The sequence below is a fragment of the Kitasatospora sp. NPDC059599 genome (assembly GCF_042735125.1).
Lineage (GTDB): Bacteria > Actinomycetota > Actinomycetes > Streptomycetales > Streptomycetaceae > Kitasatospora.
In genome coordinates this window covers 57282-114952 of the sequence record NZ_JBHWCL010000010.1, presented here as the reverse complement: position 1 = coordinate 114952, position 57671 = coordinate 57282, and the positions used below count along the sequence as shown (strand labels likewise).

The 57671-nt window shown below is 75.3% G+C and carries 40 protein-coding genes (1 of these 40 only partly in view); 18 read left to right on the top strand and 22 right to left on the bottom strand.

What is annotated here, in order from left to right:
• Window positions 1–64 precede the first annotated feature (64 nt).
• The 3 genes from ACFV04_RS06065 to ACFV04_RS06055 all read left to right on the top strand — a co-directional run bounded on the left by ACFV04_RS06065 (window position 65) and on the right by ACFV04_RS06055 (window position 5080).
• Window positions 65–511, top strand: a complete 447-nt coding sequence (locus ACFV04_RS06065) for a hypothetical protein (RefSeq protein WP_380342193.1) — start codon at window positions 65–67, stop codon at window positions 509–511.
• Entirely contained in the window at window positions 511–4464 is a 3954-nt protein-coding gene (locus ACFV04_RS06060; protein ID WP_380527103.1) for a LysM peptidoglycan-binding domain-containing protein, read from the top strand. The genes ACFV04_RS06065 and ACFV04_RS06060 overlap by 1 nt, the downstream gene beginning before the upstream one ends.
• Window positions 4465–4615: 151 nt before the next feature.
• Entirely contained in the window at window positions 4616–5080 is a 465-nt protein-coding gene (locus ACFV04_RS06055; RefSeq protein WP_380527102.1) for a hypothetical protein, read from the top strand.
• 72 nt (window positions 5081–5152) lie between these two features.
• On the opposite strand, the gene ACFV04_RS06050 is transcribed toward ACFV04_RS06055, so the two are convergent.
• On the bottom strand, window positions 5153–5662 hold the full coding sequence (locus ACFV04_RS06050) for a hypothetical protein (RefSeq protein ID WP_380527100.1): 510 nt from the start codon (window positions 5660–5662) through the stop codon (window positions 5153–5155).
• A 173-nt stretch (window positions 5663–5835) separates the two neighbouring features.
• Between ACFV04_RS06050 and ACFV04_RS06045 the strand changes: the two genes are divergently transcribed.
• Entirely contained in the window at window positions 5836–8181 is a 2346-nt protein-coding gene (locus ACFV04_RS06045) for a hypothetical protein (RefSeq protein ID WP_380527098.1), read from the top strand.
• Window positions 8182–8421: 240 nt separating this feature from the next.
• On the opposite strand, the gene ACFV04_RS06040 is transcribed toward ACFV04_RS06045, so the two are convergent.
• From ACFV04_RS06040 to ACFV04_RS06025, 4 genes are all read right to left on the bottom strand, one after another.
• Window positions 8422–9792, bottom strand: a complete 1371-nt coding sequence (locus ACFV04_RS06040) for a S53 family peptidase (protein WP_360250054.1) — start codon at window positions 9790–9792, stop codon at window positions 8422–8424.
• Between the two features lie 356 nt (window positions 9793–10148).
• Window positions 10149–10907 (bottom strand): 3-oxoacyl-ACP reductase FabG, encoded by a 759-nt coding sequence (fabG, locus tag ACFV04_RS06035; protein ID WP_360250051.1) that lies wholly within the window; start codon window positions 10905–10907, stop codon window positions 10149–10151.
• A gap of 40 nt (window positions 10908–10947) precedes the next feature.
• A complete protein-coding gene (locus ACFV04_RS06030) occupies window positions 10948–12147 on the bottom strand; it encodes an acetyl-CoA C-acyltransferase (RefSeq protein ID WP_360250048.1) in 1200 nt (399 codons plus the stop codon).
• 30 nt (window positions 12148–12177) lie between these two features.
• Window positions 12178–13341 carry an acyl-CoA dehydrogenase family protein gene (locus ACFV04_RS06025; RefSeq protein WP_380527095.1) on the bottom strand — a complete coding sequence of 388 codons (1164 nt, stop codon included), beginning with the start codon at window positions 13339–13341 and terminating at the stop codon, window positions 12178–12180.
• 185 nt (window positions 13342–13526) lie between these two features.
• Here ACFV04_RS06025 and ACFV04_RS06020 point away from each other — a divergent pair, with 185 nt between their 5' ends.
• The gene (locus ACFV04_RS06020; RefSeq protein ID WP_380342214.1) at window positions 13527–14189 is read left to right on the top strand and encodes a TetR/AcrR family transcriptional regulator; all 663 of its coding nucleotides are present in this window, start codon (window positions 13527–13529) and stop codon (window positions 14187–14189) included.
• 106 nt (window positions 14190–14295) lie between these two features.
• Here ACFV04_RS06020 and ACFV04_RS06015 read toward each other — a convergent pair whose 3' ends face one another.
• The 7 genes from ACFV04_RS06015 to ACFV04_RS05985 all read right to left on the bottom strand — a co-directional run bounded on the left by ACFV04_RS06015 (window position 14296) and on the right by ACFV04_RS05985 (window position 23383).
• Entirely contained in the window at window positions 14296–15426 is a 1131-nt protein-coding gene (locus ACFV04_RS06015; RefSeq protein WP_380527121.1) for a nitric oxide synthase oxygenase, read from the bottom strand.
• A gap of 293 nt (window positions 15427–15719) precedes the next feature.
• Entirely contained in the window at window positions 15720–17147 is a 1428-nt protein-coding gene (locus ACFV04_RS06010; protein ID WP_380527119.1) for a sugar porter family MFS transporter, read from the bottom strand.
• A 189-nt stretch (window positions 17148–17336) separates the two neighbouring features.
• On the bottom strand, window positions 17337–18308 hold the full coding sequence (egtD, locus tag ACFV04_RS06005; protein WP_380342217.1) for an L-histidine N(alpha)-methyltransferase: 972 nt from the start codon (window positions 18306–18308) through the stop codon (window positions 17337–17339).
• 45 nt (window positions 18309–18353) lie between these two features.
• Window positions 18354–19103, bottom strand: coding sequence for an ergothioneine biosynthesis protein EgtC (gene egtC, locus ACFV04_RS06000; RefSeq protein WP_380527092.1), 750 nt, complete (start codon window positions 19101–19103; stop codon window positions 18354–18356).
• Window positions 19103–20545: an ergothioneine biosynthesis protein EgtB gene (gene egtB / locus ACFV04_RS05995; RefSeq protein ID WP_380527090.1), complete on the bottom strand. Its 1443-nt coding sequence runs from the start codon at window positions 20543–20545 to the stop codon at window positions 19103–19105. Before egtB ends, egtC begins: the two co-directional genes overlap by 1 nt.
• Complete coding sequence (gene egtA / locus ACFV04_RS05990; protein WP_380342226.1) at window positions 20542–21774, bottom strand: ergothioneine biosynthesis glutamate--cysteine ligase EgtA; 1233 nt, start codon at window positions 21772–21774, stop codon at window positions 20542–20544. Before egtA ends, egtB begins: the two co-directional genes overlap by 4 nt.
• A 340-nt stretch (window positions 21775–22114) precedes the next feature.
• A complete protein-coding gene (locus ACFV04_RS05985; protein ID WP_380527088.1) occupies window positions 22115–23383 on the bottom strand; it encodes an aminotransferase class I/II-fold pyridoxal phosphate-dependent enzyme in 1269 nt (422 codons plus the stop codon).
• 219 nt (window positions 23384–23602) lie between these two features.
• Between ACFV04_RS05985 and ACFV04_RS05980 the strand changes: the two genes are divergently transcribed.
• Entirely contained in the window at window positions 23603–24193 is a 591-nt protein-coding gene (locus ACFV04_RS05980) for an antibiotic biosynthesis monooxygenase (RefSeq protein ID WP_380342231.1), read from the top strand.
• A gap of 159 nt (window positions 24194–24352) precedes the next feature.
• On the opposite strand, the gene ACFV04_RS05975 is transcribed toward ACFV04_RS05980, so the two are convergent.
• Together ACFV04_RS05975 and ACFV04_RS05970 are read right to left on the bottom strand one after the other, a co-directional pair.
• Window positions 24353–24856, bottom strand: a complete 504-nt coding sequence (locus tag ACFV04_RS05975) for an SRPBCC family protein (protein ID WP_380527086.1) — start codon at window positions 24854–24856, stop codon at window positions 24353–24355.
• A gap of 114 nt (window positions 24857–24970) precedes the next feature.
• Window positions 24971–26752, bottom strand: a complete 1782-nt coding sequence (locus ACFV04_RS05970) for a glycoside hydrolase family 15 protein (protein WP_380527084.1) — start codon at window positions 26750–26752, stop codon at window positions 24971–24973.
• Window positions 26753–26953: 201 nt separating this feature from the next.
• Here ACFV04_RS05970 and ACFV04_RS05965 point away from each other — a divergent pair, with 201 nt between their 5' ends.
• From ACFV04_RS05965 to ACFV04_RS05935, 7 genes are all read left to right on the top strand, one after another.
• On the top strand, window positions 26954–27760 hold the full coding sequence (locus ACFV04_RS05965; protein WP_380342240.1) for an SAM-dependent methyltransferase: 807 nt from the start codon (window positions 26954–26956) through the stop codon (window positions 27758–27760).
• A 193-nt stretch (window positions 27761–27953) separates the two neighbouring features.
• Window positions 27954–30068 (top strand): putative bifunctional diguanylate cyclase/phosphodiesterase, encoded by a 2115-nt coding sequence (locus tag ACFV04_RS05960; protein WP_380342243.1) that lies wholly within the window; start codon window positions 27954–27956, stop codon window positions 30066–30068.
• A gap of 558 nt (window positions 30069–30626) precedes the next feature.
• Window positions 30627–31742, top strand: a complete 1116-nt coding sequence (locus ACFV04_RS05955) for a glycosyltransferase (protein WP_380342245.1) — start codon at window positions 30627–30629, stop codon at window positions 31740–31742.
• Window positions 31742–33058 (top strand): glycosyltransferase, encoded by a 1317-nt coding sequence (locus ACFV04_RS05950; protein WP_380342248.1) that lies wholly within the window; start codon window positions 31742–31744, stop codon window positions 33056–33058. Before ACFV04_RS05955 ends, ACFV04_RS05950 begins: the two co-directional genes overlap by 1 nt.
• A gap of 7 nt (window positions 33059–33065) precedes the next feature.
• Window positions 33066–34436, top strand: a complete 1371-nt coding sequence (locus ACFV04_RS05945) for a lipopolysaccharide biosynthesis protein (protein ID WP_380342251.1) — start codon at window positions 33066–33068, stop codon at window positions 34434–34436.
• Window positions 34433–35566 (top strand): glycosyltransferase, encoded by a 1134-nt coding sequence (locus ACFV04_RS05940; protein WP_380527081.1) that lies wholly within the window; start codon window positions 34433–34435, stop codon window positions 35564–35566. The genes ACFV04_RS05945 and ACFV04_RS05940 overlap by 4 nt, the downstream gene beginning before the upstream one ends.
• Entirely contained in the window at window positions 35563–36381 is an 819-nt protein-coding gene (locus ACFV04_RS05935) for a polysaccharide deacetylase family protein (RefSeq protein ID WP_380342256.1), read from the top strand. Before ACFV04_RS05940 ends, ACFV04_RS05935 begins: the two co-directional genes overlap by 4 nt.
• 102 nt (window positions 36382–36483) lie before the next feature.
• Here ACFV04_RS05935 and ACFV04_RS05930 read toward each other — a convergent pair whose 3' ends face one another.
• The 4 genes from ACFV04_RS05930 to ACFV04_RS05915 are packed head-to-tail and all read right to left on the bottom strand — an operon-like array spanning window position 36484 to window position 43926.
• Window positions 36484–37878 (bottom strand): family 16 glycosylhydrolase, encoded by a 1395-nt coding sequence (locus tag ACFV04_RS05930; RefSeq protein WP_380527079.1) that lies wholly within the window; start codon window positions 37876–37878, stop codon window positions 36484–36486.
• Complete coding sequence (locus ACFV04_RS05925) at window positions 37875–39818, bottom strand: glycosyltransferase (RefSeq protein ID WP_380342261.1); 1944 nt, start codon at window positions 39816–39818, stop codon at window positions 37875–37877. Before ACFV04_RS05925 ends, ACFV04_RS05930 begins: the two co-directional genes overlap by 4 nt.
• Window positions 39797–40984, bottom strand: a complete 1188-nt coding sequence (locus ACFV04_RS05920) for a phosphotransferase family protein (RefSeq protein WP_380342264.1) — start codon at window positions 40982–40984, stop codon at window positions 39797–39799. Before ACFV04_RS05920 ends, ACFV04_RS05925 begins: the two co-directional genes overlap by 22 nt.
• Entirely contained in the window at window positions 40981–43926 is a 2946-nt protein-coding gene (locus ACFV04_RS05915; RefSeq protein WP_380527077.1) for an HAD family hydrolase, read from the bottom strand. Before ACFV04_RS05915 ends, ACFV04_RS05920 begins: the two co-directional genes overlap by 4 nt.
• Window positions 43927–44522: 596 nt before the next feature.
• On the opposite strand from ACFV04_RS05915, the gene ACFV04_RS05910 reads away from it, so the two are divergent.
• Window positions 44523–47693, top strand: a complete 3171-nt coding sequence (locus ACFV04_RS05910) for a hypothetical protein (RefSeq protein WP_380527075.1) — start codon at window positions 44523–44525, stop codon at window positions 47691–47693.
• Between the two features lie 99 nt (window positions 47694–47792).
• Here the strand turns inward: ACFV04_RS05910 and ACFV04_RS05905 are convergent, their stop codons facing one another.
• Window positions 47793–49115 carry a lipopolysaccharide biosynthesis protein gene (locus ACFV04_RS05905; RefSeq protein WP_380527073.1) on the bottom strand — a complete coding sequence of 441 codons (1323 nt, stop codon included), beginning with the start codon at window positions 49113–49115 and terminating at the stop codon, window positions 47793–47795.
• A 206-nt stretch (window positions 49116–49321) separates the two neighbouring features.
• Here ACFV04_RS05905 and ACFV04_RS05900 point away from each other — a divergent pair, with 206 nt between their 5' ends.
• Window positions 49322–50386 carry a GNAT family N-acetyltransferase gene (locus tag ACFV04_RS05900; RefSeq protein ID WP_380527071.1) on the top strand — a complete coding sequence of 355 codons (1065 nt, stop codon included), beginning with the start codon at window positions 49322–49324 and terminating at the stop codon, window positions 50384–50386.
• 102 nt (window positions 50387–50488) lie between these two features.
• Here ACFV04_RS05900 and ribA read toward each other — a convergent pair whose 3' ends face one another.
• Window positions 50489–51118, bottom strand: a complete 630-nt coding sequence (gene ribA / locus ACFV04_RS05895) for a GTP cyclohydrolase II (protein WP_380527069.1) — start codon at window positions 51116–51118, stop codon at window positions 50489–50491.
• Window positions 51119–51408: 290 nt separating this feature from the next.
• Between ribA and gdhA the strand changes: the two genes are divergently transcribed.
• The 3 genes from gdhA (at window position 51409) to ACFV04_RS05880 (ending at window position 54699) form a co-directional block, all read left to right on the top strand.
• Window positions 51409–52803, top strand: coding sequence for an NADP-specific glutamate dehydrogenase (gene gdhA / locus ACFV04_RS05890; RefSeq protein WP_380527117.1), 1395 nt, complete (start codon window positions 51409–51411; stop codon window positions 52801–52803).
• A 155-nt stretch (window positions 52804–52958) separates the two neighbouring features.
• Entirely contained in the window at window positions 52959–53834 is an 876-nt protein-coding gene (locus tag ACFV04_RS05885; protein ID WP_380527115.1) for a GyrI-like domain-containing protein, read from the top strand.
• 100 nt (window positions 53835–53934) lie between these two features.
• Window positions 53935–54699 carry a VOC family protein gene (locus ACFV04_RS05880; protein ID WP_380527067.1) on the top strand — a complete coding sequence of 255 codons (765 nt, stop codon included), beginning with the start codon at window positions 53935–53937 and terminating at the stop codon, window positions 54697–54699.
• Here the strand turns inward: ACFV04_RS05880 and lnt are convergent.
• Together lnt and cobN are read right to left on the bottom strand one after the other, a co-directional pair.
• The gene (lnt, locus tag ACFV04_RS05875) at window positions 54675–56300 is read right to left on the bottom strand and encodes an apolipoprotein N-acyltransferase (protein ID WP_380527065.1); all 1626 of its coding nucleotides are present in this window, start codon (window positions 56298–56300) and stop codon (window positions 54675–54677) included. The genes ACFV04_RS05880 and lnt overlap by 25 nt on opposite strands.
• 157 nt (window positions 56301–56457) lie before the next feature.
• Window positions 56458–57671, bottom strand: the end of a protein-coding gene (gene cobN / locus ACFV04_RS05870; protein ID WP_380527063.1) for a cobaltochelatase subunit CobN. It continues 2416 nt past the right edge of the window; the window shows 1214 of its 3630 coding nt (coding positions 2417–3630); its start codon lies off the right edge, out of view; its stop codon occupies window positions 56458–56460.

The following is a 57671-nucleotide window of genomic DNA, read 5'->3' as shown; positions in this document are numbered from 1 at the left end:
AGCGGCGCCCGGTGGGGGCCGGTGGGGAGAACAGCGTGCGGATTGGGGGGAGGGGATGCCGGTGGTGAGCCGTCTGCTGCGGCGGACGCGGACGCGCCGGTCCGACCGGGGCGCGGTGGCCCTCTTCGTCGCGATCTGCGCGGCCTACGTCGTGCTCGTCATCGCCCTGGTGATCGACGCGGGCGGCCGCCTGCGGGTCGCCGAGCGCACCGACGCCTACGCCCAGGAGGCAGCGCGGGTCGGCGGACAGCAGCTCGACCAGGCCGCCGTGCTCCAGGGGGCGGGCTTCAAGGTCGAGGAGAAGTACGTCCGGGACGCCGCCGACGCCTACCTCGGCCTGTACGGCCTGCGGGCCGGTGACATCGAGTTCTCCGGTGACGGCAAGGTCGTCACCGTCACCGTGCAGGCCGACTACCGGCCGGTCCTGCTGGGCGCCCTCGGGGAGCGGAAGGTAACGGGCAAGGGCAGTGCGACCCTCGTCCACGGAGTCGAGAAAGCGGAGACCGACTGATGGCCGCGCCACGTGCCAAGGACCAGGCCCGACCCGCCCAGGCCCGTACCGGCCGGGCCGGGGCCGCGCATCGAGGCGGCGGGGGCGCACGACGGCCCACCGCCCCCGCACCCCGACCGCCGCGCCGCCGCGGCCGCGGTGGGGCCCTGATCACCGCGCTCGCCGCGCTGGTCACCCTGCTCGTCCTGCTGATCGGCGTCCCCGCGCTGCTGCTGTACGGCACCCACGCGGTCGCCGGCATGGGCGAGGTCGCGCCGGGCGGCGTGGGTGAGGCACTCACCAGTCCGGACGACGGACGGCTGTTCCTGTGGGCGCTCGTGGTGATCGGCTGGCTCGGCTGGGCGTGCTTCGCGCTCTCCGTCCTGCTGGAGATCCCCGCCCAGCTGCGCGGTCGGATCGCCCGCCGGATCCCGGCCTTCGGCTGGAGCCAGCGGCTCGCGGCCGGGCTGGTCGGCTCGGTGCTCGCCCTGCTGCCGGTGGCCGGCTCGGCCTTCGCGGCCGTCCCCGAACCGGCCCACACCCCGGCCGTCCAGGCGCAGTTGACCCCGGGCGTGCAGCGGGCGGCGCTGCCCGCCGCGCAGTCCGCGCCCGCCCTGACGCCCGCCGCGGAGCAGCAGCCCACCTACACCGTGCGGGACAGCCGGCCCGCCGACAGTCTCTGGTCCATCGCCGAACGCCAACTGGGCTCGGGCGAACGGTGGGTGGAGATCGCCAAGCTCAACGACGGCCGGGCGATGGACGATTCGGGCACCCGGTTCGACGCCGACCGGCCGATCCAGCCCGGCTGGGAACTGCTGATGCCGGCCGACGCCAAGCCGGACGGGGCGAAGAGCCCGGCCCCGGCGCCCGCTCCCGCGCCCGCTCCGTCGGGCGGGGCGGCACAGGGAACTCCCCAGGACACGACGCCCCAGGCCGGCACCGAACCCGGTACGGGCGCGGCCGGGCAGCGGACCGTCACCGTCCAGGCCGGGGACAGCCTGTCGGCCATCGCCCAGCGGGAGTTGGGGGACGGGGAGGAGTGGCCCAAGCTGTTCGAGGCGAACAAGGGGGTGCAGGCGCCGGACGGGGAGCAGCTGACGAACCCGGACGTGGTGGTGCCGGGGATGGTGCTCACGTTGCCCGGGGCCGCAGCCACGCCTGCTCCTGCTCCTGTTCCGGCTCCGGCGCCTTCGCCGGGGCAGACGCCCGCCCCGGCGACCCCGGCCCCGGCGACCCCGGCTCCCGCACCCTCGCAGGGCGCGCCGCAGTCGGCTCCGGCGCCCACGCACGCGCCCGCCCCCGCCGCGCACGCCGAACCGGCCCCCAGCGACGACTACTCCATCGCCCTCACGGCCTCCACCGTCGGCGTCCTGCTCGCCGCCATCATGGTCGGCACCGTCGCCCACAAGCGCGGCACCCAGCAGCGCACCCGCCGCCCGCGCCACCGCATCGCCATGCCCGCCGGCGAGGCCGCCGCGTTCGAGAACGAACTCCTGGCCCGGCAGGACCAGGCCGGACTGGAACTCCTGGACCGCGCGCTGCGCACCCTGGCCCGCAACACCGTGCGCGGCGGCAAGCGCCTGCCCGCCATCGTCGCGGCCCGGATCACCCCCGACCACACCGTCGAGCTGCACCTGTCCGGCCCGGCCACCCCGATCGCGCCGTTCCGCGCCGCGCACGCCGCGAACGTCTGGTGGTGCAGCGCCGACTCCGGCGACCTGCTCAACGGCGCCCAGGCCCGCAGGACCGCCGCGCCGTACCCCGCGCTGGTCACCCTCGGCACCTCGCCCGACGGCTCGGTGGTCCTCGCCGACCTGGAGGCCGTCCGGCTGCTCCACCTCTCCGGCCACCCGGACGACGCCCGCGACGTGCTGCGCACCCTCGCCATCGAGCTCGCGCACAGCCCGCTCGCCGACCGGCTCCACCTGCACCTGGTCGACCTCGCCGAGGAGGTGCCGATCAGCGGCCCGGCCGCCGAACGCGTCCACCGCCACCCCACCCTGGAAGCCGCGCTCGCCGCCCTCGGCCCGCGCACCGCCAAGGCCCGCGCCACCCTGGTCGCCGCCGACGCCGCCAGCCCGCGCGACGCCCGCAGCCGCGGCCAGGCCGACGAATCGTGGACCCCCGAGATCGTCCTCTGCGCCCAGCAGCCCGGCGGCGAGATCCCTGCCGAACTCGGCCGGCTGCTCGACGGCCGCCCGCGCACCTGCGTCGCCGTCATCACCCGTGCCCCCGAACGCGGGACCGGACCGGTCGCCCGGTGGACGCTCCCGACCAGCGGCCAGGCCGCCATCCCGGGCCTGCACCTCACCGTCGAACTGCAACGGCTCACCGGGCACCAGTACGACCAGGTCGCCGCACTGCTCCGGGTCGCCGACGACACCACCCAGCACCCCGCCCCGGCCTGGACCCTGGACGGGCCCGAGGACACCGACACCACCGAACTGCCCGTCGCCGTCCCGGTGCTGGCCGCCGTCGGGGCCTCGGGGGGTGCGGCGGAGAGCGGTACGGACACCGCCGCCGGCCCGCGGCTGCCGGCCCGGGTCATCGGCACCGGGGCCAGCCCGTTCGCGGGCACGGACCCGGTGACGCCCGTCCCGGCGCCCACCGGTGCGGCCGGTACGGCCGGTGCGACGGGCCCGGCGGCGGTCCCGCCCGGTCCGGCGCGCTTCGCGGTCAACGGGCAGGGCAGGCAGGCGACAGGCGACGAGGCCACCCGGGACCTGCGGCGCCCGAGCGTGCCGGAGGCGGACGAGACCGCCCCCGGGGCGGGCGACGAAGCCGCCGGTGCGGTGGACACCCCGACGGCCGTGCTCGCCGTGCAGCCGGTCAGGCCGGTCCGCTCGATCGCGCCGGTTCCGGCGGCGCCGGCGGTCGTGCCGGAGTCCGGCGCGTCGGAACCGGCCGCCGAGGAGACGCCGGCCGCCGAAGCCCTTCCCGCGTCCCCCGCCGTCGGGACCGCAACCGGGGCCGCGGCCGCACCCGAGGCCGCACCCGAGCCCGAGGCCGAGGACGATGCCGCCGACACGGCCATGGACGCCGAGGCCGGTGCTGCCGGGCCCGTCCCACAGCCGGTCCCGCAGCCCGGACCGGCAGCCGGACCGGCGGCCGAGCCCGGCCCCGCCGCCGTCGCCCCGGTCACCCGGCCCACCGCCGGGCGCAGCGACAGCGACGACCTCCTGGCCATCCTCCGCTCCCCGGAGGCACACGCCCCGCGCAACGCGCCCCGGATCCGGCTGCTCGGCCCGGTGGACGTCGCGGGCGTCCTCGGCACCGCCGAACCCGGCGCGCTGCCCCGGCTCACCGAGCTCGCCGTCTACCTCGCACTGCGCCCCGGCTCCGACCACCACGCCCTCGACCAGGACCTGCACCCCGGTGCCGCGCACCTCGACCCGCATCCCGCGGTCGACGCCAAGAGCCCACTGCCGCGCAAACTCGCCGACCTGGCGGCCTGGTTCGGCACCTCGCCCGAGGGCCGCGACTTCCTGCCCACCGACACCACCGACGGCTACTCCTTCACCCCGGCGGTCACCTGCGACTGGGACGAGTTCCGCGGCCTCTACCGGCGCGGCATGCGCAGCACCAGTGCCACCGCCGACGCCGCCCTGGCCCACGCGCTCGCCCTGGTCCGCGGCGCCCCGTTCGCCGAGGCCCCGCCCGCATCGTACGGCTGGGCCGAGGCCGAGCGTCAGGACATGATCGCGGCGATCGTCGACACCGCGCACGAACTGGCCGCCCGCCGCCTGCAGTACGGAGACCACCGCAGCGCCGAGGCAGCCGTCTTCCGCGGCCTCGCCGTCGCCCCGGACGTCGAACTCCTGCACCGGGACCTGTTCTACGCCTACGCCTCGGCCGGCGCCCGGGACCAACTGCTGCGGGCCGTCAACCGCCTGGACGCCCTCAGCCGGCGCACCGGCCGTGACCTCGACGCCGACACCGTGGCGCTGCTGCGGGACCTGCTCGCCGGCTCCTGAGGCCTCCGTCGCGGGTGGGGACCGTCCGCGGCCGCGCGGCATCCGTCGATGCCGCGTGGCCGGGAGACGCCGTGGCCGGGAGACGCCGCGGCCGGGGGCCGGGCGACGCCGCCGTCGGGCGGGGAACGGGGTGCGCAGCAGGATGAGTGCGGTGCTCGGAAGTCTGATCGCGGTGCTCGGCACGCTGCTCGGGTCCGTCAGTACACACCTGTTCCAGCAACGGGCCACCGAGCGGACCGAGGCGAGGGCGCGCGAGGGACTCCTGCGCCAGGAACACCTGGCCGCGTACAGCGGGTTCGCCGCGGCCGTGACCGAACTCAAGCGGGCGGTCGTCACCGTCCGCCTGCGCCGGTCGGACCCGGCCGCCCTCGACGCGGCGCTCGCCGAGGCCGACCGGCTGGGCGCCCTGGCCGAGACGGCGCGGTTCCGGCTGCTGCTGGTGTCCGGCCGGCCGGAGCCGCTCGCGGACGCCGCGTTCGCCTGCGTGGGGGCGTTGCACGAGGCGGCCGACCGGAGCGATCTGCGGGACCGGGAAGCCGAGTTCGAGACGGCCGTCGCGGCGTTCATCGCGGCCGCGGCGGACCGCCTCGCGGTCGCGCCCCGCTCGGCGCGGTAGGGGGCAGGGCGGTTCGCATCCGGATCGCGCGCTCGGACCGCCGGCCTGGACCGATGTCGCCGGATCCGGCGTTCAGGCGCTGCGCAGCCAGCTCTCCAGGAGGCCGAAGTCCGCTTCGGTGAGGCCGCGTTGGGGGTCCACCCGGTGGAGGAGCGCGGGGACCGGGGAGTGGGCCGCGACCCAGCGGCGGTCCGCCTCCGTGATCTCGTCGTCCACCCAGACGAACGGCCGGCCGGCGGCCCAGGCGACCAGGGTGCGGGTCTTCCAGTGGATGCCGCCCGGCTGGTCCTCCTCCTCCAGGGGCCATTCCACGACGGGCAGTTGCGGCAGGCCCAGCCACGGTGCGAGGCACTCGTTGGCGTCGTCCAGCCAGGTCGTCGCCCACACCGGTTCGCACGGCAGGCCCAGCAGCCGTGGTCCCAGTGCCGGGTCGACGCGTGCCGCCAAGGGGTTCCCGCCCGGCACGGTTCCGGACCCGTACGGGCTGCGGTAGGTGGGGTATCCACCCGGCGGCGGGTCCCCGAAGGGGATCAGGGGTCCGTCCACGTCGAGGAACAGCAGGGGGCGGTCGGTACCGGTCATGACGGCACGATAGCGGGCACCGAGGGTGGCCTGCCGCGCCGATCGGCGACCCGGCCTGGATCGGGTGTGCCGGGATCTCGTAGGGTGGCGCGCACGGGAGTGTGGTGGCAGGCACCGCACAGGCGAGGGCATCAGACGCCGCGGGAGCGGCGGGGCGGGGCGGTGACCAGGAGATGGCGGAGACGACAGCGGTTTCCGGAGGTCCCGACCCGGCAGCTGACTCGGACCCCTGGGACGCGGTACCGCCGGCCCCGCGCCTCCCGGCCGAGGCCCACCCACCGGGGCCTGCCGCGCTCTACGAGCCGCCGCCCACGCCCCCGGCCGCTCCGGCTCCGGTGCCGGCTCCGGCGCCCGCCGCCACGCCCGCCCCGGTCGCGCAGACGGCCGCGCCGTTGCCCGCGCCGCCCACCGGATGGACCCTCACCGGCCTGCCCGCCGCGGGCCCGGCGTCCCCGGCCACACCGCCGCCCTTCCCCGCCCCGGGTGGTGTGCCGGGCGCGGCCGCTCCCGGCGGGCTCGGTGCGGCGCCGCGCGGACGGATCCTGGTCATCGAGGGCGGGTACGGCAACTCCGGCCGCCGCACCTGGGGCCGGGGCGGTCCGGCCCAGGCTCCGGTGCTCTCGGCGATGCTCGCCGCCGTCTCGCCGCAGGTGCTGCTCGCCGCCGACGCGGTGGACGCCGTCCACCTCCCCGGCGCCAGCGACCCGCACACCGTCCTCGCCCACCTGCGCGCCGCCTCCCGGCACCCCGGACCGCTGCTGGTCCACGTGGGCGGCCACGTGGTCGCCGACAAGCGGGGCGGCCAGCTCCAGCTGACCCTGCGCGACGCCAAGCAGGACGGCCTGTCCTGGCAGGCCGTCGCCGCCGAGCTGAGCCATCGTCCGGCCGAGTGGCAGACCCTCGTCATCGCCGACCTGAGCGCCGACCAGAACGCCTGGCCGTACCTGCAGGGCACCGTCTCGCCGCTCAGCGAGGGCATCCCGCTGTGGGCTGTCGTCAGCCCGGACCCGGAGCAGATCGGCACCTTCACCCGCGCCCTGATCGAGGCGCTGCACGGCGGCCGGCCCGGCGCGGGCGAGGTGCTCGCGCCCGAGCAGCTGCGCCAGCAGGTGTACTCGGTGCTGCGGCCGGACGTGGTCATCCTGGCCACGCACGCCCCCGACCGTCCGGTCTTCCGGAACACCGCCCGGCGCGGCGACGGCCCGGTGGCCGACCTGTCGCCGGTGGCGGACACGGCGCCGGTCGCCGACGTGGTGCCCGCGGAGTTCCCGCCGCCGCAGGCCCCGCTGGTGCCGCGTCCGGCGCGGCCGCAGGACGACGTCGCCGCCTGGCCGGTGCCGGTCGCTCCCACGACTCCGGTGACCGCGGGCGGCCGGGTGAGCCTGGTCAAGCCCGGCGTGCCGCCGACCCCGCCCCGACCGGCCCGCCCGGTCAGCCTGCTGAAGGCGGGGGAGTCCGTCGAGCTCCCCGCCGAGGCCGCTGCGGCGCCGGGGGTGACCCTGCGCAAGCCCGCCCCGGCCGACGCCGTGCCCGAGGACGCGGTGCCCGAGGACGCCGCGTCCTCGATGGGCGTGACACTCCTCAAGGGACGGCCGGAGGACGGGGACGCGGCTGCCCTCGCCGGGACCGAACTCCCGCAGGCGGAGGACACGGTGACGGCGGAGGAGACGGAGGCGGCCGTCGAGCCCGCCGAGGCCGTCGACCCCGCTGAGCCCGCCGAGGCCGTCGACCCCGCTGAGCCCGTCGACCCTGCTGAGTCTGTTGACCCCGTCGACCCCGTTGAGCCCGTTGAGCCCGCTGAGAGCGTGGATGTAGCCGACGTCGCCGATGTCGCAGAGGAGCCCCGGGCCACCGCACCGGCCGCCGAGGAGGCGCCCGCCGGTGAGGTCCCCGGCGACGCAGCCGACGAGGCACCCGTCGACGCCGTGCCTGCCGACGCCGTGCCCGTCGACGCCGTGCCTGCCGACGCGGTGCCTGCCGACGCTGTGCCTGCCGACGCCGTGCCTGCCGACGCCGTGCCGACCGGCGATGCGCCCGCTGAAGCCCCCGCCGAGGATCACACCGAAACTCCGGTGGACGCCCGGCCGCGTGCGGACTACCGCGAGGTCATCGGACGGATCGTCCGCAGCGCCGATGCCGGGGACCACGCCGCCGCGACCGACCTGGCCTTCGCGCTCGAACTGGAGGCGATCGCCGAGCACGGGGCCGTCTCCGAGCCGGTGCTCCAGGTGCGCCAGGTGCGGGCGCACGTGTGCCGGCTCGCGGGCCGCCCGGCGGAGGCCGCGGACATCTACCGCGAGGTGGCGCTGACGCTGCTCCGCTCGCAGGGCCCGGACCACCCGGAGACCCAGCAGGCGGCCACCAACGCCGAGGCCTGCTGGCGTTCGATCACCGACCGGGCGGAGGCGATCCGCATCGCCCCGGAGATCATCGAGCTGCGCGCCTACCTTCCGGGCCCGGAGGGCCGCAAGCTGCGTGCCGCCGAGCGCTACCTCGCCCAGCTGGCCGCCACCGCCTGACCGGTCGGCAGGAGACGGGAACGGGCCGCAGCAAGCAAGCAAGCAAGCAAGTGAGCAAGCTGCGGCTCGTGGCCCGCAGTCCGCATCGCACCGCGTACCGCGGACGGCGAACAGCGGACGGCGAACAGCGGACGGCGAACAGCAAACAGCGGGCGGATGACAGATTCCGAAATCTGTCATCCGCCCGCTGTCGTTCGTCAGCGGTCAGCCGCGATCAGGGTCGGCCGGACCGCCGAGCGGTCACCGACCGGCGATCGCGTGGACGAACTTGGCGGCGTCGACGGTGCCGAGGCCGCTGGCGAGGTCGTAGCCCGGGGCGGCGTTGTAGCCGGTGACGCCGTTCCAGCCGTTGTCGCCCTGCTTGACGTCCTTGATGCCGCTCCACTCGCTCGGGAGCAGGCTGAGGCCGTAGAGGCGCCAGTTGATCTGGCCGAGGCGGTAGCCGGCGAGCTGGTCGGCGAGCGCGACGACACCCGAGAAGATCGGGGTGGCCTCGCTGGTGCCGCCGGTGAGGTGCCAGCCGACCGCGGTCGGGTCGTAGGACTCGTAGGTCCAGGCCCCGCCGTCGACGGCCGCGCTCATGCTGATGTCGGGCGTGCCGCGGTGGTTGCCGGTGACGTTGGCGACGCCGGCCTGGTACCACGGGCGCTCGAAGACGCCGGAGACGCCACCGCCGCCGGCGCCGGACTGGTCGTGCCACACCTTGTCGTCCGCGGTGCGCTTGCCGGAGTCGTCCAGGGTGAGCTGGGTGCCACCGATGGAGGTGACCAGCGGGTCCGAGGACGGCCAGGAGTTGACCTTGTACGGGTACAGGTCGGTGCCGTTCTCCTTGGCGTCGGTCGCGCCGTTGTCGCCGGAGGCGGCGAGCACGGTGACGTTGCGGTCGGCGGCGGCCTGGAAGGCGTAGCGCAGGTCCTTGATCGACTTGAAGTCGCCCTTGTCGAAGCCCGGGAAGGTGTTCTCGGTGGCGCCGAAGCTCTGGGAGATGACGTCGCCGCGGCCCTGCTTGATGAGGCTCTTCTCGGCGTCCATCATCTCGGGCAGGCCGGTGGTGCCCTCGGTCTCGGCGACACCGGTCTCGACCAGGATGATGTGCGCGTCGGGGGCGACCGCGTGGGCGTACTCGACGTCCAGGGTGGTCTCGCCGGCCCAGCCGGTGTGGTCGGGGTTCTTCGGGTCGAAGACGGGGACGTTGCCCCACTTGACCACCTCGACGTTGGTGTCCGGGATGCCCCACTGCTTGTCGAAGACCTCCAGGTCGTGCTGGATGGTCGGCGAGCCGAAGGAGTCGACGATGACGATCGTGCGGCCCTTGCCGGTGACGCCCTGGTCGTACAGCGGCTTGAGGTTGTAGGCCTCGCGGTACTGGAGCGGCGAGTAGCAGTGGATGCCGATCTGGCTGACGCACTGGGTGGTGGTCAGCGGGGCCGGGCGGGCCTGGACGTTGTGGTGCCCGAAGGAGGCGGGGCGGACGTGGACGCCCGCGAGGTCGTGCGAGGGGGCGGCGATCGCCGTGCCGGCGGCCGGTACGGCGACGGTGCCGGCCGTGAGGGCGGTGGCCCCGACGGCGAGCAGGGCCAGGGCGCGGCGGAGGGAAGCGGGGCTGCCCATGGATCTCCTTGGGACGCAGGGCCCGACCGGGTCCGGTCAGGTCGATTGGGCCATCCCATCGAGCGCCGCATGATCATGCCATAGTCATTTGGTGGGGTCATATGATCACCGCCATGGTCATGCTCGGCCACGAGAAAAGGTAAAGGCCATCCCAGGTGAAGGTAACCGTGCACCTGGGACGGCCATGTGAGGGCGCGTCAGCCATATTCAATGAATATCAAGCGTATCTGCTGCTCATCGCCCTGTTCAACCGGGACCGCCGTGTTCGGCCGACCGGGCGACCACGCGCCGCCGACCTGTCGACCGAACCCCGCCTGCCGGCCTGCCGACCTGCCGACCGAACCCCGCCGGCCGACCTACCGGGCGCCGCCGTTGACGTACAGCGTCTGCCCGCTGACGTACGAGGCGTCCTCGCTCGCCAGGAAGGCGACCACCGACGCGATCTCCTCCGGCTGCCCGACCCGGCGCAGCGGCGTCCGGGCGGCGACCTCGGTCTGCTGGTCCTCGGCGGAGCTGCCGATCCGCTCGGCGGTGGCCGCGGTCATCGCGGTGGCGATGTAGCCCGGGGCGACGGCGTTGACGTTGATGTTGAACGGCCCGAGCTCGATCGCCAGGGTCGCGGTGAGGCCCTGGATGCCGGCCTTGGCGGCCGCGTAGTTGGCCTGGCCTCGGTTGCCGAGCGCGGAGCGCGAGCTGAGCGAGACGATCTTCCCGTACTTCTGCGCCACCATGTACTTCTGCGCGACGTGGCTGCAGTTGTACGCGCTGGTCAGGTTGACCGTCAGCACCGCGTCCCAGTCCGCCTTGGGCATCTTGAAGAACAGGTTGTCCCGGGTGATCCCGGCGTTGTTGACCAGGACGTGCACCCCGCCGAGGTCGGCCGCGATCTGCGCGAACACCGCCTCGACGGCGTCGTAGTCGGCCACGTCGCACCCGTACGCCCGGGCGGTGCCGCCCTTGGCGGTGATCTCGGCGACCGTCCCGGCCGCCCGCTCGGCGCTGAGGTCGACCACGGCGACCGCCGCGCCCTCCTCCGCCAGCAGGCGGGCGGTGGCCGCTCCGATGCCCTGTGCCGCGCCGGTCACCACGGCGACCTTCCCCGCGAACCGCGTCATGTGAACTCCTTGGAGGTGTGGAAGTGGTGTGTGTCCGCTGTCAGACGTTCTCGACCAGCACGGCCGTACCCTGCCCCACGCCCACGCACATGGTGGCGAGGCCGCGCCGGGCGCCGGTGCGGCGCATCCGGTGCAGCAGGGTGGTGAGGATGCGGGCGCCGGAGCCGCCGAGCGGGTGGCCGAGGGCGATCGCCCCGCCGCTGGGGTTGACCAGTTCGTCGGCCTGCTCCGGGTCGAACCCGATACCGTCGGCCGAGGCCAGCGCCTGGGCGGCGAAGGCCTCGTTCAGCTCGGCGGTCTCCAGGTCGGCGAGCGACCAGCCGGCCCGCCCGAGCACCTTCGCCGTGGCCGGCACGGGGCCGATGCCCATGACGTCGGGGTGCACCCCGGCCGAGGCGCCGGCCACGTAGCGGCCCAGCGGCTGCAGTCCGAGGTCGTGCAGCGCCTCCTCGCCGACCAGGAGCAGCCCGGCGGCGCCGTCGTTCATCGGCGAGGCGTTCCCGGCGGTGACGGTGCCCCCGGGGCGGAAGACCGGCTTGAGCCCGGCGAGCTTGGCGGGGCTGGTGTCCTCGCGGATGCTCTCGTCCCGGCTCACCGTCACCCCGTCCGGCCGTGCGACCGGGACGAGTTCGGCGTCGAAGTGCCCGTCCTTGCGGGCGGCGGCGGCCCGCTGGTGGCTGCGCAGCGCGAACGCGTCCTGGCGCTCCCGGGTGATGCCGTACCGGGTGGCGACCTCCTCGGCGGTCTCGCCCATGCTGAGCACGCCGTGCAGTTCGGCCATCCGGGGGTTGGTGAGCCGCCAGCCGAGCCGGGTGTCGAAGGTCTCCATCCGGTGCGGCAGCGCCTCGTCGGGGCGGGGGAGGACGAAGGGGGCGCGGGTCATCGACTCGCAGCCGCCGGCCAGCACCACGTCGGCCTCGCCGGAGCCGATGGCCCGGGCGGCGAGGGTGACGGCCTCCAGGCCGGAGGCGCAGAGCCGGTTGACGGTGGCTCCGGGGACGGTCTCCGGCAGGCCGGCCAGCAGGACGGCCATCCGGGCGGCGTTGCGGTTGTCCTCGCCGGCCTGGTTGGCGGCGCCCCAGTAGACGTCGTCGATCCGGGCGGGGTCGAGGGCGGGTACGTCGGCGAGCAGGGCGCGCAGCACGGTGGCCGAGAGGTCGTCGGGGCGGACCGTGGCGAGCGCTCCGCGCAGCCGGCCGATGGGTGTGCGGCGGGCTGCGGCGAAGTAGACGGGACGCACGTCGTCGGGCTCCTTGTCGGAAGGGGTGGGTCAGAACGCGTTGACGCCGGTGAGGGCGCGTCCGATGAGCAGGTGGTGGATCTGGCTGGTGCCCTCGTAGAGGGTCATGACCCGCGCGTCGCGCAGGTACTTGCCGACGGGGTACTCGTCGATGAACCCGTACCCGCCGAAGACCTGGAGCGCGTTGTTGGCGGACCGGACGGCGGCCTCGCTCGCGTAGAGCTTGGCGACGGAGGACTCGGTGGCGAACGGCAGGCCGCGCTCGATGTGGTCGGCGACCTTCCAGGTGAGCAGCCGGGCGGCCTCGACGTCCACGGCGATGCCGGACAGCAGTTCCTGGACGAGCTGGTGCGAGGCGATCGGCCGGCCGAACTGCTCGCGCTCGCCGGCGTAGCGGACGGCGGCCTCCAGGCAGGCGCGGGCGATGCCGACGCAGCCGGCCGCGACCGACATCCGGCCCTTGGCCAGGGCGGCCATCGCGACCGTGAAGCCCTTGCCGAGTTCGCCGAGCCGGGCGCCGTCCGGCACCCGTACGTCGTCGAAGGAGAGTTCGGCGGTGGCCTGGCCGCGCAGGCCGAGCTTGCCGTGGATCTCGGTGCGGGTGAAGCCGGGCAGGTCGGTGGGGACGAGGAAGGCGGTGATGCCGCGGTGGCCTCGCTGCGCCGGGTCGTCGCCGCCGGTGCGGGCGAAGACCAGGGCGACGTCGGCCCAGGTGCCGTTGGTGATGAAGGTCTTGGCGCCGCTGATCAGCCAGTCCGAGCCGTCCCGGACGGCGCGGGTGGTGAGGTTGGCGGCGTCCGAGCCGGTGCCGGGCTCGGTGAGCGCGAAGCAGGCGAGCGCGTCGCCGGAGGTGAGCCGGGGCAGCCAGTGCCGCTTCTGTTCCTCGGTGCCGAAGCCGTTGATCGACTTGCCGACCAGGCCGAGCGAGACCGAGACGATCCCGCGCACGGCCGAGTCGCCGCGCCCGAGCTCCTCCAGGACCAGGCAGTACGCGAGGTGGTCGCCGCCGCTGCCGCCGTACTCCTCGGGGATGGTCAGGCCGAGGAAGCCGACCTCCGCCAGCTTGCCGACGATTGCGCGGTCGACGGATTCGGCGCGGTCCCAGGCGGTGGCGTACGGGACGATCTCGCGGTCGGTGAAGGCGGCGGCGAGGTCCCGGACGGCGCTCTGCTCCTCGGACAACTCCAGGTTCACGGCGGCTCCCGAATCCGGTGTCCAGGGCCCGGGCGGGGTCCGGACCGATTAAACTAGCGCTGCAAGTTTTATGGGGGGACTGTAGCCCCGCCCGGCCCGTGCTGGGAAGGGGCACCTGTCAGAATCGGTCCCCAGCGCACCCGGCCGGGGGAACCCGGCCGGAGGAACCGGAGGAAGCCGCCGAGATGGCCCGCCCACGCACCCCGCTGCTCAGCCGCGAGCGCATCGTCGCCGCGGCGCTGCGGCTGATCGACGACGAGGGGCTGGACGCCCTCTCCACCCGCCGCCTCGCCACCGAGCTCTCGGTCAGCGGACCCTCGCTCTACAACCACTTCGCCACCAAGGACGAACTGCTGGACGCGGTGGTGGACAGCGTCATCGGCGAAGTCGACCTGTCGATGTTCGGGGGCACCGGGGCGCCGGCGGCCGACGGGACCCCCTGGGCGCAGGCGCTGCGCGACTGGGCCCGTTCCTACCGCGCCGCGCTGGCCGCCCACCCCAACATCGTCCCCGTCCTGGCCCAGGGGCCGGGGCGGCGGCCCAACGCGCTGCGCCTGGCCGACGCCGTCTTCGGGCACCTGGTCGAGGCCGGGTGGCCGCGCGGCCAGGCGACCCGGATCGGCGCGCTGATGCGCTACTTCGTCACCGGCTCCGCGCTGGCCTCCTTCGCGGCCGGCTTCCCGGCGGACGCCCAGGTCTACGACGCGGCCGACTACCCGCACCTGGGCGAGGCGCACCGCCTGGCCGGACACCGCGGGACGGTCGACGAGGGTGCCTTCGAGACCGGCCTGGAGGCACTGCTCGACGGGCTCGCCCTGCGCTACTCCCGGCTGCCCGAACGCTGCTGACGGACCGTCGGCCGCCGTGCGGGTGCCCGCCCCGGTGCCGCTGCCGGTGCGGGGGCCGCAGGCACGGACACCGGCGTCCGTACCGGGGGCGCCCGGAGCGGACCCGTCACCAGGCCTCGCGCGGGACGAAGGCCGGCCGCAGCGCCGGGTCGACCGGGTCGTAGTACCGGTGGTAGACCGGCGTCAGGCCGCCCGAGACCGGCGGCACGATCCAGCTCCAGTCCGCCGGGGTCGGCCGTCCGAGCCGCGCCTCCTGGGCGACGTGCTTGAGGAAGCGCTCCGACTCGGTGTGGTGGTCGGCGATCGTCACCCCCGCCTCCTGGAAGGAGTGCAGCACGGCGACGTTGAGCTCGATCAGCGCGCGGTCGCGCCAGAGCGTGCGGTCGCTGGAGGTGTCCAGTCCCAGCCGCTCGGCGACCGTGCCGAGCATGTCGTAGCGGTCGGCGTCGGCGAGGTTGCGGGCGCCGATCTCGGTGCCCATGTACCAGCCGTTGAACGGGGCGGTCGGGTAGCGGACGCCGCCGATCTCCAGGGTCATGTCGCTGATCGCGGGCACCGCGTACCAGCGCAGTCCGAGGTCGGCGAACCACGCGTGGTCGGGGTGGAGGAGCGGCACCTCCAGGGTGGTGTCGTCCGGGTGTTCGTACCGGACGGGTCGTTCGCCGGGCCGCTGCTGGATCAGCAGCGGCAGCACCTCGAAGCGGTCCTCGGCGCACTTCCAGCCCAGCTCGCGGGCCCGGGCGGTGAGCGCGGCGCCGGCCGGGTCGCCGACGAGGTCCTCGCCGTCGACGTCCCCGCCGTCGACGTCCCCGCCGACCCGGTGGCCGGCGTAGCGGACCAGCTGCTGGTTGAGGATGCGGGCGGCCGGGCGGTCCGGGCGGTCGGGGGCGAACACCGAGACCACCGGGCGGATCCGTCCGCCGTTGCCCGCCAGCCGCAGGTGCTCGAAGCACTCGGCGGCGATGTCGTCGGGCTCGGTGAGGTGGCGCAGGTCGCGGACCACCAGGCTGCGCCAGTAGAGCCGGCCGATGCAGCGGGCGGCGTTGCGCCAGGCGAGCTTGGCGCCGTAGGTGAGTTCGGCGGGGGTGTGCCGGTAGCTGCCGGTGCGGTCGATCTCGTCGAGGACGGCGCGCAGTCGCGGCCCGGGGCCGCCGGCGGCGGGCCGCTCGTGATGGAACTGCCGGATGAAGTCGGTGGCCTGGTCCGGGTCGGTGAACGGCGGCGGCGGGGGCGGCAGTTGTGGGCCGTCCTGGGCGCGGGGGCCGCCCGGCTCCGGGTGCGCCGGTCGTTCCTGGGGTGACGGGTGCGCGTGGGTGTGGGCGTACGGGCAGCCGCCGGTCGTGGCGGCGGCCGGGGTTCTGCGGGGGCGAAGCCGGTTGAAGATCAAGGACACATCCCTCCTGCCGCACAGGAGTACCGGAGGTGCCCGGCCCACCGCAGAGAGTGAACGATTCGGCCCCCGCTCCCGCGCCGGGGCGCTAGGGTGCGGGGGCCGAAGGTCCGATCGTCGGATCAGCCGATGTGCGGCTGTCAGCCCATGTCCTCCAGGCGGACGCCCTTGGTCTCCTTCAGGTACTTCGCCACGAAGGGGATGGACAGCGCCGCGAAGGCGGCGTAGATCAGGTAGGTCACCGACAGGTTCCACCGCGCCATGGAGGGGAACGAGACGGTGATCACCCAGTTGGCGATCCACTGGGCCGAGGCGGCGACGGAGAGCGCGGCGGCGCGGATCCGGTTCGGGAACATCTCGCCCAGCATCACCCAGACGACCACGCCCCAGGACAGCGCGAAGAACAGCACGAAGGCGTTGGCGGCGATCAGGGCGACGGTGCCCTGGAGGTCGGGCAGGGTGAGGTTGTCGCCGCTGCCGGTGGCCGAGGAGAACGCCCAGCCGGCCGTGCCGAGCGCGACCGCCATGCCGACCGAGCCGATCAGGGCGAGCGGCTTGCGGCCGATCCGGTCGACCAGCACGATCGCGATCACGGTGCCGAGGATGTTGATGACCGAGCCGATGAAGCTGATCATCAGCGAGTTGCTCTGGTCGATGCCGACCGACTGCCACAGGATCGACGAGTAGTAGAAGATCACGTTGATGCCGACCAGCTGCTGGAAGACCGACAGGCCGATGCCGACCCAGACGATCGGCAGCAGGCCGGAGCGGCCGCCGAGCAGGTCGCGGAAGCGCGGGCGGTGGTCGGAGGCGATCAGTGCCCGGACCTCGGCGATCCGGGCGTCGGTGTCCACGCCCTCGCCCTCGACCTCGGCGAGCACCTTGCGGGCGTCCGCCAGGCGGTCGGCCTGGATCAGGTAGCGCGGGGACTCGGGGATGACCGAGGCGAGCACGAAGTAGACCGCGGCCGGGACGACGCAGATGCCGAGCATCCACTGCCAGGCCTCCAGGCCGAGCAGCTGCCCGCGGGTGTCGCCGCCGGCGGCCTGCGCCAGCATCCAGTTCACCAGCTGGGAGATCGCGATGCCCAGCACGATCGCGGCCTGCTGGAAGGAGGCCAGCCGGCCCCGGTACTTGGTCGGCGCGACCTCGGCGATGTAGGTCGGGGCGATCACCGAGGCGATGCCGATGGCGGCGCCGCCGAGGACGCGCCACAGAGCGAGGTCCCAGGCGGAGAACGGCAGCATCGAGCCGACCGCGCTGACCGCGAACAGCAGCGCGCCCGCCTTCATGACCTTGATGCGGCCGCACCGGTCGGCGAACCGGCCGGCCACTGCCGCGCCGACCGCCGAGCCCAGCAGGGCCGAGGAGACGATCAGGCCGGTCACGCCGTCACCGACGCCGAACTTCTCCTGGATGCCGGAGACGGCGCCGTTGATCACGGAGCTGTCGTAGCCGAACAGGAACCCACCGAGGGCCGCGGCAGCGGTGATGAAGACGACGAAACCGAGGCGGCCGGGCGCAGGGGCCTCGACTGCCCCGGAGGGCTTCTGGGTGACGCTCACGATCTGACTCCTGGTACTCAACTCTGAGCTCGGTAGCCGCGATCGTAACCCGTGTTCGTTTAACTCTTGTACACGGGGAGGGTCAATCCGTGCTCAGAGAATTCGTAAGGTGAACAAGCAAATTGGGCCGCCCGAGCGTTTCCGGGCAGCCGGCCGCCCGGTGCGTGACCGGGCGGCCGACCGGCGGCCCGCTCAGGCCGGGGCGGCGAGCGAGAGCCCGAACCGGCCCTCCGGGTCCGTCCACCAGTGGCTCAGCCGCAGCCCGGCGGCCGCCAGCTCCGCGGCCACCCGCTCGCGGCGGAACTTCGCCGACACCTCGGTGCGCAGCTCCTCGCCGCGGGAGAAGTGCACCGGCAGGTCCAGGGCCGGGATCTTCACGGTCTGCGAGCGCAGCGAGCGCAGCCGCATCTCGATCCACTCCCGGTCGGCGTCCCAGAGCGCGACGTGCTCGAAGGCGTCCGGGTCGAAGTCGGCGCCCAGCTCGCGGTTGAGCACGTTGAGCACGTTCCGGTTGAACTCGGCGGTCACCCCGGCGGAGTCGTCGTAGGCGGCGACCAGCACCGCCGGGTCCTTGACCAGGTCGGTGCCGAGCAGCAGGAAGTCGCCCGGGTCGAGGGCGGCCCGCAGGCCGCGCAGGAAGGCCGCGCGCTCCTCGGGCAGCAGGTTGCCGAGGGTGCCGCCGAGGAAGGCGACCAGGCGGGGGCCGCCGTCCGGGGGCAGGCCGAGCCGGGCCGTGAAGTCGGCCAGCACACCGTGCACGGCCAGCCCGGGGTACTCGGCGGCGAGCGCGCCGCCGGCCGAGGTCAGCGCGCTCTCGCTGACGTCCACCGGGACGTAGGTCTCCAGGGTGTCGAGCGCGCGCAGGGCGTCCAGCAGCAGCCGGGTCTTCTCGGAGGAGCCGGAGCCCAGCTCGACCAGGGTCCGGGCCCGGGTGGCTGCGGCGATCTCGCCGGCCCGGGCGGTCAGGATGGCCCGCTCGGCGCGGGTCGGGTAGTACTCGGGCAGCCGGGTGATCTCCTCGAACAGCTCGCTGCCGCGCGCGTCGTAGAACCACTTCGGCGGCAGCCGCTTGGGGTCGGCGGTGAGTCCGTGCTGCACGTCGTGGCGCAGGGCGGTGCTGAAGTGGTCGCCGGGCAGCAGTCGGGTGAGATCAAAGGTGTCCATGACAGGGTGGTTCCTCTGTTCAGAAGATGAAGGGAGAGTGGGGATTCAGTCGCGGCCGGGGAGCCGGTGGACGCTCGTGCCGCGCGCGTCGACCAGCAGCAGCGAGCCGTCCGGGACGGGCGTCCAGCCCGGCTCGTCGTCGTACGGTTCGGAGGCCACCACCGTCCCGAGGTCCGGCAGGGTCCGGTGGTGCAGGGTGTCGCCCCAGGTGGTCGCGGCGATCGCGGTGCCGTCGGTGAGCAGCAGGTTGAGCCGCCCGGTCGTGTGCGCGGCGACGTCCGCGACGGTGCCCGCCAGCGCCTCGCCGAGCCCGGCGCCTGCCCGCAGCCGGTGCAGGGTCAGGGCCCAGAGCAGGGCCGAGTCGGTGCGGGCCTCCAGCTCAAGCAGCTCGGCCGGCGGGAGCAGCGCGGCCAGGGCGTCCAGCTTGCCCGGCCAGCCGGCCACCGCGCCGTTGTGGCTGAACAGCCAGCGTTCGGCGCCGAACGGCGCGGCCGCGCTCTCGCCCGCCGCGCAGCCCTCGGTCGCCGAGCGCACCGCGGCCAGCAGTGCCCGGGTGCGGACCACCCGGGCCAGGTCGGCGAAGGTCGCGTCGGCCCAGATCGGCCCGGTGCGGCGGTAGCGGGCGGGCACCTCGTCGCCGTCCGCGTACCAGCCGAGGCCGAAGCCGTCCACGTTGACCGTGCCGTACCGCTGCGTCCGGGGCGCCCAGGACTGCCGGTGCAGCCCGTACGGCGGGTGTACCAGCACGTCCTGCGGTGCCACCGGCTCGCCCAGGTAGGCGAGGTGACGGCACATCAGGCGCGCTCCAGGTCGCGTGCGGTGCGGAATCCGGCGAAGATCTGCCGGCGGACCGGGTAGTCCCAGTTGCGGAACGTCCCCCGGCAGGCGACCGGCGCCACCGCGAAGCAGCCGCCGCGCAGCACTTTGTACTCGGGGCCGAAGAAGACCTCCGAGTACTCCTGGTACGGCCAGGCGTGGAAGCCCGGGTAGGGGCGGAAGTCGCTGGCCGTCCACTCCCACACGTCGCCGATCAACTGCCGTACGCCGTAGGGGGACCGGCCCTCCGGGTAGCTGCCGGCCCCGGCCGGACGCAGATGGCGCTGGCCGAGGTTGGCGTGCTCGGGCCCGGGGGCCGCGTCGCCCCAGGGGTAGCGGCGGGAGCGCCCGGTGACCGGATCGTGCCGGGCCGCCTTCTCCCACTCCGCCTCGGTCGGCAGCCGCCGCCCGGCCCACCGGGCGTACGCGTCGGCCTCGTACCAACTGACGTGCAGCACCGGCTCGTCGGGCTCGACCGGTTCGACGGCGCCGAAGCGGCGGCGCAGCCATGCGCCGTCCCGGTACTGCCAGAACAGCGGGGCGGTCAGGTCGGCGCGCTGCCGGTGCGCCCAGCCCTCCGTCGTCCACCAGCGCGGATCGTCGTAGCCGCCGTCCGCGATGAAGCGCTGGTAGGCGGCGTTGGTGACCGGTGTGGTGTCCAGCAGGAAGTCCGGCAGGTCGACGGTGTGCGCCGGGCGCTCGTTGTCCAGCGCCCACGGCTCGGTGTCCGTCCCCATGGTGAACGGCCCCGCGGGGATGAGGACCTCGGCGGGCAGCCCGGCCGCGTCGGCCGGTGCCGGGGGCGGCGGGGGAGCGGCCAGGGCCGGCTCGCCGGTCCGCAGCTGATGGGTGATCAGCATGGTTTCGTCGTGCTGCTGCTCGTGCTGCGCGATCATCCCGAACGCGAAGCCGGCCGTCAGCAGCGGCGCGCCCTCCAGCGGACTGGCGGCGAGCATGTCCAGCACCCGGCCGCGCACCTCGTGCGAGTAGGCGCGGGCCTCGTCGGGCGGCAGCAGCGGCAGGCCGGGGCGCTCGGACCGGGGGTGCTGGAAGGCGTCGTACAGCCCGTCGATCTCCGGGCGCATCGGCTCCCGGCCGCCGACGTTGCGCAGCAGCCAGAGCTCCTCCTGGTTGCCGATGTGCGCGAGGTCCCAGACCAGCGGGGACATCAACGGGGAGTGCTGGGCGGTCAGGTCGCGGTCCTCGACGCAGTCGGTCAGCGCGGCGGTCCGGGCGCGGGCGGCCAGCAGCTCGGCGGCGATGGTCTCGCGCAGGTCCTCGATGCCGCGGGCGGCCTCGATGCCGCGGGCCGTACCGGCCCTGCGGGCCGCCTCCGTGGCGGCGGCCGTCCCTGAGACGCGGGCCGCGCCGGATCCCTCGGCGGGGGCTGCGATCGGGCCGTTCGGTCGGACGTCGGTCATGGTGCGGCCTCCTCCGTGGGAGTGCGTCGGGTGCCGGAGCGCAGGGCGTCCAGCTGGTCGTCGGCCGGACAGCGGCCGCGCGCGGGGTAGCGCTCGGCGAACTCGGCGACGGCGGTGCGCAGCCACCCGGCACCGGGCAGGCGGCCCAGCGCGGCGTCGGCGGCGGCGAAGCAGGCGAGGGTGGCGCGGCGCAGTTCGCGGTCGGCGACCGCCAGGGTGGCGGCGCGGCGCCAGGCGTCGCTGCGCGGCGGCCGCGGACCGCCGGACCGGTCCGCCCGGTCGGAGGAGTCCAGCGGCTCCAGCGCGGCCAGCGCGGTGTCGGCGGCCACCGGGTCGTCCAGCAGCGCGGTGACCAGCGCGGCGACCACCATCCAGCCGTCCCCGGGCTGGGCGTCGATCATCCGCAGCTCCAGGTGGCCGCGGGGGCGCACCGGCGGGAAGAGGGTGGTGCGGTGGTAGTCCAGGTCGGCGAGCGTGGGCGGGCGTTCGCCCGCGCCGCGGATCCAGTCGCGGAAGCTCACCCCGGGCGGGGCCGTCCACGGCAGCCCCTCCGGCCGTTGCACGCACAGCACTTCGGCGTCCAGCACGTACTGCGCCCAGGCCTCGCGCGGGTCGCCGTGGTCCGGCTCCGGGGCCAGCGTGCGGGTCGGGTCCATCCGGGACCAGACGGTCTGCCGGGTCGACCGGTGGCCGGTCGGCCTGCCGTCCAGCAGCGGGGAGTTGGCGAAGGCGGCGACCAGCACCGGGCCCAGCCGGTGGACCAGCTGCCAGCGGCGTTCCACCGCGTGCGGGCCGTCCGCCTCGCCGGCGTCCAGGCACACCTGCACCGACGCGGTACCGGTCATCATGATCCGGCCCCAGGGCCCGGCGGAGTCGAAGAAGCGCTCCATCGCGAGGTAGCGGGGGTGGTCCAGCACCATCCGGCGGGGGCGGGCGAGCGGGTCCGTCCCGGTGCCGGTGAGTCGCAGGCCCTGTGCCGCGAAGGCGGCCCGCAGGGCGGTCAGATCACGTCGGGTGCCGTCGACGCAGGCCAGGAGGCCGATGGCGGGCGGGGAGCTGAGCTCGACCTGTCCGCCGGGTTCGAGCGTGAGGCGCGAACCGGAGGGGAGCGAGGTGCCGTCGGTGCCGCCGAGGGGCAGCGACTCCAGCGCGGCGTGGAGCAGTTCCGGCCGTACGGGCCGGGTGGGACATCGATCGTCATGGACGAACCACTCGACCTCGACACCCACCAGTCGAGGCGGTCCGATCTTGAAACAGACGCCCGACACGTGGCTGCGCGCCCCCGATTCGGTCAGCGGGGTCACCCCCGTCGGGGGTGGTGGCGTGCTCTGCCGGTCGGGCGGAGTGGTGCGGGATGTCGGTATCACCGGACTCACCATCCTCGGGATCACGATTGCGGCCCGGTCTACCTTGCCCAGTCTGCTACGGAGCATGCGGGGGCGCTTCGCAAAAATCGTGTGAACGTTCGTCTCTGCAGGTCAGGGGCATGGCGAACGGGTGATGGAGGGGAGTTCGGCAGGCTGTGCGCGGGCGCTCACCCGGGGTGCGTGACCCCGGCACATGCCCGGGTCACCGGAGGCCGGCGCCCGGCCGCCCGAGCAGCGCCAGCCGGGCGAGGACGACATCCAGGACCGGGCCCGGCAGGGCGTAGTTCAACCGCAGCGAACCGTGGCCGCCGGGGCCGAAGTCGGTACCGTCGGAGGCCTCCAGGCCGCAGCGCTCCAGCAGCGCCCGGCGGGCGGCCGGAACCGGCAGCCCGAGGGCGGCGGCGTCCAGCCAGAGCAGGTAGGACGCCTGCGGGGCCGAGCTGACGGCCGGCCCGAGCACGCCGGTGAGCCGGGTACGGGCGGCGGCGAGGTGGGTGAGCAGCGCGTCCAGCCACGGGCCGCCCTCGCACAGCGCCGCCCGCTGCACGGTCTGCTCCAACAGGCCGCCCTCCCACAGGCCGTAGCCGGCCAGGGCGTCCGCGAACCGGGTGCGCAGCGCAGGGTCCGGGACCAGGGCGAAACTGCTGGGGATCCCCGAGCAGTTGAAGGTCTTGCCGACCGAGTTGAGCGTGACGGCGAGGTGCCGGTGCGCCGGGTCGACGGTGGTGACGGCGACCGGGTGGACGTGACCGGGATGGGTGAGGTCGCCGTGCACCTCGTCCGAGACCAGCAGTGCGCCCGCCTCCGCGGCCCGACCGGCCAGGGCGCGCAGCTGGTCGGCGGGCCAGACCCGGGCGGACGGGTTGTGCGGGCTGCTGAGCAGGACGGCGGCGGCGGGGCCGGGGAACGGCCCGGGCGGGAGCCGCGGGCCGTCCGGGCCGGCGGCCAGGGGCAGCTCCCGGTACCCGAGGCGCGCCGCGCGGCAGAGCTGGGCGAAGCCGCCCCACTCGGGTGTCGGGAACAGGACGGGCGCCGCCGTCCCCCCGGCGTCCGGCCGTTCGGCCCCCCGTACGACGGTCTCCAGCAGGACGCGCAGGGCGGTGCGGGGGCCGCAGGGCAACAGCAGGACCCAGTCCGGATCGACCTCGACGCCGTGCCGGGCGCGGTACCAGTCGGCCACCAGCGAGCGGCCGGCCGGATCGCACACCGTGTAGCCGTACGCGCGGTGGCCGGCGCGCCGGCGCAGGGCCTCGGCGATGGCGGGCGGGCCGGGGAGGTCCATGTCGGCGAGGCCCATCGGGATCACCCCGGGGACGCCGTCCGTGCGGGCCCACTTGCTGCTTCCCGTGCCGGTGCGGTCGAAGGGGGCGTCGAAGCCGAAGTCCGGGGCGAAGCCGGAGCCGGTGGGGCCGGAGCCCGGGGAGCCGGTGGGGCCGGCGGGCGTGGCGGGCGTGTCTGGCGTCGGGGTCATGGGCGGGCCTCCGGTGCGTCGGGACGCTCCGGCCACGCTAGCCCCGGTGGGGCCGTCGCGTCCCACGGTTCGGGCATGGGTGGGCGGATCACCCGGCGGCCCGTAGGCTGCCCGGCGGCTCGCGGCCCCGGAGGCGCGCGGGCGCACACACGGGGACGTACGGGGGCGTACGGGAACGTACGGGGACGTACGCGGACGCACGGGGAGAGGGGCTGCGGGATGGCGGCGACGGCACGGGGGGCGGTCGGTGAGCAGGACGAACAGGGCGAGGAGTTCACGCTGTTCGTGGCGCGGCGGGTGGAGCCGGGCTTCGAGGAGGCCTTCGAGCTGTGGGCGAAGAACATCCTCGCCGCGGCCACGGAGCACGCGGGCAACCTCGGCACCGGTCTGCTCCGCCCGTCCGGGCCGGACGACCCCTGGCACCTGCTGCTGCACTTCCGCGACGCCGAGGCCTTCCGCTCCTGGCAGACCTCCCCGGTGCGGGCGGCCTGCTTCGCCAGGGCGGACGGCCACCACCACGAGGTCCACCGGCACGAGATCCACGGGATGGAGGGCTGGTTCGCCACCACCCCGGGTGCCGCACAGCGCCGCCCGCCGGTGCGCTGGAAGATGGCGGTGGCCTCGACCGTCGCCATCGCGCCCCTGGTCGTGGTCTCCGCGGTCGTGCTCGGGCCGCACCTGACGGGCCTGCCGGTGGCCGTCCGGCCGCTGGTCACCGCGCCGCTGATCAGCGTGCTGATGACGTACGCGGCGCTGCCGGTGGTGACGCGGGCGCTGCGGCGGTGGCTGTTCCGGGAGGCGAAGGGCTGAGGCGCCGGGCCGCCGGCGGGTGACGGAGGCCCGGTGACGCGGGCGACGGCGGCCGCGAACGGACACCGGCGAACAGCCGACAGATGACAGCTGACAGATTTCGAAAGCTGTCAGCTGTCATCTGTTCGCTGAAAGTCGTCGGCTGACCTCCGTCATCCGTCAGCCGTGTCCCTCCGTCGCGCCGCCCGCCAGGTATGCCGCCAGCCCGCGCCGCCCACGGCGCATCATCACCGCGTGGTTGGCCCGGAACACCGGGTGCAGCGGCAGGGCCAGGCGGCGCAGCAGCGCCTTCCCCGGCCGGGTGTCCTCCTCGAACAGCACCCGGGTGCCCGCCCGGCCCTCACCCGCACCCCCGCCGGCCGGGGCCTCCGGGGTCTCCGGGACGACGGTGAACCGCGACCAGCCGTCGAGGTCACCCCGCATCGCGACCTCCAGTACCCCGGTCGCCGGGTCGCGTCGACGTGTCTCCAGGCCGATCACCAGCCGGTATGGCAGCAGGGCGCGCACCACCATCTCCCCGGAGTCCTCCCCGGTCCGCCGGGCGTCGAGGATCTCGGGCCACCAGCGGGGGTAGTTCCCGACGTCCTCCAGCGCCGCGAACACGGCCGGTGCCGGTGCCGCGAGCCGCCAAACGCCCTGGAAACGGTAGTGGTTGGGGTCCACGGCCCCACCCTAGCCCCGCGTCGGGCCTCCCGGACCCGTTCCGGCCCGCACCGCCACCCCTGCCCCGGCTCGCACCGCCACCCCCGGCTCGCACCGCCACCCCCGGCGTCGCCGCTACTCCGGTTCGGCCAGGGCGAAGGCGGTGTTGACCAGCGCCACGTGGCTGAACGCCTGTGGCGTGTTGCCGAGTTGGCGGCGGGCGTACGGGTCCCACTCCTCGGAGAGCAGCCCGAGGTCGTTGGCGAGCCCGACCACCCGCGCGAACAGGGCGCGTGCCTCGTCCGTCCGCCCGGTCGCGGCGAGCGCGTCGGCGAGCCAGAACGAGCAGGCCAGGAAGGCGCCTTCGCCGCCCGGCAGCCCGTCGCCGTTCGTCCCGGCCCGGTAGCGGCGTACCAGCCCGCCGTGGTCGAGGCCGTCCCGGACGGCGTCCACGGTGCGCACCACCCGGGGGTCGTCCGGCGGCAGGAAGCCGCTCTTGACCACGAACAGGGTGGCCGCGTCCAGCCCCCGCCCGCCGTAGTGCTGGACGAACACGCCGCGTTTCCGGTCGTAGCCGTTCTCGCAGACGTCGGCGTGGACGGCGTCGCGCAGCGCCCGCCAGCGGTCGACCGGCGCGGGCAGTCCGGTGGTCTCGGCGAGCCGTACGGCGCGGTCTGCGGCGACCCAGCACATCACCTTGGAGTGGACGAAGTGCCGCCGTCCGCCGCGCACTTCCCACAGTCCTTCGTCCGGCTCGCGCCAGTGCTGTTCGAGGTGGTCCATCAGCGAGCGCAGCAGCGTCCAGACGTGCCGCTCCATCGGCAGTCCCGCCAGCAGTGCGAGGTGGAGGGTGTCCACCACCTCGCCGTAGACGTCGAGTTGGAGCTGGTCGACGGCGGCGTTGCCGAAGCGGACCGGCCGCGAGCCCTCGTACCCGGGCAGCCAGCCGGCGACGGTCTCGCCGAGCACCCGCTCCCCGGCGACCCCGTACACGGCCTGGACGTGGCGGGGGCCTCCGGCGATGGCGCGCAGCAGCCAGCGGCACCAGGCGGCGGCCTCCTCCCGGAACCCCCCGCGCAGCAGGGCGGAGAGGGTCATCGAGGAGTCGCGCAGCCAGCAGAAGCGGTAGTCCCAGTTGCGCGTGCCGCCGATCCGCTCCGGCAGGGAGGAGGTGGCGGCCGCGACGATCCCGCCGGTGGGGGCGTAGGCGAGCGCCTTGAGGGTGAGCAGCGACCGCAGGACGGCGGTGCGCCACTCGCCCCGGTACCGGCAGCCGGACGCCCAGTGCTGCCACCGGTCGAGCGTGGCGAGCAGCGCCTGTTCGGGGTCGGTGCGCGGGGCGGAGGTCAGGTGGGAGGGCTGCCAGGTGAGGACGAACGGGACGCGCAGTCCGGCGGTGACGGTGAACTCGGAGACGGTGACGCCGTCCAGTCCGTAGGTGTGGACCCCGGGGGGCACCCGCAGCCAGGCGGAGTCGGGTCCGGCGACGGCGACCCGGTGGTGCGCGGTGCGCCGGACCCACGGGTCGATCCGGCCGTAGTTGAAGCGCAGTCGCAGGGCGCCGCGCATCGGGACGGTGCCGTCGAGGCCCTCGACGATCCGGATCAGCTGGGGGTCGCGCTGTCCGCCCCGGCCGCGCTGCGGCATGAAGTCCGTGATCCGCACCCGTCCGTCGGGGGCCTGCCACTCGCTCTCCAGGACGAGGGTGTCGCCCCGGTAGCGGCGGGCGTGGCACTCGGCGGCGCCGGCCGGGGCGATCCGCCAGGAGCCGTGGTCCCGGTCGCCGAGCAGTCCGGCGAAGCAGCTGGGGGAGTCGAAGCGGGGCAGGCAGAGCCAGTCGACCGATCCGTCCCGGCCTACGAGGGCGGCGGTCTGCAGGTCGCCGATGAGGGCGTAGTCCTCGATGCCTCCGGTCATCACGCCCATTGTGGGGCGCATCCCCGGTGCCCCGCACCGCAGGAGGGGGTGCCGGGGAGGCCCGGAGGCCCCGGGAGCCGGGCACTCCGCTTGCACCCGTTCGGGGTGCGGAGGAGGATCTTCTGTGCTTGTAGTCTCAGCTGTCACAGCAGTGCCCTCGTGGCACTGCCTCCCCGCAACCGGAGTGAAGGAGTCACAGGCATGCGGCGACCGAGCTGGGTACCGGAGGGTACGGACCTGGACAAACCGAACGCCGCGCGGGTCTACGACTACTACCTCGGGGGCTCGCACAACTTCGAGGTCGACCGGGAGATGGCCCGCAAGGCGCTGGCGCTGTGGCCGGAGCTGCCGCAGATCATGCGCTCCAACCGCGCCTTCCTGCGCCGCGCGGTGACCTTCCTCGCCGAGCAGGGCGTCACCCGCTTCCTCGACATCGGCTCCGGGATCCCGACCTTCGGCGCGGTGCACGAGATCGCCCGCGCGATCCGGCCCGAGGCGAAGGTCGTCTACGTGGACCGCGACCCGGTCGCCGTCGCGCACAGCCGCCTGCTGCTCCAGGACGACCGGGCCAGCGCCGTCGTCCAGGCCGACCTGCGCGACGTCGACGACCTGCTGGCCCGCCCCGAGGTGGCCGAGCTGCTGGCGGAGGGCGAGCCGGTGGCCGTGCTGCTGGTGGCCGTCGCGCACTTCGTGAGCGACGACGAGGACCCGTGGAAGCTGGTCGGCGTGATCCGCGACGCCCTCCCGCCCGGCAGCGCGCTGGTGCTCTCGCACGCTTCCCTGGAGGGCCGCCCGGACCAGGCGGAGGACCACCAGAAGCTCTACCGGATGACGCCGACCCCGCTGACCATGCGCACCCGTGCGCAGATCACCGCGATGTTCGCCGGCTTCGAGCTGGTCGAGCCGGGCGTGGTCTACCTGCCGCAGTGGCGCCCCGATCAGCCGGAGTCGGTCGGCGAGCACCCCGAGCGGATGACCGGGGTGGCGGGCGTGGGGTTCCGCCCTTGAGCGGACGCGACGGACGACGCACCGACGGCCGCCCGCCCCGCGCGGCGGCCGCCGGGAGCAGACCGCTGGGCACGGGCCGGCGCGCGGCACCGACCGCGCCCGCCACGCCCCGGCCGGACGGCGCCTTCCGGACGGCGGTCAGGCCCCGGCCGGACGGCGCCTCGCGGCCGGACGGCGGACCCGGGGCGCGCCGATGAACACCGTCCCGGCACCCGGCGGCGCCGACCGGTTCCACGAGGACTGGGCCCGGCTGCTCTCGGCCGACCACGGCATCGCCGTCCACCCCGACCTGCTCAACCGGCTGGTCGCCCGCACCGCCGCGCTGCTGCACCGCGCCCAGGAGGGTGAGCCCTTCGAGCCGCGGCTGGCCACCCAGGCCGGGGCCGAACTGGTCGACGCGCACTTCACCGACCCGGTGCTGCTGGCCCGGGCCGTCGAACTGCTCCAGGCGCAGCGGCTCGGGGACGGCCGCGGCCCCGTCCTGACCGGCGCCTTCGCGGCCGGCTGGGCCGCCGCCCTGCGCGAGCGCACGCTGCGCGAGCAGGAGGCGATCCGCACCGCCGCCGACACTGCCCGCAAGGAGGCCGAACGGGCGCTGCGCGCCTCCGAGGCCCGGTTCCGCGCACTGTTCGAGAGCGCCGCGATCGGCATCGGCATCGGCGACACCGACGGCAACATCATGGCCGTCAACAAGGCGCTGCAGGAGCTGTTCGGCGCGGGCCCCGCGGACATGATCGGCCGCCGGGTCGGCGACCTCGTGCACCCCGAGGACACCCCGGGCGTGTGGGAGGCGTACGAGGAGCTGATCAGCGGCAAGCGCGAGTACTTCCAGTTCGACAAGCCGTACTACCGCCAGGACGGCGAGGTGGTCTGGACCCATCTGACCGTCTCGCTGATCCGTGACGACGACGGCACCCCGCAGTACCAGGTGGCGATGCTGGAGGACGTCACCGACCGCTACCGGCTCCAGGAGCGGCTGCGTCACCAGGCGACCCACGACCCGCTGACCGGGCTGCCCAACCGCGCGGCCTTCTTCGAGCGGCTGGAGAAGCTGTTCGAGGACCCGGAGCCGGGTGCCCGCTTCGGCCTCTGCTACGTCGACCTCGACGGCTTCAAGGTGGTCAACGACAGCCTCGGCCACGACATGGGCGACCAGTTGCTGTCCGCGGTCGCCGCCCGGCTGAAGGCCGCCCTGACGCCGCTCGGCCACCTGGTGGCCAGGCTCGGCGGCGACGAGTTCGTCGTCCTGCTGGAGAAGTGCCGGGGCGAGCAGGAGGCGGTGGCCGCCGCGAAGTCCGTGCTCAAGGCGCTGGCCGGGCCGGTGCTGATCGGTGACCACAAGCTCGCCGTGGGGGCCAGCGTCGGCGTGCTGGAGCGGCGGGTGTCCACCACGACCCCGGGCGCCGCCGTCCGCGCCGCCGACCTCACGCTGTACCGCGCCAAGGAGGCCGGCCGCGGCCGCTGGACGCTGTTCGACCCCAAGGAGAACGCCCGCGCGGTCAGCCGCTACGCGGTGTCGGTGCGGATGCCCGCCGCCCTCGACCGCGGCGAGTTCTTCATCGACTACCAGCCGCTGTACCGCCTCGCCGACGGCCGGCTGGCCGCCGTGGAGGCGCTGGTGCGCTGGCGCCACCCGCAGCTCGGCGTGCTCGGCCCGGACGAGTTCGTCACCACCGCCGAGGAGACCGGGCTGATCATGCCGCTCGGCCGCTGGGTGCTGGAGCAGGCGTGCGGTCAGGCCGCGGACTGGATCAAGCGGTTCGGCGACGCGGCGCCGCAGCTCAACGTCAACCTGGCGGTCCGTCAGGCCCGCAGTGCCGGGCTGGTGTCCGACCTCGCCCGGATCCTGGACGGCACCGGACTCGACCCCGCCCGGCTGCAGTTGGAGATCACCGAGTCGACCGTGGTCGGGCCCGAGGACGAGGCGCTGCGCACCCTGCACGGGCTGGTCGACCTCGGGGTGTCGCTGGCCGTCGACGACTTCGGCACCGGCTGGTCCAACCTGGCCTATCTGCGCGACCTGCCGGTCTCCGGCCTGAAGATCGCCGGGTCCTTCGTGGGCGACCTGCATGAACCGGGGAAGGACGAGTCCACCGGGTGGCGGATCGTCAGCGGGCTGGTGTCGATGGCGCACGCGCTCGGGCTGAACGTCACTGCCGAGGGCGTGGAGACCGCCAGGGACGCCGAGCGGCTGCGGACCATCGGCTGCGACTGGGCGCAGGGCTGGCACTTCGGCCGCCCGGTGCGGCCGAACGAGATCGCCCGGCGGATCGTGGAGGAGCCGAAGGGTCGTCCGGTCGAGGGCTGAGGTCCTCCTGGCCCTGCCGCGGGCCCGCCTGGATCCACCCGGGCCTTCCCGCGGCCTTCCCGGGCCCGGGTGACCCCGGGCGGCCCCGAGTTCCCGATCCCCGGGGTGCCTGCGGCGGCCCGGGTGGGCCGCCCCGGCCTCCAGGCGCCCGAACGCGACGGCGCTCAGCAGTCCCGTCGGGGCGCCACACCGCCCAAATTTCACTGATTGTCACCAAAAGTAGCGACAAAAGCGGGCAGAAGCCCCTTGACGTGACTGTCAGTACCGGCGGAGGATGGGGTCCTGGCCACCTTTCACTCGAGGGTGTGGGAGGAGCATTCGGCCAGTTCGTACGATCGGCGCCTCCGGGCGCCGGGAGCACCGCGGCGGTGCGCACCCCCTTCGGCCGTCACAGCGCTCTCCATCGTCAGCCCTTGGGTTCCGCCCCCGGGCTTCCTCACCGGGCTCGACCCGCGCGTATCCGCCCGCACCGGTCGCCCGTTCACCGGACAGCAGGGGCCGCGCCGCCGGCGCCCGCCCGCCGCCTCCCTCCGAGAGGCCGCTCAGATGAGCATTCTCATGCCCCCCAACGCACACTCCCGCCCTGCCCGGAGCCCCGGCTCCGAGCCCGATCAGACCGGCCCGGGCTGCCGGGCACCCGACGCCCCGCCCGACGGGTCGACCGGCGCCCCGGCGGACGCCGAAGCCGACGGGCCACCCGGCCACTCACCGGAGGCGGCCGTCCGCCCGGCTCCTTCCCCGGCCCCCGCGCCGGCCGCCGCCTCCGCCGCCCCGGCCGTCCCAGTCGTCGCGCCGACCGCCCTCCCCGTCGTGTCCGCCGCGCCCGCGCCCGCCCCCTCGGTCGACGGCCGGGCCGCGCAGGGCCACCCGAACCGGCGCGCCGACGACCAGAAGCGGCGGGCCGAGGACCGCACCGGCCGCCGCCGTACGGACCGCCCGATGCGCCGCGCCGGTGACGGCGTCGTCACCACCCATACGGTCAGCCTGGTGATCCCGGCCCACAACGAGGCCCGCAACATCCCCTGGGTGTTCGAACAGATCCCCCGCTGCGTCGACGAGGTCATCCTGGTCGACGGCGCGTCCAGCGACGCCACCCTCCCGATGGCCCAGTACTGCCTGCCGACGGTCCGCAGCGTCCAACAGCGCGGCGCCGGCAAGGGCAACGCCCTGCGCACCGGGTTCGCCGCCGCGACCGGCGAGTACATCGTCATGATGGACGCCGACGGCTCCATGTGGCCCGGCGAGATCCCGCACTTCCTGCACTTCCTGGACAACGGGTTCGACTTCGTCAAGGGCTCGCGCTGCATCGCCGGCGGCGGCTCGCTCGACTTCACCCGGATCCGCTCGCTCGGCAACCGGGCCCTGCTCGCCGTCGTCAACAGACTGTACGACGCGCGCCTCACCGACCTGTGCTACGGCTACTGCGCCTTCCGCCGCTCCTTCCTGGACGCGCTCGACCTGCGCTCGACCGGCTTCGAGATCGAGGCCGAGATGACCGCGCACGCGCTGCGCTCCGGGCTGCGGATCGCCGAAGTGCCGAGCCTGGAACTCCCCCGCCGCAGCGGTCGCTCGCACCTCCACGCCGTCTCCGACGGCCGCCGGGTGCTGAGGACCCTGATCGCCGAGCGTCCCGGCGCCCGGTCCCCGGCGAACGCCCCCGCGGGGGAGCACTGATGAATGGCACCGACCGGCGCACCGAAGCAGCCTGCCCGCGCCCCGCCGCTCGAAACTCGCTCCACACCCCCATCCGCGTCGTCGACCTGGACCTGGACGAACCGAGCGGGCTGCGCTCGCCCGGCGGTCTCGGTGCTGCCGCCCCGGACGGACGCGTGTTGGCGTTGGTGCGGCTGCACGGACACCCGCTCGGGCTGGTCACGGCCACCGGGGCAGCCGGCCAGAGCGCCGCGTTGCGTCGGGCGCTGGTCGACGCCGCTCACCGGGAACTTCGCGTTCCCGCCCTGTCCACCGCGACACCCGCGGCGCGTCCCGGTCGGGTCGGCCGCGCCCGGGTGCCCGCGGACCCGGTCACGGTCAGCGTGGTCGTCGCCACTCACAACCGGGCGGGCCTGCTGCGACCGTGCCTCGACTCCCTGCTGCGGAACGGCTATCCGCGGTTCGAGGTCATCGTCGTGGACAACGCCCCTGCCGACGACACCGCCGAACGCCTGGTCCGTGACCGGTACCGGGGCCGGGTCCGCTACCTGCGCGAGCCGGTGGCGGGCCTGGCCCGGGCCCACAACACGGGGCTCGCCGCCGCCCGCGGCGAGATCACCGCCTTCACCGACGACGACACCCTCGCCGACCCCGGCTGGATCGCCGCCCTTGCCCAGACCTTCGCCGAGGACGGGCGGATCGGGTGCGTCACCGGCCTGATCCTGCCCGCCGAGCTCGACACCCCGGCCCAGGCCGCCCTCGAATGCCACGGCGGCTTCGCCAAGGGCTTCGCCGCCCGGACCTGGACCCTCGCCGACGGGCCCGCCGACCCGCTCTTCCCCTTCGCCGCGGGACGCTTCGGCTCCGGCGCCAACATGGCCTTCCGCACCGCCCCGCTGCGCGCCCTCGGCGGCTTCGACCCCGCCACCGGCACCGGCACCCCCGCCCGCGGCGGCGACGACCTGCTCTCCTTCTTCCGCATCCTGGTCGCCGGCCACGCCCTCGCCTACGCGCCGGACGCCATCGTCTGGCACCGCCACCGGCGCACCATGGACGCCGTTCCCGCCCAGGCCTTCGGCTACGGCGCCGGCTTCGGCGCCTACCTCGCCGCCGCCCTGCACCACGAACCCGCCATGCTGCCCGCCCTGTTGCGCCGCCTCCCCGGCGGCATCCGGTACGCGGTCCGCCGCGCACGCACCCGGCCGGACCCGGGCGCGGCGGGCCGCCGCCCCGGCAGGCGGCTGGCCCGGCTCGAACTCCAGGGCCTGGTCTACGGGCCGCTCGGCTACGCGCGCAGCCTGCGCAGTGCCCGGGCCGCGAGCCGGACGGCGAGGTGAACGGCCCGTGTCCGCGCGCGCCGTGCCCGCCGTCGCGCCCGCCGGAGGCCGTCCCGCGTGCTCCTGCCCGCTGCCGCTGCCCTGCGAGTGCTCGTACCCGGCCCTGCTGCGGGCCCGGGTGCGCGCCGCGACCGCCGGTGAGCCGCTGCTGCGCAACGGGCACGTACTGACCGCCAGTTCGGTCCTCACGGCAGGGTTCGGCGCGGTCTTCTGGATGCTCGCCACCCGCTGGTACGGCGCGGAGTTCGTCGGGCTCAGCTACGCCGTACTCACGGCCGCGACGCTGATCTCCGAGATCGGCCAGCTCAACCTCGCCGACGTGCTGATCCGCTTCGTGCCCGCGGCCGGCCAGGGCACCCGGACCCTGCTGATCCGCTGCTACCTGATCGCCACGGCCGCCAACGTGGTGGTCGGGAGCCTCTTCCTCGTCCTCGTCCCGGTGGTCGCACCGGACCTCGGCTTCCTGCGCAGCCCGCCGGTCGCCCTCGCCTTCCTCGCGATGACCGCGGGCTACACGCTGTTCGTCCTCCAGGACGGTGCGCTGACCGGCCTGCGCCGGCCGGGCTGGGTGCTCGGCGAGAACGCCCTGTTCGCCGTCGCGAAGATCGTGCTGCTGGCCGGCCTGGCGGGTTGGGCGCTGCACGCCGGGATCCTGATCTCCTGGGCCGGAGCCCTGCTGGTCGCCCTGGTCACCGCCAACACGGTGCTCTTCCGCCGGATCCTGCCCGCCCGGGCCCCCGGCCGCAGCGCCACGAGCGCCGTGCCGCGGCTCGCCCGCTACGCCACCGCGGACTACCTCGGCGCCCTGCTGCGGCTGACCGCGGCGACCGTCGTCCCGCTGGTCGTCCTGGACACCCTCGGGCCGGAGCAGATCGCCTACTACTCGCTCGCCTGGGTGATCGCCTACACCTTCTACCTCGTCGGGCTCAACATGGGCAGTTCGCTCATCGTCGAGTCCGCCGGGGCGCCCGGCCGGCTGGCCGAGCACGGCCGCCGGGTGCTGCGGCACGCCGGGGCCCTGGTCGTGGCCGGCGTGCTCGTCACCGTCGTGGCCGCGCCGTGGCTGCTGTCGCTGTTCGGCTCCGACTACGCCGACCACGGCACCGCCCTGCTGCGGCTCCTGGCCCTGTCCGCCGTGCCGCACCTGGTGCTCAGCGTCGCCGTCGACACCGCCCGGGCCCGGCAGCGACTGGGCCCGATCATCGCCCTGCAGGGGGCCTACTGCGTCCTCGTGCTCGGTCTGACGGTCTGGCTGCTGCCGCTGTTCGGCCTCGTCGGCGTCGGTCTGGCCTGGCTGATCGCCGCCACCGTCCTCGCCGTGCCGCTGCTGTGCGCCCTGCCGCGGTGGCTCCCGACAACCGAACGGAGTCGGCCGTGAACACCCCGGGCCTGTCCGTCATCGTGTGCGCCTACACGCTCGACCGCTGGGCCGACCTGTGCGAGGCGATCGACTCCCTGCGCGCCCAGCGGCAACCGCCCGAGGAGGTCGTACTGGTCGTCGACCACTGCCCGGACCTCGCCCGCCGGGCCGCGGCGGCGTTCCCCGACGTGCGGGTCCTCACCAACCGGGAGCGGCGCGGCCTGTCCGGCGCACGCAACACCGGGGTGCGCGCCGCCCGCCACGAGGTGGTCGCCTTCCTCGACGACGACGCGGCCGCCGAACCCGACTGGACGGTCCGCCTGTGCGCGCCCTACCGGGACCCGGACGTGTACGGCGTCGGGGGCCTGGTGGTGGCCCGCTGGGAGGCCGGCACCCGGCCGGACTGGTTCCCGCCCGAGTTCGACTGGGTGGTCGGCTGCTCCTACCGCGGGCTGCCCGTCCACCGCAGCCCGGTGCGGAACTTCATCGGCGCGAACATGTCCTTCCGCCGCCGCGAGGCGCTCGCCGTCGGCGGCTTCCGCACCGACCTGGGCCGCGTCGGCACCCGCCCCCTCGGCTGCGAGGAGACCGAGTTCTGCCTCCGCCTCGCCGAGCGCCACCCCCGGGCCGTGCTGCTGCACGAACCGGCCGCCGTCGTCCACCACCACGTGCCGCCGGGCCGGGCCGCCTTCGCCTACTTCCGTTCCCGCTGCTACGCCGAGGGCTGGTCCAAGGCCGCGGTGGCCCGCCACCGCGGGGCCGGCGCCGCCCTCGCCAGCGAACGGAGCTACCTGCGTTCGACCGTGCCGCTCGCGCTCGTGGGCTGCCTGCGCCCCGGCGGCGGCGGACCGCGACGCGCGGGCGCACTGGTCGCCGGAGTGGCGCTCACCGTGGCCGGGTACGCGCTCGGCCGCGTCCGGGCACTCGTGCCGCGGTCCGGCGGGTCCGGGTCCGGGTCCGGCGGGCCCGGTGGGGCCGGGACGGCTGCGCCCGGCACGGCACCCCGGGCCGGGCGCGCCCCCTCGGCCGTGCCCTCCGGGTCCACCGCGTCGGCCGTGACGTCGGCGTCCACCGCGTCGGCCGCGCCGTCCGGATCCGTCGCACCGGCCGCCGGAGAGGCGCCGGGACGACCCGGAGGCGGGCCGTGACACCGGTCGTCCCGGTGCTCCTGTACCACTCGGTCAGCGACGACCCGCCCGAGTGGATCGCCCCTTTCGCCGTCACGCCGAGGGTCTTCACCGAGCACCTCGACCGGCTCGCCGCGGCCGGCCGGATGGTGGTCCCGCTGCACCGCCTGGTCACCGCCCTGCGCGGCGGACCGGCGATGCCGGACCACTGCGCGGTGCTCACCTTCGACGACGGCTTCGCCGACTTCTACTGGACCGTGGCCCCCCTGCTCGGCGAACGCGACCTGCCCGCCACCCTGTTCGTCACGACCGGGGCCCTGCACACCCCGGGCCACTCCGCCGAGGGCAGCCTGCTGCCGCCCGCCGAGATGCTCAGCTGGCGCCAGCTCGCCAACCTCGACGCGCTCGGCATCGAGATCGGCGGACACTCCCGCACCCACCCCCAGCTCGACACCGTCTCCCGGCGGCGGCTGCGCGAGGAGGTGGGGGGCTGCAAGGAGCAGTTGGAGGACCTGCTGGGCCACTCGGTCGACTCCTTCGCCTACCCGCACGGCTACTCCAGCCCGGCCGTGCGCCACTGCGTCCAGGAGGCCGGCTGGACCAGCGCCTGCGCCGTCGCCGACGCCTTCAGCTCCTCGGCCGACGAACCGCTGCGGATCGCCCGGCTGATGGTGCGCCGGGACACCCCGCGCCGGCTGTTCGGCCAGTGGGTCGAGGGCACCGGCGCACCCGTCTCCCCGTTCCCGGAACGCCTGCGCACCAAGGGCTGGCGCGCCTACCGCAGGCTGCGGGCCGGCCTCGGCAGCCCGGCCGGCGGGCCGCCCGCCGGTCCCTGACCCGCCGGTCCCTGACCCGCCGGTTCCTGACCCGCAGTTCCCGACCCGCCGGTTCCCGACCCGCCGGTTCCCGAGCGGGGTCAGCGCTGCCGGGGCGGGGGATCAGTGCTGCCAGACCCGGACCCAGTCCACCGTCATGCGGGCCGAGTCGACGTTCTGCGGCGGTGCACTCGGGTACCCGACGGCCAGGTCGAGCAGCACCTCCATCGGCACGTGCGGGATCTTCTCCGGCTCCGTCACCCGGTAGCGCTGCACGCCGTCGACGTACCAGGTGAGCGAGTCGCTCTCCCAGTCGAGCGCGAACACGTGGTAGTCCGCCGGGAAGTCCTGCGGGCCGTAGCGCTCCCACTGGTCCTTGTCCTCGCCGTTCGGCCCGGTGAAGTGCACGGTCATCTGGACGTACTGGGTGGTGGAGATGAACTCCGCGATGTCGACCTCCGGCGGGGTGGTACGGGATTCGGGTAGGAGCCAGAACGCGGGGAACATGCCCTCCTCGGGGGGAATGCGCACGGCGGCGGCGAAGTACCCGTAGGTGAAGGTGTGCCGGGGCTGCGCGTTCCAGGAGTCCCGGCCGGTGGAGACCATGCCGGAGGTCCACGGGTAGGTCTTGCCGTCGCTGCCCTTGGTGGCCGACCGGTTCGCGGTCAGCGTCAGCCTGCCGTCGTCCACCGTGGCCTGTTGCGGGCGGTACCACTCCAGCTCGTGGTTGCCGGCGTTGGTGCAACCGTCCTGGTTCCAGTCGTAGCAGGTGGTCCAGTTCGAGCGGTTGAGCCGGTCGCCGTCGAACACGTCCTGGAAGGCCAGGTGCCAGGAACCGGGGGCATTGCCCGCACCGGCGCTCCCCGGGGCCGACGGTGACGCGGCGCCGCCCCCGCCGCCCGCTGTGCACCCGGCGACCAGCAGCAGACCCGCCAGCGCGGCCCCGCTCGCCCCGCGCCGCCGTCGCCGGTCGGCGCGCCGAGCGGTGCCCGCCCGGCGACCGTCCGCCCTGTCGTCGTTCTCCTCCCCACCGTTCTCCGCCCCGCCGTCGTTGGTCCCGCCGTCGCTCTCCCCGCCGTCGCCGTTCTCCCCGGCCTCGTCCGGCTCCGGGGCACGCGGGTCGCCGCCCGGGGGTGGAGCGTCCGGACCTCGGCCGCGGGGGAGGCACAGCGGCAGTGCCAGCAGCGTGGTGGCGCCGGCCACCGCGGCCAGCGCCCAGCCGCTGATGAACCCGCCGGTCAGGAAGAAGGCCACGGTGATCACCGTGTCGATGGCCAGGCTCAGGGCCACCACCATCACCCAGGACTCCAGTCGCCCCATCGGCGCGCCGCTCGCGGCCAGCCGCGGCCGGGCCGACCGTACGGCCGCCAGCCCCGGGCAGCAGAGCAGGAACACGGTGGCCACGGCCACCCGGACGGGGTTGGCGTCGGCCAGCGCGAAGACGGCGAGCGCCACCCAGCCGGAGGCGGCCAGGGCCCAGCCGAGCCGGAAGTCGGTGGTGGACGGGTTGCTGTTCACGGGCCGCCTCCCGGCCGGAGGGAGGACTGCGCGGGCGGCTGGCCGACCGGTGCGGCGGCCGGTGCGGCGGATGGGGTGACCTGGCCGGGCAGCGGGTTGGGGATGAACCGGTAGACCACGGCGTCGGCGTTCCGGTAGACGAGTTCGAAGCCCGGGGTCCGGGAGACCGCGTCGGACAGCCGGTCCACCGTGTCCGCCGGCAGCACGCCGGTCAGCGAGGTCTCGGCGGTCTGTGCCCGGTTCAGGATCAGGTACGCGGGTACCCCCGGATGGGTGAAGCTGACCGCGGCCTCCAGCCCGTCCAGCGGATCCTTCGTCAACAGCTTCCGGGTCGGTTCGCTCGTCTCGGCCAGCCGCACCTGGGGGTGGTCCTCGTAGTGGCCGTAGATCCCCGGCACGCTCCCGGTCACGGACACCACCACCGAGTACGGTGGCGCCGCCGCGAACAGCTGCTGCGTCGCAGCGACCTCGGCGCCGGTGTACCGGTTCATCCGCTCCTTGCTGTCGTAGCCGAAGAACAGCCCGCCCAGCAGGGCCAGCAGCAGGACCAGCGAGCAGGCCGAGCGCAGCCGTGGCCGCGGCGTGGGCCGCAGGACGAGCGCGGCCACCAGGAACGCGGTGGCGGGCAGCGCGAACAGGTAGGTGCGGAAGAGCATCTCGCCGCCGTAGCTGTTGGCAGCCAGCAGCGGCAGCGGGGCCAGCGCGAGCCAGGGCACCGGGGTGCGCCGGACCCAGGGGCGGCGGATGACGGCGATCACCGCCAGCAGGACCACGGTGGCCGACAGCCCCCGGTCGATCCAGTCGACCATCATCTGGTCCGCCGAGGCGATCCCGAGGTTGGCGAACCCGGAGGTGATGTTGGAGTCCGGCGTGGTGAGCGCCCGGACGAACTGGCCGAGGTTGGCGGCCAGGTACGGCCGTGCCACCGTGGCATCCCACACCGCCGTCATCGCGACCGCGGCCAGCAGTGGGGGCAGGACCACCCTGCGGTTGCGGCGCGGCACCGCCAGTACGGCCAGCGAGCTGATCAGCATCAGCGGGGTGAGCTGGTGCGAGCAGACGATCGCGGCCTCCAGCACCAGGACCATCGGCAGCCGCAGCGGCCCCCACCCGCCGGCCGCGCCGCTGCCCGCCGCGGGCGCCGCGGACCGGTGAGCCCCGCCCGGCGGCGCCCGGCCTGGCGCGCGCGCGACGTTCCGGTCGGGCAGCCGACGGACCACCGAGGCGATCACCGTGACGTACAGCACCAGCGCGAAGGCCTGTGGGGAGAAGTAGTCCTGGCCCACCCAGGAACAGGAGAAGTAGATCCAGACGGCGCCCCACACCAGCGTCCGGTCGGAGCTGATCGTCCGGTAGAGCAGCAGCAGTGGGGCGAGCAGCAGCGCGTTGAACAGCGGGGGTCCCCAGCTCGCGTACCCGAGCGCCGAGTGCAGGCCGGTGACCCGCAGCAGCAGGCCGTTCAGGACGAAGAACCCGGGCCACTGGTTGTACGGGTCCAGCAGGCCGGCGTGCGGCACCGCCCCGCCGTGGCGCAGCATCGCCTCGATCACCGCGACGTGCTTCCAGGCCCAGGAGTAGCGCAGGTTGGCGTAGAGAAGGGTCGGCGTGGCGTGGACGACCGCGATCAGGGCCAGGACGTAGGCGGCGAGCCACCACTGGCGGAGTCTGCGGATCCGCAGGGCGAGCACGAAGCCGGCGGTCAGCAGGCCCGCCGCGACCCAGTACAGGACGGGGAGCACCTGCAGCAGGCCGAGGTCGCCCATCCGGTCCAGGTCGACGCTGCGCAGTGACAGCAGCCACAGCAACAGCGAGACCGGTAGCAGGGCGCGTGCCGTCAGCGCGGGCAGCCGCGCCGTCCACCCGGGGCGGCGGTGCGTCGTCCCGTCGGACGGGCGGGTCCGGGACGCCGACAGCGGCGTCACGACCGGGTCGCCGGCCATGTGGCTGCCTCCTCCAGGAGCGGGGTCACGTTGCGGGTCACCCACCAGTGGCTGCGCGCGTAGCGGGGGGCCTTGGTCACGTTCGACACGATGTGCCACAGCCAGGTCAGCAGCGGCAGCACGGCGCCGTCCGGGGGTCCGGCCGGGCCGTCCCGGCGCAGGTCCACCAGGTCGGCGCGGGTGCGGTCGAGCAGGGCGAGGTCCGGTCCGGGCAGTGCGCCGCGGCGCACCATCTCCCGTACGGTGCTGCCGAGCTGGCGGCGCTCGCGGCGGCAGGTCAGGGCGATCACGAAGGTGTAGGCGTCGATGGCGCAGGGGCCGTCCGGCCGGGCGCCGCCCCAGTCGATCACGCCGGTGACCCGGCCGGTCGGCTCGTCGAGCAGCACGTTCCCGGGGTGGAAGTCGCCATGGGTCCAGGCGACGGTGGTCTCGGCGCCGGCCAGTCCGGCGCGCAGCCGGGCGCGCACGCGCGCCAGCCCGACGGCGCCGGTCCCGGTGCGGCACCAGGGGATGCCGGCGCGGAGCGCGTCCAGCGGCTCGTCGACCCAGGCCACCAGCCGGCCGGTGGCGGTCTCGGTGCGCCCGGTGGCCCGGTGCAGTCCGGCGATGGTGGTGAGCGCGTGCTCGGCGACGGTCCGGTCCGGGCCCGGGCCGGTGGGCAGCAGCCGGTCGGCGGTGGTGCCGGGCAGCCAGGTCTCGGTGATCAGCGGCAGCGGGCCGGTCAGGGCCCGGCGGACGGGTGCGGGGACGAGGGCGCGCCAGCTGCCGAGCCGCTCGTCGGCGGCGAGCGCCTCCAGCACCCGCCACTCGTGGTCGAGCGAGGTGACGGCCGGGCCGGTGCGGGCGTGCTTGACCGCCAGCCGGTCCCGGCCCGGGGCGTCGAGGGAGAGCACCAGGACGTCGGTCAGCCCGGGGGGCCCGGGCCGCAGCGTGTGGGTGCCGTCCAGTTCCAGTCGGCGGGCGATCCGGCGGGCCTTCAGCCGGTCGGCCGGGCCGTAGACCAGCAGCGGACGGCGCAGCGGCAGCAGGGCCCGCGGGGAGAGCGGCAGCCGGGCGGGCCGCCGCCGCAGCGGCGCGTACCGGTGGAGGGCGGGCGGCAGCAGGGACCGGACCCGGGTGCCGTGCGGCCCGGGGGTGCGGTCCGGCCTCTGCGCCGCCGGGCTCATCTGCCCGGGCCCCGGTGGGTCGGTGCGGCCGCCACGCTGCGCGCGGCCTGTCCGGCGAGCCGGGCGAGGCGCAGCGGCGCACCCGCCCGGCCGGCCTCCGGGACCGCGAGGAGGGCCAGCAGCGCGCGGGCGTCGGCGGGCGGCCGCGGCGCCCGGCAGCGCGAGCAGCCGCCCGGGCGGTGCCCGATCAGCCGCCCCACGGCGTCGGCGAGCCCGGCCTGGTAGGCGTGGCGGGCCACCGGGACGCCGGCCACCCTGACCGGCGGTTCGGCGTTCGCCGGGGCGGCGGCGGTCGCGGCCCAGCCGAGCAGGTCCACGTCGGCGACGCCGTCGCCGACGGCCAGGGCGGGCGGGCCGTCGGCGCCGAGCCGGGCCAGCAGGGCGCGGGTCCCGGCGAGCTTCCCGGTGCCGTGCGGGACGAAGTCGGTCTGGGCCCGGCCCGGGACGGTGGTGAAGAGCTCGCCGAACGGCGCCTCGCGGAGGAGGGCGGCGACGGTCTCCGGGGCCAGGGCGCGGCGTCGGCCGTCCCGCGGCGCGCGGACGGAGGCGCGGACGCACCAGCGGGCGAGCGGGTCGGTGACGGCGGGCGGCTCCAGGGCGGCCAGCCGGCCGCGCAGCCCGCCGTCACCGGCCCGGCGGCGCCCGTCGTCCAGCAGGACCTCGGTGCCGCCGGTCGCCGCGTCGACCAGGACCGCCCCGTACTCGGCGACCCCGCCGGGCAGCCGGTAGGCGGCGCAGCGGTCCGCGACCTCGGGGGCGGAGCGTCCGGTGGCGACCACCGTGCGGTAGCCGTGGGCGCGCAGGGCGCGCAGCGCCAGCATGCCGGCGGGGGAGGAGGCGGGGAAGCCGAGGACGTCGGACTCCAGGACGCCGTCCACGTCGAGGACGCAACAGGGGCCGTGGGGCTCCTCGACCAGGTCCGCGAGGTAGACGCCGGCGAGGAAGCGCTGCACCGCCCGGGCCTGGGCCCGCCGGGCTTCGGCGCGGGTGCGTTCGGTGGGTTCCAGCCCGTCCTGGAGGGCGGTGTGCCGGGCCTGGACGAGCCGCAGCAGGCACCACCGCGCGGCGGAGACCTCCTCGCCGGTGGCGCGGCGGTACTCGGCGAGCAGCTCCGCGTCCTCGTCCGGCGGGGCCGGGACCAGGCCGTCGTCGGGGCCGCGCTCTGGGCCCTCGTCAGGGCCGCGCTCTGGGCCGTCGGCGGCGCCGGCCGCGCCGGCGAGGTCGTAGGCGGCGTCGTAGCTGGCGAGGTTGAGGTGGCCGAAGGCACCGTCGGCGTACGCGGTCTTGTGCCAGCCGCCGGCGCCGTCGGCCGTCCAGCGGTGACGCGCGGTCAGGCCGTCGGTCACGCAGGGGCGGTCGGAGGCCAGCAGGGCGCGGGTCAGCGGGTCGAGCAGGGCCGGGCGCAGCACGGTGTGCAGGCGCCCGAAGGCGGGCGCGAGCTGGCGGGCGGCGGCCTCCCAGACGGGGTCGCGCCCGGCCAGCCGCAGGCTCCGGTCGGCGGGGACGGCCAGCAGGCGCTGCCGGGCGGCCACGTACCGGGCGACCTCGGCGGGCGGGACGACCCGCCGGTCCGACGACCCGGCCGACGACCCGTTCGCCGCCCGGTCCGACGGCCCGTCGGCGGGTCCGTCCGCAGGTCCGCCGCCCGGGACGGCCGTCGGGAGGGCCCGGACGAGCACGCCGTCGGCGAAGCCGAGCGGACGCGGGACCAGACCGGCCAGCGCCCCGGCGACCGCGGGCGCGTACGCCCCGAAGTAGCCGACGCCGGTCCACTCGGCGAGCAGCGGCACGTCCTCCACCCCGCCGTCCACCCCGCCGTCCGGCCCGGCCGTGCGGGCATAGCAGACGACCGACAGGTGCGAGCGGCGGGAGAGCGGCCCCTGCGGGCCGACCGACAGGTCGAGCAGCTGTCGGCCGGGCGGCAGCACGGAGGGCAGCAGGGTGGTCAGCGCCCCGGGGGAGAGCAGCCTCCGCACGTGCCAGTCGCGGCCCGGCAGGACCACGCAGGGCAGGCCGTGCAGGGCCGGCGGCAGGGCGCCCGCGTCGTCGAGGGTCGCGAGGACCGGGACGACCGACGCCGGGTCGAAGCCGCCGCGGACCGCCTGCGCGGCGAGGCCCGCCAGGGACCCGCCGGTCACCGGCGGGTCGTCGACGAGCAGCAGCAGGCCGCCCCGGCGCCGCAGGTCGTGCACCACCGACATCCGTCCCGGCAGCAGCGCCGCGCCCGGACGCGTGGTGCCGACCGTCACCGCCCGGTGGCCGAGCCGGCGCAGCTGCGCCGCGAGCAGCGGCGCGAGGTAGCTGCCGGAGGTGCGCACGCCGAGGACCAGCACCGGGCGGTGGGGGTCCGGGTGGCGGGCGTCGACCAGCCGGGCCAGCGCGACGCAGTCCTGCGGGTGCTGGTCGAAGCTGCGGAAGCAGGCCGGGGGGCGCTGGACCGCCCCGGCGAGCAGCATGCGGGCGTCGGGCAACCGGGCCAACCCGGCCACCGCCGCGGCGAGTTCGGCGAGCAGGTCGGCGGCCGGGCCGGCGCCGTCGGGGCCGTCCGGTGCCGGATCCCCCGCCGGTGCGGCCTCCAGGAGGGCCCGCAGGGCCAGGCGGTCGCGCAGCGCTCCCGCCCGCCCGCACCACGCGTGCAGCCGGCGTGCGGGCGGCGCGGCCAGCCACAGTCCGGTCGCGGTCCGCAGCCCGGCCCGGGCCGCGCCGACCGCGCCGGGCCGGCCGCCCTTCGCCAGGTGCTCCACCAGTCGGCGGGGACGCCATGCGGTGCCCTCCAGCACGTCCTCGACGACCTGGACCAGCCCGGCGCTCAGCAGGAAGGCGTCCAGCCACTGTCCACCGGCGGCGCGTCCGAGCAGGCGGTCGGTCAGTTCCGGCACGGCCAGGTGCAGGTCCACCGGTGATCGTTCACCGTCGGCCGCCGCGGTCTGCGCATCGTTCATTCGTGGACTCCCGTGAGCTCCCGAAGGAGGGGACAGCGCCCGCGGAGCCGAGCAGCCGCTGTGCCTTCCCACTCTAGGCACCCGGCGTCCCGCCTGCTTCCCCAGCCGCGCGCGGGGCGTACGACGGCGCGTCGTGCCGGGGGAGACCCGCACCGGGGACGGGCCGCGCGCCCCCGGAGCCGTCGGCGCGGTGACCGCGGGCCCGGACCGGCCCCGGCTCGCCAGGGCCGGATCCGCGACGTACCGGGCCGGACCCGCGACGGCGACCGTCGGCGCGGCGACCGCGGGACCGGGGACCGGCACGGGCATCGGGCGCCTCCTCGTCGAGCCCCCCGTTCCGTCCAGCGTGCACCGGCCCGGCCGGGAACGACAGCCCTGATCCGTGTCCGCCCGGCCGCGCTGCGTGCCCGCCCGGCGCCGCGCGGCACCGCCGGGCGCCGGCGCCGCGGTGTCCGCGGGCGGCCCGGGCCCAGGGCGGCGGGGTGGGTAACGTCTTGGCCACGGGCCGGTCCGAAACCGGTCGAACTCGGCGACCTCCGTCAGCCGCCTGCGACATGATGATGCGTCAAGGTGTCGGCTGGAAGGGGAGCGACAGGATGGCCGACGGGGTGCCGACGGGCTCGGAACCGCGCACGCGGGTGGACCGGCGGCCCTGGGGCCGCCCGGAGGACACCCCGACCGGCGGTCCGCCCTCCAGGCTCAAGCGGTTCCGCGCCCACCCGGACGCGCCGACCAGGGTCGTCCCGCCGCCGCGCGACGCCACCCCGAGCACCGTCACCCGCCGTCCGGCGCCCGCCCGCGGCGGCCACTTCGGCGGCGCCTTCCCGGCCGCCCTGCTGAACCGGTACGAGCCCTACGAGGTCGCCGGTTCGGGCACCGAGGGCACCGTCTGGCACGTCCGGCGCACGGACGGCGGCGGGGACGCCGCCGTGAAGGTGGCGCGGGCGGGCCAGGCCATGGACGCCGAACTGCTGCGGCACCTGCGTACCGAGGCGTACCGGCGGCACGTCCCCGAGATCATCGACTTCGGCCGGGTCGAGCACGCCGGGACGGAGTGCGCCTGGGTGGCGATGGAGTACCTGCCGGTCACCCTCGCCGACCACATCGCCGCCCTGCACCGCGAGGGCCGGCACACCGACCCGCGCGAGACCGACCGGATCATCCGCGAGCTCGTCGCCATGCTCGACTTCTGGCAGCGGCGGATCCAGCGCAACCCGGTGGACTTCAAGCCCTCCAACGTCCTGGTGCGCCCCGGCGGCGGCCCCGGGGAGTTCGTGATCTCGGACTTCGGCGGCGTCGCCCGCCTCACCGCCAGCCGGAGCTTCTCGCCCGAGATGCAGGTCACCATCGCCTACATGGCCCCCGAGCAGCTCGCCGGGGCCAACCATCCGGCCGGACCGTGGTGGGGCCTGGGCAACGTGCTGTACGAGCTGTTCTCCGGCCGCCCGCACTACCTGGACGCGGAAGGCCTCCTGGTCAGCGACGAGGTGCTGCAGTACGACCTGGTCTTCGGGGAGCAGGCGGACCTCTCCGCCGTCACCGACCCGCGCCGGCTCATGCTGCTCCAGGGCCTGCTGACCAGGAACCCCGCCCACCGCTGGAAGGCCGAGCAGGTCACCGGCTGGCTGGACGGCGCCAGCCCCGCCGTCGTGCGCCCCCAGGGCGCGGCCGCCGGCGCCGTGGGCGGCTACGCCCACCGGCCCGTCACCTTCCTGGGGGACCCGTACCACGCCCCCTCCGTGCTCGCCTGGACCATGCTGAACCGCTCCGGGGAGGCCGCGGAGTGGCTCGTCGACGGCGGCGCGCAGCAGCTGCTGGCCTGGCTGCGCGACGAGGTCAGGGACACCCTGTTCGACCTGCACTACCTCCGGGCCGTCGACATCGCCCGGGGCACCCGGCGGGCCGACGCGGCCGCGCTCGCCGTCCTCGCCTTCGGCGCCGCGTTCGCACCCTCGGCCACCCCGGTCCACCGCGAGCGCCCGATCGACTCGGCCGGCCTCACCCGGATCGCCGCCGCGCCGGACGCCGTCGCCGTCATCGACGAACTGCTCGCCGCCTCGGTGCACACCGTCGCCGCCCGCTACGACTGCGACCACCCGGAGTGCCACGGCGAGCACTGCGGGCGGCTGCTGGCGCTCGCCCGCGTGCCGGAGGTGGTGGCCGACACCGACCGGGTCGCCCGGGAACTCGGCGGCGGCCGGCGGACCGGGGACGGGCTGAGCGTCGAGGAACGGGCCGAGTCCTACCGGCTGGCGGTCTGGCTGACCGTCCAGCCCGAGGAGCACACCCGGCTGCTGGGCCGCCTGTCGCCGCTGCCCACCGCACTGCACCGGCTGCCGCTGCCCGTGCGGGTGTCCGCCGTCCTGGCCCTGGTGGCGGCGGTCGTGGCGGACGTCGCGCTGGTCGCCTGGGCCTGGGCCAGGGCCAGGGCCGCGACGGGCCGCGGGACGGCGGACGGGGTGCGGCGCCGCTGGTCGGCGCTGCGCCGCCGCGCGGTGTGCGCCACCCCCGGGACGGTGGCGGGCTGCGCCACCCTGGTCGCCGCCGAGGCGCTGCGGACCAGGTGCGCCGCCGTCGCGGAGGACGCGCCCGAGCGGACGGACGGCCGGGACGGCCCGGGACCGGCCGCGCGGCGCCTGCGGGCGTACCTGGCCCCCCGGGCCCGGATCTGGTGGGCGAACGCCAGGACCGCCCTGCCCCGCCAGGCGGCCGCGGCCCTGCTGGTGCTGGTGGGCCTGGCGCTGGTGCTCTGGGCCGGCGCGCTCGCGAGGATCAGCGTCGACGCCGGCAACGCGCTCGCGGTCCTGCCGAACGGCGTGTTCGGTGACCGGCTGCGCACCGCCGGGGAGCTGGCGGCCCGGTCGGTGGCGCCGCAGCTGGGAGCGGCCGCGGCGGCCGCCGTCATCCTGGTGGTGTTCCCCGCCCGGGTCGGCCGGGGGACGCTGGCCCTGGCCGCGGCTGCGGCCGGGGCGATCGGGTACCTGCGGCTGGGGCCGCCGATGACGGTGCTCAAGCCGCCGCCCGCCGTGGTCGACCGGGTGGTGGTGTTCGAGGGCGGCATGGGCAGCTGGGCCGGGGTGGCGGCGGCCGTCGGGGTCGTCGTGGCCGTGGTGTTGACGGAGCGGGCCGCCCGGTTGACGGGGACGGTCCACGAGGCCCGGATCCGGACCGCCGAGCAGTGGCGGTGCCTGACCCGGCCTGCCGGAGCCGGAGCCGGGGCCGGGGCCGCGGGTGGCAGGGCCGGCGAGACCGGCCGGGGCGGAACCGGCCAGGGCGGCAGCAGCCGGAGCGGTCCGGCACCGGTCGCGCGGGCCTGGAGCCCGGGCGGCGCCGGCACGCGCGAACGCGTCCGTTTCGCACTCGGCTGCACCTTCGTGCTGGTGGTCCTGCTGGGGGCCACCGTCGAGGTGCGGCTGGCCGCCACCGGGCACCACCCGACCCCGGAGTCCTGGGGGACCGGCCTGGTCGGCGCCGACTACCAGACCGGCTTCACCGTGCTGCTCGCCGCCGTGTCGTTCGCCGGCACGCTGGCAGGGCCCCGTACGGCGCGCCGGCTGTTCACCCTCTGGCTGCTCGGCACCATGCTGCTCGGCGCCCTGCCGCCGCCGCTCGGGCCGATGGAGGCGTTGCGCATTCCGGTGGCCGGGCCGCTCTACCGCGGCATCGCCGGGTTCTGGGGCCACAGCGCCTTCTGGGCCGCCGTCCTGATCGCCCTTCCCCTGGTGTGCCTCGGTATCCAGCGCACGGTGCTGCGCGCCGGCCGCTGACACGCGACCGGGGAGCGGCCGCACCGCTCCCCGGTCCCGGCACCCCGGTCGTCGCCGCAGGCGGACATCCCGGTCACCGCGGCGGGGCGGGCAGCCCGGTCACCGCGGCGGGGCGGGCAGCCACCAGGACCGGCGCCACAGCAGCACGGCCGCCACGAGGGTCTGGCCGATGAGCCAGGCCGCGCCTGCGCCGGTGATGCCGAGCACCGGCAGCAGCAGCGCGGTCAGCGCCAGCACGACGGTCGAGAGCCCGGCGAGCACGCCCACCACGACGCCCATCCGGCGCCGGGCCCGGGACAGTGCGACGACGGTGGTGTTCAGCAGGTTCGGCAGCGCGGACAGGGCGAGCAGCCACAGGACGACCGTCCCGTGGTCGGCGTAGTCGCGGCCGAACAGGCGCAGCGCCAGCGGCGCGACCGCGATCAGCAGCACGACCGCCGCGACGAGTACGCGGCCGGAGTGCCGCAGCACCCGCCGGTAGTCGTCCAGTCTGCTGATGTCCCGGGCGGACTCCACGACCAGCGAGTAGCCCATGTTGGAGCTGAAGCAGTACAGCGCGAACGGCACCATCCAGGCCAGCGAGAAGTACGCGCTGTCGGCGGCGCCGAGGCGGTTGAGCACCATCACGGGGGGCAGGTTGACCGCCGCCAGCCAGCAAATCGCGCCCGCGTAGTCCGCGGCGAGGTAGCCGAAGGTCGGTGCCGAGGTGTCCGCGCGGGCCTTCGGCGGGGTCCGTTCGTGCCGGGGCACGGCGCGGCCGAAGACGAAGGTGTTCGTCACGGCGACGGCGAGCGCGATCCCGATCATCCAGGAGACGAGGATCCCGTTCTGCGCGCCGACGGCGGCGAACAGGACCAGCAGCCCGATCTTCTCGACCGAGAAGAGCCCGTTCTCCAGGGCCACCCAGTCCGCCCGCCGGAGGCCGGTGAGGACGCCGTCCTGCAGGTTGAAGACGGCGTAGCCGGCGGTGGCCAGGACGAAGGCCGGGCCCAGGACCCAGCTGTGCAGGAAGTCCAGCCCCGGCGAGAGCACGGGGATCAGCATCACCAGCCCGGCGGCGAACACCAGGGTGAGCGTCGAGGCCGCGAGGTAGGCCAGCCCCACCAGCCGTCCGGTGCGCTTCCCGGCGGAGGGCACGAAGCGCACCATGGCGTTGGCGAGGTTCAGTTGGCCGATCCCGCCGAGGAACATCATCGCGGAGACGGCGGCGAAGTTCCGGCCGACGGTGGCCGGGTCGTACCAGTGGGCGGCCAGCGCCCAGTAGAGGGCGCCGAAGAGCGAGGTCAGGAGCGAACTGAGGGTCAGCACGTGCGCGTTGCGCAGCAACGGGTCGTAGCCCTTGGCGGAGTCGAGGAGTGCCCGGCCCCGCGTCCGCACCGACCGGAGGACGGCTGCGGACGTGCCGGCTCCGTTGTTCACCACCAGCAGCTCCCGTCCCCGGCCCACCCCGGTCCGGACGCGGCCCGCAGCCGGTACGGGCCGGCGTGCCCATCCTATGACCCGACCACGACCCGCCGCCCGGCCACGGTGGCGGGCACCCCCCCGTCGGGCGGGCGGGCGCCGGGGGGCGAACCTAGCCTGGGAGGCGGGGACCCCGGCGGACCGACCGGAGAGGAGTACGGCGCGCCATGCCCAGGACGCTTCCCGCCGGTGTCGAGGTGACCAGTCCGGCGCCGCGCGAGCTGTGGTGGGAGCTGATCGGCCGCGACGGCGGTGCGTTGGTCACGCAGACGCCGACCTGGCTCGACTGCCTCTGTGTGGCCTGGCCGTTGGAGGACGCGAGCAGGCTGTACCGGTTCGACGACGGCCGGCTGGTCCTCGTCCCGCTGGTCCGGCACCGCCGCCGGGCGACCCGGCTGCTGACGGAGGAGTCCTGGCCCGGTTGGGGTGTCGGGGGCCCCGTCGTGCCGGACGGCGCTCCGGACGCGCGGCAGGCCCGGATCGTCCTGGAGGACCTCGCGGCCCGGCCCGCCCTGCGGGTGGCGGTGCGGTTCGGTCCCCGGGCGGCCCCGGTCTGGGGCGAGGCCGTGCCGGGCGCCTTCGCGCCGGTCGACCGCACGACCTACCTGCTCGACCTGGAGGGCGGGTTCGAGGAGGTCTGGGCCCACCGCTTCCGCCAGCAGGTGCGCCGGGGCGTGCGGCGGGCCGAACGCGAGGAGGTCGAGGTGGAGGTGGACCGGAGCGGGCGGCTGGTGCCGCAGTTCCAGCGCCTCTACGACGAGTCGGTGGTCCGCTGGGCCGAGCAGCAGCACGAGCCGCTGGCCCTGGCCCGCCGGCGCCGTCGGCGGGAGGAGCCGCCGCGCCTGCTGGAGGCGGTCGCGGAGCGCTTCGGTACGTCCTGCGCGATCTGGCTGGCCAGGTGCGGCGGGGAGCCGGCCGCCGCGATCGTCGTGCTGCGGCACGGCACCCACACCAAGTACTGGCGCGGGGCCATGGACCGGCGCCTGGCGCACCCGGTCCATGCCAACCACCTGCTGCACCGGCTCGCCGTCGAGGACGCGTGCGCGGCCGGGAGCCGCCTCTACGACATGGGTGACGCCAGGCCCGATTCCTCGCTGGCGGGGTTCAAGCAGAGCTTCGGGGCGCGGCCGGTGGCGTCCCCGGCGTACTACCGCGAGCGGTTGCCGCTGACGGCGGCGGACCGCCGGCTGCGCGGTGCGGTCAAACGGGTCATCGGGTTCCGGGACGCCTGACCCGCCGACTCGCTGGACCGACCCGCCGACTCGCCTGAGGACCGGCCAACGCGCCTGACCGACCCGCCGGACCGGGCCCGGTCGCCCGGCGGCCGGTGCCGCTCAGCCGACCAGCCGGGAGAGCTCGATCGAGTGTCCCGTCCGCTCCACCTTCGCCGTCAGGTAGCGGACGTTGCTCGCCGACAGGTGCACGCCCGTCGGCACCCGGTGCCGCACGGTGATCCCGAGGTCGGCCAACTGCGCCGCCTTGTCGGGGTTGTTGCTCAGCAGGTCGATGTCGGTGGTGCCGAGGGCGGCGAGCATCTGGGCGGCGGCGGTGTAGTCCCGGCCGTCCTCGGGCAGGCCGAGGGCGGTGTTGGCGTCGTACGTGTCCAGCCCGGAGTCCTGCAGGGCGTACGCGTCGAGCTTGTTGTAGAGCCCGATGCCCCGGCCCTCCTGCCGCAGGTAGAGCAGGTACCCGCCGGCCTCGCTGATCCGCTCCACCGACTCGCGCAGCTGGGGTCCGCAGTCGCAGCGGTCCGAGCCGAAGACGTCGCCGGTGAGGCATTCGGAGTGCAGCCGCACGAGCGGCGTCCCGCCCTCGGGGACCGTGCCGAGCGCGAGGGCCAGGTGCTCGGCGCCGTCGGTGAGTCCGTGGAAGGTGAAGACCTCCGCCTCGGCGCGGTAGCCGTCGGGGAAGGTCAGCGGGATGCGCACGCGGGAGCGCACCGTGGCGGGGCCGGGTCGGGGCATGGGCGGGCCTTCGTCGATCGTGGGTGGACCGGGGCGGATCGGGTCCGGGTGGACCGGGTGTCGACCGTACTCGGTTGTTCCAATTTGAACAACTGGGTCGCCCGATGTCCGACGCGACCCCGGTGGCGCACAACACCCCGCCAGTCCCGCCTGTTCCCGCCCGATGTACCAGCATGTGGAAGGGGAACGGTCCGGGGTGTCGACACTGCGGGACTTCGTCCCGTTTCCTGGGCACGGGAACGCCCCGCGCACGACCACCGACGACCACGGAAGGTCCTGATCAGATGCCCATGAGCCGCCCCGACGCCACTCCCGAGAGCTCGACCGGGCCCCGCTTCGACGCCGAACAGCGCGCCGTCGAGGCCCTCTTCGCGGACGTGGTCCGCCGCAACAAGGGCGAGTCGGAGTTCCACCAGGCCGTCCACGAGGTGCTGGAGACCCTGGCCCCGGTGCTCGCCCACCGCCCCGAACTCCTCGACGCCCGGATCATCGAGCGGATCTGCGAGCCGGAGCGGCAGTTGATGTTCCGGGTGCCGTGGACGGACGACGCCGGCGACGTCCACGTCAACCGCGGCTTCCGGGTGGAGTTCAGCAGCGCCCTCGGCCCCTACAAGGGCGGGCTGCGCTTCCACCCCTCGGTCGACCTCGGCATCGTCAAGTTCCTCGGCTTCGAGCAGATCTTCAAGAACGCGCTCACCGGGCTGTCGATCGGCGGCGGCAAGGGCGGCTCCGACTTCGACCCCAAGGGCCGTTCGGACGCCGAGGTCATGAGGTTCTGTCAGTCGTTCATGACCGAGCTCCACCGCCACCTCGGCGAGCACACCGACGTGCCGGCCGGGGACATCGGCGTCGGCGGCCGCGAGATCGGCTACCTCTTCGGCCAGTACAAGCGGATCACCAACCGCTACGAGGCCGGCGTCCTCACCGGCAAGGGCCTCGGCTGGGGCGGCGCTCAGGTCAGGACCGAGGCCACCGGCTACGGCTGCGTGCTGTTCACCGCCGAGATGCTGCACAGCCGCGGCGACGGCCTGGACGGCCGCCGGGTGGTCGTCTCCGGCTCCGGCAACGTCGCGCTGTACGCGATCGAGAAGGCGCAGCAGCTCGGCGCGACGGTGCTCACCGCCTCCGACTCCTCCGGCTACGTGGTGGACGAGAAGGGCATCGACCTCGCCCTGCTCAAGGAGGTCAAGGAGGTCCGGCGCGGCCGGATCTCCGAGTACGCCGAACTGCGCGGCAGTCACGTCAAGTTCATCGAGGGGCCGGGGGTGTGGAGCGTGCCCTGCGAGGTCGCGCTGCCCTGCGCCACCCAGAACGAGCTGACCGGGGCCGACGCGCTCGCCCTGGTCCGGAACGGGGTGCTCGCGGTCGCCGAGGGCGCCAACATGCCCACCACCCCGGAGGCGGTGCGGGTGTTCCAGGAGGCCCGGGTGGCCTTCGGGCCGGGCAAGGCGGCGAACGCGGGCGGTGTCGCGACCAGTGCGCTGGAGATGCAGCAGAACGCCTCCCGCGACTCCTGGACCTTCCGGCACACCGAGGAGCGGCTGGCCGGGATCATGAAGCACATCCACGACTCCTGCTTCGCCACCGCCGAGCGCTACGGCTGGCCCGGCGACTACGTGGTGGGCGCCAACATCGCGGGCTTCGAGCTGGTCGCGGACGCGATGCTGGCCCAGGGCCTGGTCTGATCCCCGGCGGCCGGCCCGATCCCCGGCGACCCGGTCCGATCCCCGGCGCCGGGGACCCCGGCGATCGGCACCCGACCGCAGCGGGCACCGATCGTCGGGTACGGCAGGGTGGGTCCTTCCTACGGTGGTGATCGGCAAGGAAGGACGGGGTGGACGTGCTGGAACACCTGAACCGGGCGATGGACCACATCGAACGGCACCTGGACGGCGAGGTCGACGCGGCCGAGCTGGCGAGGATCGCGATGACGTCGGAGTACCACTTCCGGCGGCTGTTCTCGATGCTCGCCGGGATGCCGCTGTCGGAGTACGTGCGGCGCCGGCGGCTGACCGTCGCGGGGGCCGAGGTCCTCGACGGCGGGCGGACGTTGCTCGACGTCGCGGTCCGCTACGGGTACACCTCGGGCGAGGCGTTCGCCCGGGCGTTCCGGGCGATGCACGGGGTCGGGCCGGGAGAGGCCCGGCGCGACGGTGCGACGCTCATCTCCCAGCCCCGGATGTCCTTCCGACTCGTCGTGGAGGGGAGCAGCAGCATGGAGTACCGCATCGTCGACAGGCCGGACTTCCGGATCGTCGGCAGGAAGGCCCGGGTCACCCTGATCTACCAGGGGATCAACCCGGCGATCGCCGAGTTCATCAGAGGACTCGGTGAGGAGACCGTCGAACGGATCGCCGGCCTGGCCGGGGAGGACCCGGCCGGGATCGTGTCGGTGAGCGACGACTTCTCGCCCAACCGCGAGGAGGGGTCCGAACTCGATTACTGGCACGCGGTGGTGGCGCGCGAGGACGCCGTCGTCCCGGCGGACCTGGACGTCCTCGACGTCCCGGCCGGGACGTGGGCGGTGTTCACCAACAGCGGGCCGTTCCCGCAGGCCCTGCAGGAGATGTGGGGGGACGTGGCCGCCCAGTGGTTCCCGTCCAACCCGTACGAGGCCCGGCCGGGCCCGGAGGTCCTGCGGATCCGCTTCGTCCCGGGGACGGGTGACGCCGAGGCCGAGCTCTGGATCCCGGTGGCGCGGGCCCTGCGGGGCTGACCGCCCCCGTTCGGCCCACCAGCTCCCGCCCCCGGCCCTCCCCGCCCCGCATCCGGGGCGGGGAGGGCCGGGGGCGACAACGAGCTGGAGAACCGACGCCATGAAGCAGACCTCCGTGACCACCGGCGCCCCCTGCTGGGTCGAACTGGGCACCTCCGACCCGGCCGCCGCCGGGGCCTTCTACCGGGAACTGTTCGGCTGGCGGGAGGACGACGGCGGGCGCCCCGGAGCCGGGGACCACGCCCGGATGCTCCTGGGGGACGTCCCGGTCGCCGCGATCACCCCGCGCTACGGGCCGCGGCAGCCGACGGCCTGGTCGGTCTGCTTCGCGGTCGCCGACGCCGACGCCACCGCGGCAAGGATCAGGGACGCCGGCGGCAGCCTCCTGAAGGATCCCGCCGACGTGCGCGACCAGGGCCGTTTCGCGGTCGCCGCCGACCGCTCCGGCGCGGTCTTCCTCCTCTGGCAGGCCCGCGCCTTCGCGGGCGCCGGCGTCTTCAACGAGCCCGGCTCGCTCGGCTGGGTGGAGCTGCTCACCCGTGACCCGGCGGGCGCGACCGACTTCTACCCGGCCGTCTTCGGCTGGTCCGTCGCGGCCTCCGAGTACTACACCCAGTGGGGCCTGGCCGGTCAGGACTTCGGCGGCATGCCGGTGATGGGCGAGGGCTTCGCGCCGGAGGTGCCGCCGCACTGGCAGCCGTACTTCTCGTGCGTCGACGCCGACCTCACCGTCGGCCGGGCGGTCGCACTGGGCGCGGACGTGCTGGTGCCCGCGTCCGGTGCGCCGGGCGCCCGGCGGATCGCCGTGCTGCGCGACCCGCAGGGGGCGGCCTTCGGCGTCTACCACGCCCCGTCGGCGGGCTGAGCCGGGTGACGCGACGCACGCGAGCGTCGGTTCGTCACCACCGCCGCCACGGCGGCCCCCGCCGTGATCAGCAGCGCGCCCGCCGGTACCACGTCGCCGACGCGGTCGTACCAGGTCAGCGTGCCGGGCGCGGTGAGGGGCAGCCGGACGGTCAGCGAGCCGGTGCCGTCGGTGCCGAGCCGGGCGAGCTCCCGGCCCTGCGCGTCGAAGGCCGCCGAGACGCCGGTCAGCGCGGCCTGGACGGCCGGCCGGCCCGTCTCGGCCGCCCGGATCGCCGCCAGCGAGACGTGCTGTTCGGGCGCCCAGGTGTGTTGGAACGTCGAGGTCGAGGACTGGTAGACCAGCACCCGGGCGCCGTCCCGCGCGGCGGTGCGGGCCATGTCGGGAAAGGCGGACTCGAAGCAGATCAGCGCCCCGACCGGCAGCGCGGCGCCCGTCCGGTCGGTGGTCGGCAGCAGGTGGAACGCGCTGCCGGGTGCCCGGTTCTCGCCCGCCGCCCGGCTGACCCCGGCGATCCAGCCGAGCACCGGCCGCAGCGGGATGTACTCGCCGAACGGCACCAGCCGGATCTTGCGGTAGCGGTCCGCCACGCCCGCCGGGGAGACCAGCACCGCGTCCTTGGAGATCCGCCCGTCCGCCTTGCGCGCGTCCTCCCCGGCGATGATCCGGGCGCCGGTGGTCGCGGCGAGTCCGCGCAGCGCGTCCAGGGCGGCCGGGTCGTGGTCCAGGTCGGCCGTGGTGCTGCTCTCGCCCCACACGACCAGGTCCACCGGCTGCCCGACCAGGGCGGCGGTGGCCCGGGCGCTCGCGTCGAACCGGGCCTGCGGGTCCTCCACGATCCCGGGCTGGACCAGCGCGACCGTGACGGCCCCGGCTCCGACGGGCGCCTCGCGCAGCGCGAACAGTGCCGGACCGGAGGCCAGGACGAGCACGGTCGCCGCCGCCGCGGCGGCCCGCGGCCGCCAGTGCACGGCGGTCAGCGCGATCAGCACCCCGGTGTTCACCGCCGCCACCGCCGCGCTGACCAGCCAGATCCCGCCCGCCGAGGCCAGCCCGAGGACCGCCGGGTGCTGCCACTGGGTGGCGCCGAGCAGCGCCCACGGTCCGCCGAGCGCCGGCCAGGACCGCGCGTACTCGGCGGACACCCAGACCGCGGGGACGACCACCAGCGCGAGCAGCGCCCGACGGGTGGTCAACGGCGGGTGCAGCAGCCGGTGCACGGTGTACCCGACGGCAGCCTGCAGCGCACCGAACAGCACCGCGAGCACCGGGAGCGCGGGGCCGATGGAGGGCACCAGCCAGTACATCGCGGTCAGGATGAACCCCGACCCGAACCACCAGCCGCGCACCGCCGCCTCCCGCCCCGACGGCGCCCGCTGCATCAGCAGCAGCCCGGGGACGAGGGCGATCCACGCCAGCCAGGCCTGCCCGGGGGCCGGGAACGCGAGCACCGGCACCGCCCCGGCGGCCAGCGCCCCGATCCGCGCCCGGTACCGGTGCGGCGGGTGCGTCTCCCGTTCCCCGGTTTCCTCCGGTTCCCCCGCTTCGTCCGCGGGGGTCGTGCTCAGTGCTGGGCTGGTGGGACCGATGCGCCGCGACATGACCCGTATTGTCCGCTCGGACGGCGGACACCACCAGTGTTCCCGTCACCCGGATGGACGACGGGAACACCGACAGCGAGGTGGCGACCCACCTGTCGGGCGGCCGCCCGGAGGCCGGGCCTCGGCCCTGTCCGGCAGGACAGGACCTGGCCCGGACCTAGCCCTCGCCGCCCTCCAGGTCACCCTCCGTCTCCAGGAACGCGGCCTGCAGCTGCGCGATCAGCTCCGGGTCCGGCTGCTCCCACAGCCCGCGGCTCGCCGCCTCCAGCAGGCGCTCGCTGATCCCGTGCAGCGCCCACGGGTTGGCGCCCGCGAGGAACTCCCGGTTGACCGGGTCGAGCACGTACTCCTGGGTCAGCTTCTCGTACATCCAGTCCGCGACCACGCCCGTGGTGGCGTCGTAGCCGAACAGGTAGTCGACGGTCGCGGCCATCTCGAAGGCGCCCTTGTAGCCGTGGCGGCGCATCGCCTCGATCCAGCGCGGGTTGACCACCCGGGCGCGGAAGACGCGGGCGGCCTCCTCGGTGAGGGTCCGGGTGCGGACCGTCTCCGGGCGGGTGGAGTCGCCGATGTAGGCGGTGGGCGCCTTGCCGGTGAGGGCGCGGACGGTGGCCACCATGCCGCCGTGGTACTGGAAGTAGTCGTCCGAGTCGGCGATGTCGTGCTCGCGGGTGTCGGTGTTCTTCGCGGCGACGGTGATCCGCTTGTAGGCGGTCTCCATCTCCTCGCGGGCCGGCCGGCCGTCCAGCCCGCGTCCGTACGCGTAGCCGCCCCAGACCGTGTACACCTCGGCGAGGTCGGCGTCGGTGCGCCAGTCGCGGCTGTCGATCAGCTGGAGCAGGCCCGCGCCGTAGGTGCCCGGGCGGGAGCCGAAGACGCGGACGGTGGCCTTGCGCTCGTCGCCGTGGACCGCCACGTCGGCCTGGACGTGAGCCCGGACGAAGTTGTCCGAGTCGGCTTCCTCCTGGGCGGCGGCCAGGCGCACCGCGTCGTCCAGCAGGGCGACCACGTGCGGGAAGGCGTCGCGGAAGAAACCGGAGATGCGCAGCGTCACGTCGATGCGCGGGCGGCCCAGCTCCTCCAGCGGGATCGGCTCCAGGCCGGTGACCCGGCGGGAGGCGTCGTCCCAGACCGGGCGGACGCCGAGCAGGGCGAACGCCTCGGCGATGTCGTCGCCGGCGGTGCGCATCGCGCTGGTGCCCCAGAGCGAGAGCCCGACCGACGGCGGGTAGGCGCCGTCGTTGTCGGCGGTGTACCGCTCGACCAGCGAGGCGGCGAGCGCCTGGCCGGTCTCCCAGGCGAGCTTGCTGGGGACGGCCTTCGGGTCGACGGAGTAGAAGTTGCGGCCGGTCGGCAGGACGTTGACCAGGC

Bases quoted from the DNA above. Each gene is read 5' to 3' on its own strand.
- fabG (WP_360250051.1), bottom strand. From the start codon at position 10,907: ATGACGCGGTTCGCGGGGAAGGTCGCCGTGGTGACCGGCGCGGCACAG.
- ribA (WP_380527069.1), bottom strand. From the start codon at position 51,118: ATGCCCCGACCCGGCCCCGCCACGGTGCGCTCCCGCGTGCGCATCCCG.
- ACFV04_RS05950 (WP_380342248.1), top strand. From the start codon at position 31,742: ATGAATGGCACCGACCGGCGCACCGAAGCAGCCTGCCCGCGCCCCGCC.
- ACFV04_RS05900 (WP_380527071.1), top strand. From the start codon at position 49,322: ATGCCCAGGACGCTTCCCGCCGGTGTCGAGGTGACCAGTCCGGCGCCG.
- lnt (WP_380527065.1), bottom strand. From the start codon at position 56,300: ATGTCGCGGCGCATCGGTCCCACCAGCCCAGCACTGAGCACGACCCCC.
- ACFV04_RS05915 (WP_380527077.1), bottom strand. From the start codon at position 43,926: ATGAACGATGCGCAGACCGCGGCGGCCGACGGTGAACGATCACCGGTG.
- ACFV04_RS05965 (WP_380342240.1), top strand. From the start codon at position 26,954: ATGCGGCGACCGAGCTGGGTACCGGAGGGTACGGACCTGGACAAACCG.
- ACFV04_RS05970 (WP_380527084.1), bottom strand. From the start codon at position 26,752: ATGACCGGAGGCATCGAGGACTACGCCCTCATCGGCGACCTGCAGACC.
- ACFV04_RS05925 (WP_380342261.1), bottom strand. From the start codon at position 39,818: ATGGCCGGCGACCCGGTCGTGACGCCGCTGTCGGCGTCCCGGACCCGC.
- ACFV04_RS05980 (WP_380342231.1), top strand. From the start codon at position 23,603: ATGGCGGCGACGGCACGGGGGGCGGTCGGTGAGCAGGACGAACAGGGC.
- ACFV04_RS06050 (WP_380527100.1), bottom strand. From the start codon at position 5,662: ATGACCGGTACCGACCGCCCCCTGCTGTTCCTCGACGTGGACGGACCC.
- ACFV04_RS06020 (WP_380342214.1), top strand. From the start codon at position 13,527: ATGGCCCGCCCACGCACCCCGCTGCTCAGCCGCGAGCGCATCGTCGCC.
- ACFV04_RS05910 (WP_380527075.1), top strand. From the start codon at position 44,523: ATGGCCGACGGGGTGCCGACGGGCTCGGAACCGCGCACGCGGGTGGAC.
- ACFV04_RS06045 (WP_380527098.1), top strand. From the start codon at position 5,836: ATGGCGGAGACGACAGCGGTTTCCGGAGGTCCCGACCCGGCAGCTGAC.
- ACFV04_RS05960 (WP_380342243.1), top strand. From the start codon at position 27,954: ATGAACACCGTCCCGGCACCCGGCGGCGCCGACCGGTTCCACGAGGAC.
- egtC (WP_380527092.1), bottom strand. From the start codon at position 19,103: ATGTGCCGTCACCTCGCCTACCTGGGCGAGCCGGTGGCACCGCAGGAC.
- ACFV04_RS05880 (WP_380527067.1), top strand. From the start codon at position 53,935: ATGAAGCAGACCTCCGTGACCACCGGCGCCCCCTGCTGGGTCGAACTG.
- ACFV04_RS05955 (WP_380342245.1), top strand. From the start codon at position 30,627: ATGCCCCCCAACGCACACTCCCGCCCTGCCCGGAGCCCCGGCTCCGAG.
- ACFV04_RS05920 (WP_380342264.1), bottom strand. From the start codon at position 40,984: ATGAGCCCGGCGGCGCAGAGGCCGGACCGCACCCCCGGGCCGCACGGC.
- ACFV04_RS06040 (WP_360250054.1), bottom strand. From the start codon at position 9,792: ATGGGCAGCCCCGCTTCCCTCCGCCGCGCCCTGGCCCTGCTCGCCGTC.
- ACFV04_RS05985 (WP_380527088.1), bottom strand. From the start codon at position 23,383: ATGACCCCGACGCCAGACACGCCCGCCACGCCCGCCGGCCCCACCGGC.
- ACFV04_RS06060 (WP_380527103.1), top strand. From the start codon at position 511: ATGGCCGCGCCACGTGCCAAGGACCAGGCCCGACCCGCCCAGGCCCGT.
- egtB (WP_380527090.1), bottom strand. From the start codon at position 20,545: ATGACCGACGTCCGACCGAACGGCCCGATCGCAGCCCCCGCCGAGGGA.
- gdhA (WP_380527117.1), top strand. From the start codon at position 51,409: ATGAGCCGCCCCGACGCCACTCCCGAGAGCTCGACCGGGCCCCGCTTC.
- egtD (WP_380342217.1), bottom strand. From the start codon at position 18,308: ATGGACACCTTTGATCTCACCCGACTGCTGCCCGGCGACCACTTCAGC.